54 protein-coding genes and 2 tRNA genes (2 of these 56 cut by a window edge) are annotated in these 56,722 nt (G+C 58.5%); 39 read left to right on the forward strand and 17 right to left on the reverse strand.

Going from position 1 to position 56,722, the window contains the following annotated elements:
* On the forward strand, positions 1-532 hold the 3' portion of the coding sequence (locus ACR0AW_RS17995; RefSeq protein WP_170733841.1) for a nuclear transport factor 2 family protein. Its footprint begins 221 nt before the window's first position; 532 of the gene's 753 nt are visible here — the last part of the coding sequence; the start codon falls outside the window, past its left edge; it ends in the stop codon at positions 530-532.
* Between the two features lie 7 nt (positions 533-539).
* Here ACR0AW_RS17995 and ACR0AW_RS18000 read toward each other — a convergent pair whose 3' ends face one another.
* Positions 540-1,439, reverse strand: a complete 900-nt coding sequence (locus tag ACR0AW_RS18000; RefSeq protein ID WP_170398380.1) for a LysR substrate-binding domain-containing protein — start codon at positions 1,437-1,439, stop codon at positions 540-542.
* Between the two features lie 217 nt (positions 1,440-1,656).
* Between ACR0AW_RS18000 and ACR0AW_RS18005 the strand changes: the two genes are divergently transcribed.
* The 3 genes from ACR0AW_RS18005 to ACR0AW_RS18015 are packed head-to-tail and all read left to right on the forward strand — an operon-like array spanning position 1,657 to position 6,193.
* Positions 1,657-3,849, forward strand: coding sequence for a thiamine pyrophosphate-dependent enzyme (locus ACR0AW_RS18005; protein WP_170733842.1), 2,193 nt, complete (start codon positions 1,657-1,659; stop codon positions 3,847-3,849).
* A complete protein-coding gene (locus ACR0AW_RS18010; RefSeq protein ID WP_170733843.1) occupies positions 3,846-4,880 on the forward strand; it encodes an ACP S-malonyltransferase in 1,035 nt (344 codons plus the stop codon). Before ACR0AW_RS18005 ends, ACR0AW_RS18010 begins: the two co-directional genes overlap by 4 nt.
* 41 nt (positions 4,881-4,921) lie before the next feature.
* Positions 4,922-6,193, forward strand: coding sequence for an NAD(P)/FAD-dependent oxidoreductase (locus ACR0AW_RS18015; protein WP_170733844.1), 1,272 nt, complete (start codon positions 4,922-4,924; stop codon positions 6,191-6,193).
* 2 nt (positions 6,194-6,195) lie between these two features.
* On the opposite strand, the gene ACR0AW_RS18020 is transcribed toward ACR0AW_RS18015, so the two are convergent.
* Positions 6,196-6,897 carry an SDR family oxidoreductase gene (locus tag ACR0AW_RS18020; RefSeq protein WP_223117393.1) on the reverse strand — a complete coding sequence of 234 codons (702 nt, stop codon included), beginning with the start codon at positions 6,895-6,897 and terminating at the stop codon, positions 6,196-6,198.
* Positions 6,898-7,000: 103 nt separating this feature from the next.
* Here ACR0AW_RS18020 and ACR0AW_RS18025 point away from each other — a divergent pair, with 103 nt between their 5' ends.
* Positions 7,001-7,852, forward strand: coding sequence for a LysR substrate-binding domain-containing protein (locus ACR0AW_RS18025; protein WP_170733846.1), 852 nt, complete (start codon positions 7,001-7,003; stop codon positions 7,850-7,852).
* Here ACR0AW_RS18025 and ACR0AW_RS18030 read toward each other — a convergent pair.
* Complete coding sequence (locus ACR0AW_RS18030; RefSeq protein ID WP_170733847.1) at positions 7,843-8,745, reverse strand: LysR family transcriptional regulator; 903 nt, start codon at positions 8,743-8,745, stop codon at positions 7,843-7,845. The two genes, ACR0AW_RS18025 and ACR0AW_RS18030, sit on opposite strands and share 10 nt — an antisense overlap.
* Before the next feature lie 77 nt (positions 8,746-8,822).
* Here ACR0AW_RS18030 and ACR0AW_RS18035 point away from each other — a divergent pair, with 77 nt between their 5' ends.
* The 5 genes from ACR0AW_RS18035 to ACR0AW_RS18055 all read left to right on the forward strand — a co-directional run bounded on the left by ACR0AW_RS18035 (position 8,823) and on the right by ACR0AW_RS18055 (position 16,000).
* Positions 8,823-12,035: a reductive dehalogenase gene (locus ACR0AW_RS18035; protein ID WP_170733848.1), complete on the forward strand. Its 3,213-nt coding sequence runs from the start codon at positions 8,823-8,825 to the stop codon at positions 12,033-12,035.
* A gap of 129 nt (positions 12,036-12,164) precedes the next feature.
* A complete protein-coding gene (locus ACR0AW_RS18040) occupies positions 12,165-13,031 on the forward strand; it encodes an FAD binding domain-containing protein (protein WP_170733849.1) in 867 nt (288 codons plus the stop codon).
* Positions 13,028-13,507, forward strand: a complete 480-nt coding sequence (locus ACR0AW_RS18045; protein ID WP_170408211.1) for a (2Fe-2S)-binding protein — start codon at positions 13,028-13,030, stop codon at positions 13,505-13,507. Before ACR0AW_RS18040 ends, ACR0AW_RS18045 begins: the two co-directional genes overlap by 4 nt.
* The gene (locus ACR0AW_RS18050; RefSeq protein ID WP_170733850.1) at positions 13,507-15,762 is read left to right on the forward strand and encodes a xanthine dehydrogenase family protein molybdopterin-binding subunit; all 2,256 of its coding nucleotides are present in this window, start codon (positions 13,507-13,509) and stop codon (positions 15,760-15,762) included. Before ACR0AW_RS18045 ends, ACR0AW_RS18050 begins: the two co-directional genes overlap by 1 nt.
* Entirely contained in the window at positions 15,755-16,000 is a 246-nt protein-coding gene (locus ACR0AW_RS18055; RefSeq protein ID WP_170408213.1) for a MoaD/ThiS family protein, read from the forward strand. The genes ACR0AW_RS18050 and ACR0AW_RS18055 overlap by 8 nt, the downstream gene beginning before the upstream one ends.
* A gap of 28 nt (positions 16,001-16,028) precedes the next feature.
* Here the strand turns inward: ACR0AW_RS18055 and ACR0AW_RS18060 are convergent, their stop codons facing one another.
* On the reverse strand, positions 16,029-16,901 hold the full coding sequence (locus tag ACR0AW_RS18060) for a LysR family transcriptional regulator (protein WP_170733851.1): 873 nt from the start codon (positions 16,899-16,901) through the stop codon (positions 16,029-16,031).
* Between the two features lie 99 nt (positions 16,902-17,000).
* On the opposite strand from ACR0AW_RS18060, the gene ACR0AW_RS18065 reads away from it, so the two are divergent.
* The 6 genes from ACR0AW_RS18065 (at position 17,001) to ACR0AW_RS18090 (ending at position 24,647) form a co-directional block, all read left to right on the forward strand.
* The gene (locus tag ACR0AW_RS18065) at positions 17,001-18,443 is read left to right on the forward strand and encodes an aldehyde dehydrogenase family protein (RefSeq protein ID WP_170733852.1); all 1,443 of its coding nucleotides are present in this window, start codon (positions 17,001-17,003) and stop codon (positions 18,441-18,443) included.
* Entirely contained in the window at positions 18,443-19,420 is a 978-nt protein-coding gene (locus tag ACR0AW_RS18070; protein ID WP_170733853.1) for a membrane dipeptidase, read from the forward strand. Before ACR0AW_RS18065 ends, ACR0AW_RS18070 begins: the two co-directional genes overlap by 1 nt.
* Positions 19,420-21,102 carry a hypothetical protein gene (locus tag ACR0AW_RS18075; protein WP_480439562.1) on the forward strand — a complete coding sequence of 561 codons (1,683 nt, stop codon included), beginning with the start codon at positions 19,420-19,422 and terminating at the stop codon, positions 21,100-21,102. The genes ACR0AW_RS18070 and ACR0AW_RS18075 overlap by 1 nt, the downstream gene beginning before the upstream one ends.
* Positions 21,099-21,728: a DUF3726 domain-containing protein gene (locus ACR0AW_RS18080; RefSeq protein ID WP_170733855.1), complete on the forward strand. Its 630-nt coding sequence runs from the start codon at positions 21,099-21,101 to the stop codon at positions 21,726-21,728. The genes ACR0AW_RS18075 and ACR0AW_RS18080 overlap by 4 nt, the downstream gene beginning before the upstream one ends.
* Positions 21,729-21,741: 13 nt before the next feature.
* Positions 21,742-22,752 (forward strand): Ldh family oxidoreductase, encoded by a 1,011-nt coding sequence (locus ACR0AW_RS18085; RefSeq protein WP_170733856.1) that lies wholly within the window; start codon positions 21,742-21,744, stop codon positions 22,750-22,752.
* A 77-nt stretch (positions 22,753-22,829) separates the two neighbouring features.
* Positions 22,830-24,647: a BCCT family transporter gene (locus ACR0AW_RS18090; RefSeq protein WP_170566739.1), complete on the forward strand. Its 1,818-nt coding sequence runs from the start codon at positions 22,830-22,832 to the stop codon at positions 24,645-24,647.
* A 147-nt stretch (positions 24,648-24,794) separates the two neighbouring features.
* On the opposite strand, the gene ACR0AW_RS18095 is transcribed toward ACR0AW_RS18090, so the two are convergent.
* Positions 24,795-24,869 (reverse strand) — tRNA-Thr (locus ACR0AW_RS18095).
* Positions 24,870-24,952: 83 nt separating this feature from the next.
* Here ACR0AW_RS18095 and ACR0AW_RS18100 point away from each other — a divergent pair.
* From ACR0AW_RS18100 to ACR0AW_RS18145, 10 genes are all read left to right on the forward strand, one after another.
* Entirely contained in the window at positions 24,953-25,108 is a 156-nt protein-coding gene (locus ACR0AW_RS18100; protein WP_170733857.1) for a hypothetical protein, read from the forward strand.
* Between the two features lie 6 nt (positions 25,109-25,114).
* Positions 25,115-26,383, forward strand: a complete 1,269-nt coding sequence (gene murA, locus ACR0AW_RS18105) for a UDP-N-acetylglucosamine 1-carboxyvinyltransferase (protein WP_170733858.1) — start codon at positions 25,115-25,117, stop codon at positions 26,381-26,383.
* Positions 26,380-26,856, forward strand: coding sequence for a DUF2948 family protein (locus ACR0AW_RS18110; protein ID WP_170733859.1), 477 nt, complete (start codon positions 26,380-26,382; stop codon positions 26,854-26,856). The genes murA and ACR0AW_RS18110 overlap by 4 nt, the downstream gene beginning before the upstream one ends.
* Positions 26,853-27,374, forward strand: coding sequence for a GNAT family N-acetyltransferase (locus ACR0AW_RS18115; protein ID WP_170733860.1), 522 nt, complete (start codon positions 26,853-26,855; stop codon positions 27,372-27,374). The genes ACR0AW_RS18110 and ACR0AW_RS18115 overlap by 4 nt, the downstream gene beginning before the upstream one ends.
* A 60-nt stretch (positions 27,375-27,434) precedes the next feature.
* Positions 27,435-28,736: a histidinol dehydrogenase gene (gene hisD, locus ACR0AW_RS18120; RefSeq protein ID WP_170733861.1), complete on the forward strand. Its 1,302-nt coding sequence runs from the start codon at positions 27,435-27,437 to the stop codon at positions 28,734-28,736.
* Between the two features lie 98 nt (positions 28,737-28,834).
* The gene (locus ACR0AW_RS18125; protein ID WP_170398457.1) at positions 28,835-29,314 is read left to right on the forward strand and encodes a UPF0262 family protein; all 480 of its coding nucleotides are present in this window, start codon (positions 28,835-28,837) and stop codon (positions 29,312-29,314) included.
* A gap of 3 nt (positions 29,315-29,317) precedes the next feature.
* The gene (locus tag ACR0AW_RS18130) at positions 29,318-29,770 is read left to right on the forward strand and encodes an arsenate-mycothiol transferase ArsC (RefSeq protein ID WP_170398460.1); all 453 of its coding nucleotides are present in this window, start codon (positions 29,318-29,320) and stop codon (positions 29,768-29,770) included.
* Positions 29,771-29,772: 2 nt separating this feature from the next.
* Positions 29,773-30,171 carry a ketosteroid isomerase-related protein gene (locus tag ACR0AW_RS18135; RefSeq protein ID WP_170398462.1) on the forward strand — a complete coding sequence of 133 codons (399 nt, stop codon included), beginning with the start codon at positions 29,773-29,775 and terminating at the stop codon, positions 30,169-30,171.
* Positions 30,164-30,757 (forward strand): GNAT family N-acetyltransferase, encoded by a 594-nt coding sequence (locus ACR0AW_RS18140; protein WP_170733862.1) that lies wholly within the window; start codon positions 30,164-30,166, stop codon positions 30,755-30,757. Before ACR0AW_RS18135 ends, ACR0AW_RS18140 begins: the two co-directional genes overlap by 8 nt.
* Positions 30,758-30,901: 144 nt before the next feature.
* Positions 30,902-31,663 (forward strand): hypothetical protein, encoded by a 762-nt coding sequence (locus ACR0AW_RS18145; RefSeq protein ID WP_170733863.1) that lies wholly within the window; start codon positions 30,902-30,904, stop codon positions 31,661-31,663.
* Positions 31,664-31,718: 55 nt separating this feature from the next.
* Here ACR0AW_RS18145 and ACR0AW_RS18150 read toward each other — a convergent pair whose 3' ends face one another.
* A complete protein-coding gene (locus ACR0AW_RS18150) occupies positions 31,719-32,492 on the reverse strand; it encodes a FadR/GntR family transcriptional regulator (RefSeq protein ID WP_170733864.1) in 774 nt (257 codons plus the stop codon).
* A 330-nt stretch (positions 32,493-32,822) separates the two neighbouring features.
* On the opposite strand from ACR0AW_RS18150, the gene ACR0AW_RS18155 reads away from it, so the two are divergent.
* The 3 genes from ACR0AW_RS18155 (at position 32,823) to dld (ending at position 37,767) form a co-directional block, all read left to right on the forward strand.
* Positions 32,823-33,875 carry a TRAP transporter substrate-binding protein gene (locus tag ACR0AW_RS18155; RefSeq protein ID WP_170398473.1) on the forward strand — a complete coding sequence of 351 codons (1,053 nt, stop codon included), beginning with the start codon at positions 32,823-32,825 and terminating at the stop codon, positions 33,873-33,875.
* 128 nt (positions 33,876-34,003) lie between these two features.
* Positions 34,004-36,070 (forward strand): TRAP transporter large permease subunit, encoded by a 2,067-nt coding sequence (locus ACR0AW_RS18160; RefSeq protein WP_170733865.1) that lies wholly within the window; start codon positions 34,004-34,006, stop codon positions 36,068-36,070.
* 14 nt (positions 36,071-36,084) lie between these two features.
* Positions 36,085-37,767, forward strand: a complete 1,683-nt coding sequence (dld, locus tag ACR0AW_RS18165; protein ID WP_170733866.1) for a D-lactate dehydrogenase — start codon at positions 36,085-36,087, stop codon at positions 37,765-37,767.
* A 33-nt stretch (positions 37,768-37,800) separates the two neighbouring features.
* Here dld and ACR0AW_RS18170 read toward each other — a convergent pair whose 3' ends face one another.
* Positions 37,801-38,424, reverse strand: a complete 624-nt coding sequence (locus ACR0AW_RS18170) for a DnaJ domain-containing protein (RefSeq protein ID WP_170398478.1) — start codon at positions 38,422-38,424, stop codon at positions 37,801-37,803.
* 107 nt (positions 38,425-38,531) lie between these two features.
* Between ACR0AW_RS18170 and ACR0AW_RS18175 the strand changes: the two genes are divergently transcribed.
* The 8 genes from ACR0AW_RS18175 to ACR0AW_RS18210 all read left to right on the forward strand — a co-directional run bounded on the left by ACR0AW_RS18175 (position 38,532) and on the right by ACR0AW_RS18210 (position 48,604).
* Positions 38,532-38,786 (forward strand): BolA family protein, encoded by a 255-nt coding sequence (locus ACR0AW_RS18175; protein ID WP_170398480.1) that lies wholly within the window; start codon positions 38,532-38,534, stop codon positions 38,784-38,786.
* A 162-nt stretch (positions 38,787-38,948) separates the two neighbouring features.
* Complete coding sequence (locus tag ACR0AW_RS18180; RefSeq protein ID WP_170733867.1) at positions 38,949-40,052, forward strand: cytochrome c peroxidase; 1,104 nt, start codon at positions 38,949-38,951, stop codon at positions 40,050-40,052.
* 11 nt (positions 40,053-40,063) lie between these two features.
* Positions 40,064-41,248 (forward strand): cytochrome-c peroxidase, encoded by a 1,185-nt coding sequence (locus ACR0AW_RS18185; RefSeq protein ID WP_480439567.1) that lies wholly within the window; start codon positions 40,064-40,066, stop codon positions 41,246-41,248.
* Between the two features lie 5 nt (positions 41,249-41,253).
* On the forward strand, positions 41,254-41,823 hold the full coding sequence (locus ACR0AW_RS18190; RefSeq protein ID WP_170733868.1) for an arsenate reductase (azurin) small subunit: 570 nt from the start codon (positions 41,254-41,256) through the stop codon (positions 41,821-41,823).
* A gap of 13 nt (positions 41,824-41,836) precedes the next feature.
* A complete protein-coding gene (locus ACR0AW_RS18195) occupies positions 41,837-44,518 on the forward strand; it encodes an arsenate reductase (azurin) large subunit (RefSeq protein ID WP_170733869.1) in 2,682 nt (893 codons plus the stop codon).
* A 150-nt stretch (positions 44,519-44,668) separates the two neighbouring features.
* The gene (locus ACR0AW_RS18200) at positions 44,669-46,867 is read left to right on the forward strand and encodes a HEAT repeat domain-containing protein (protein WP_480776507.1); all 2,199 of its coding nucleotides are present in this window, start codon (positions 44,669-44,671) and stop codon (positions 46,865-46,867) included.
* Positions 46,868-46,881: 14 nt separating this feature from the next.
* Positions 46,882-47,367, forward strand: coding sequence for a plastocyanin/azurin family copper-binding protein (locus ACR0AW_RS18205; protein ID WP_170625469.1), 486 nt, complete (start codon positions 46,882-46,884; stop codon positions 47,365-47,367).
* Positions 47,360-48,604 carry a molybdopterin molybdotransferase MoeA gene (locus tag ACR0AW_RS18210; protein ID WP_170733871.1) on the forward strand — a complete coding sequence of 415 codons (1,245 nt, stop codon included), beginning with the start codon at positions 47,360-47,362 and terminating at the stop codon, positions 48,602-48,604. Before ACR0AW_RS18205 ends, ACR0AW_RS18210 begins: the two co-directional genes overlap by 8 nt.
* A gap of 153 nt (positions 48,605-48,757) precedes the next feature.
* Here ACR0AW_RS18210 and ACR0AW_RS18215 read toward each other — a convergent pair whose 3' ends face one another.
* The 8 genes from ACR0AW_RS18215 to ACR0AW_RS18250 form a co-directional block, all read right to left on the reverse strand.
* Complete coding sequence (locus tag ACR0AW_RS18215) at positions 48,758-49,276, reverse strand: GNAT family N-acetyltransferase (RefSeq protein ID WP_170733872.1); 519 nt, start codon at positions 49,274-49,276, stop codon at positions 48,758-48,760.
* Positions 49,273-49,827: a helix-turn-helix transcriptional regulator gene (locus ACR0AW_RS18220; protein ID WP_170733873.1), complete on the reverse strand. Its 555-nt coding sequence runs from the start codon at positions 49,825-49,827 to the stop codon at positions 49,273-49,275. The genes ACR0AW_RS18215 and ACR0AW_RS18220 overlap by 4 nt, the downstream gene beginning before the upstream one ends.
* Positions 49,828-49,943: 116 nt before the next feature.
* Positions 49,944-50,960: a Fe(3+) ABC transporter substrate-binding protein gene (locus ACR0AW_RS18225; protein WP_170566792.1), complete on the reverse strand. Its 1,017-nt coding sequence runs from the start codon at positions 50,958-50,960 to the stop codon at positions 49,944-49,946.
* 141 nt (positions 50,961-51,101) lie between these two features.
* Entirely contained in the window at positions 51,102-51,665 is a 564-nt protein-coding gene (locus ACR0AW_RS18230; RefSeq protein ID WP_170733874.1) for a hypothetical protein, read from the reverse strand.
* A gap of 20 nt (positions 51,666-51,685) precedes the next feature.
* A complete protein-coding gene (locus tag ACR0AW_RS18235) occupies positions 51,686-52,207 on the reverse strand; it encodes a hypothetical protein (protein ID WP_170733875.1) in 522 nt (173 codons plus the stop codon).
* Positions 52,197-52,583, reverse strand: a complete 387-nt coding sequence (locus ACR0AW_RS18240) for a hypothetical protein (RefSeq protein ID WP_170398504.1) — start codon at positions 52,581-52,583, stop codon at positions 52,197-52,199. The genes ACR0AW_RS18235 and ACR0AW_RS18240 overlap by 11 nt, the downstream gene beginning before the upstream one ends.
* 185 nt (positions 52,584-52,768) lie before the next feature.
* Complete coding sequence (ykgO, locus tag ACR0AW_RS18245; RefSeq protein ID WP_005648635.1) at positions 52,769-52,894, reverse strand: type B 50S ribosomal protein L36; 126 nt, start codon at positions 52,892-52,894, stop codon at positions 52,769-52,771.
* 92 nt (positions 52,895-52,986) lie between these two features.
* Positions 52,987-53,061, reverse strand: a tRNA-Val gene (locus tag ACR0AW_RS18250).
* Between the two features lie 149 nt (positions 53,062-53,210).
* Between ACR0AW_RS18250 and ACR0AW_RS18255 the strand changes: the two genes are divergently transcribed.
* Positions 53,211-54,083, forward strand: a complete 873-nt coding sequence (locus ACR0AW_RS18255; protein ID WP_170425714.1) for an N-formylglutamate amidohydrolase — start codon at positions 53,211-53,213, stop codon at positions 54,081-54,083.
* 2 nt (positions 54,084-54,085) lie between these two features.
* Here the strand turns inward: ACR0AW_RS18255 and ACR0AW_RS18260 are convergent, their stop codons facing one another.
* Complete coding sequence (locus ACR0AW_RS18260) at positions 54,086-55,339, reverse strand: DNA polymerase IV (protein WP_170733876.1); 1,254 nt, start codon at positions 55,337-55,339, stop codon at positions 54,086-54,088.
* Between the two features lie 91 nt (positions 55,340-55,430).
* On the opposite strand from ACR0AW_RS18260, the gene ACR0AW_RS18265 reads away from it, so the two are divergent.
* Entirely contained in the window at positions 55,431-55,829 is a 399-nt protein-coding gene (locus ACR0AW_RS18265) for an NUDIX hydrolase (RefSeq protein ID WP_170408240.1), read from the forward strand.
* 257 nt (positions 55,830-56,086) lie between these two features.
* Here the strand turns inward: ACR0AW_RS18265 and pyrF are convergent, their stop codons facing one another.
* A protein-coding gene (gene pyrF / locus ACR0AW_RS18270) for an orotidine-5'-phosphate decarboxylase (RefSeq protein WP_170514647.1) crosses the window boundary here: on the reverse strand, positions 56,087-56,722 show its 3' portion. It continues 69 nt past the right edge of the window; only the last 636 of its 705 coding nucleotides appear in the window; its start codon lies off the right edge, out of view; it ends in the stop codon at positions 56,087-56,089.

Below are 56,722 nucleotides of genomic sequence, written 5' to 3' on the forward strand. Positions count from 1 at the left end.
GCATACGGAATATGATTTCTCACGGCGGAATATCGGCTTCGAAGTGTTCCGGTTCGAAGACGGGCAAGCGGTAGAGCACTGGGACAATATCCAGAAACGGATGGGGCCAAACGGCTCGGATCACAGTATGGTGGATGGTCCGACCGAAGTTCGGGATGTCGAGAAAACCGAGGAGAACCGGGCCTTTGTTCGCGCCTTCGTCGAAACCGCGTTGATTGCCGGGAACCTCGACCAGATAGAGGCCTGTATCAACACTTCCGCTTACGTAGAACACAGTCCGCAGTTCTCTGATGATTTGACTGCCTTGAGGACCGCATTGGCCGATAGGAACGCCCTAAACTATCAGCATCTGCATCGGGTATTGGCGGAAGGGGATTTTGTACTGACCGTATGCGAAGGAGCGTATCAGGGCAAACACAGCGCATTCTATGATCTGTTCCGCGTTGCAGATGGAATGATCGTTGAACACTGGGATACGGTTGAGTCCATTGCACCACGCAGCGAATGGAAAAATGACAACGGTAAGTTCTGAGGTTGCGTTAGGCGTGTGCGTCTGCCCAAATCTGTTCACTGATCCAGGCTTGGAAAGACCGTAACGGCTCGGGCATCGAGCGGTCATTCGGCCAGACCAGATAATAGCTGCCAAGGCTCACGCGCGGCCCGTCCCATGCCTGGACAAGCCGCCCGGTGCGCAAATCATCCTGCACCAGATATGACGGTAACAGAGCCACGCCCAACCCATGAATCGTGGCCTGAATCATGGTCGAAAACTGATCGAACAGCATTCCCCGTAGGCCGGTGACGGGCTGGCCCTGTATCTCAAACCAGCGCTCCCAGGCATCCGGACGCGACTCCAGATGCAGCAGTGGCGCGGCGCGGAGAGCACCCAAGCTATTGAAATTGACAGCGGTAAGGGCAGGGGCGCAGACGGGCAGGACTTCTTCCCGCATGATCGGTAAATACTGAACGCCCGCCCAGTCTTGCTGACCGAAATGGATCGCGGCATCAAATGGTTCAGACATGAAATCAAACGGTTTGAGGCGGGTCCCCAGATTGACGGTGACCTCAGGGTGCCGTCGCGCAAAATCCTGAAGGCGGGGTGCCAGCCAATGCATGCCGAACGCGGGAAGGATCGATAGATCAAGTGACCCACCCGCCGGGTTGGCTTTGAGTTTCAGTGCGGCCTGCGCCAGATCCTGAACAGCAGACCTTGCGGTTTGCACATAGTCTTTGGCTGCTGGCGTCAAGTGCAATCGCATCTGGCTGCGCTCAATCAATTGCACGCCCAGCTGATCCTCCATCGTCTTCAATTGCCGGCTGATCGCGCTTTGTGTCAAGGACAGCTCAGCCGCAGCAGCAGATGCGCTGCCCAGCCGATCTACGGCTTCAAGCGCAAGCAAGGACGAGATTGAAGGCAAGAAACGGCGGGGTGCAATCATATGACAATTCCTCATACCTATTGAACGCAATAGCACTGGTTTTTTCCTACCGCCAGAGCGATGAGTGGTGCGCCACATCACTTTTGTGGTCGAGCGGGTGCCGTACCATCCGCGATCTTGAAATTCACGTCGGAGCGCGGGACAAATCAGCAAGCGGGTCGCGCCCGCGCAGAGGTTCCCCAAGGCTGATGACACCAACAAGACAAAAGCGAGAGACATGGACCGCGCCCAGATCGTACATGAGAATTTCCTGACCCGTGTCGCAAATCGTGATTTTCCCGACGGAGCCCCGCCGCGCTTCGGTCTGGGCGATTCTGAAGCCGTTTCGCTATTCCGGTCGCAAGTTCTCAGCCGCGCGTTGGATCGGACCAGCCGGGCGATGCAGAAGGCAGGGCAGGGGTTCTACACCATCGGCTCATCTGGCCACGAAGGGATGGCCGCCGTCGCGCACGCATTGCGCCCAAGCGATATTGCCTTTCTGCATTACCGGGATGCTGCGTTTCAGATCGCGCGCGCCGAACAGGTGCCGGGCCAGCAGATCGCGTGGGATATGCTGCTCAGCTTTGCGTGCTCGAAAGAGGACCCGACCTCGGGCGGGCGGCACAAGGTGTTGGGATCAAGGGCGCTGATGATCCCGCCGCAGACCTCGACCATCGCCAGCCATTTGCCCAAAGCCGTTGGTGCGGCTTATGCGCTGGGGGCAGCCCGGCGACATGCGCCCGAACATCGCGTGTTGCCGGAAGACGGGATTGCGATGTGTTCATTTGGGGATGCCTCGGCCAATCACTCCACCGCGCAGGGGGCGATCAACACGTCAGGCTGGACCAGTGTGCAATCGACACCGCTGCCGCTGCTGATCGTGTGTGAAGACAACGGGATCGGGATTTCGGTCAAAACGCCCAAGGGCTGGATTCAGGCGTCGATGGAGCATCGTCCGGGGATCAAGTATTTTCAGGCCAATGGGTTGGACATTTATGAAACCCATGCGGTCGCGAAAGAGGCTGCAGATTATGTCCGCAAGCGCAGGAAACCGGCCTTCCTGCATCTCAGAACCGTGCGGCTTTATGGCCATGCCGGGGCGGATGTGCCCACGACCTATCTGCCGAAAACTGAGGTTGAGGCGGATGAGGCCAATGATCCGCTTTTGCACACCGTACGACTGCTGGATCAGGCGGGTGCATTGTCGCCGGATCAGGCGTTAAAAATCTACAGCGATACCTGCACCCGAACGGATCGTGTGGCTACAGAGGCTGCCAGCCGTCCCCATCTTGCCAATGCGACCGAAGTGATGGCAAGCCTGATCCCGCCTAAGCGCTCTTGCATACCGACCAACGGCCCGAGCGCTGAGGCGCGTGCGAAGACCTTTGGCGCAGATATGCGCGCGATGGATGAGCCGCAGCCGCTCAGCCGCCTGATCAACTGGGCGCTGACCGATCTGATGTTGGAACATGCCGAGATCGTTTGCATGGGCGAAGATGTGGGCCGCAAAGGTGGCGTTTATGGCGTCACACAAAAGCTGCAGCAACGCTTTGGTCCGGACCGCGTGATTGATACGCTGCTGGATGAACAATCCATTCTGGGTCTCGCGATCGGTATGGGCCATAACGGTTTCATCCCGATCCCCGAGATCCAGTTTCTGGCCTATCTGCACAATGCCGAGGACCAGATTCGGGGCGAAGCCGCAACTTTGCCGTTCTTCTCGAACGGGCAGTTTACCAACCCAATGGTGCTGCGAATTGCGGGGCTAGGATATCAGAAGGGCTTTGGCGGACATTTCCATAACGACAACTCTCTGGCCGTTTTGCGGGATATCCCTGGTGTCATCATCGCCTGCCCGTCGACCGGGGCCGATGCAGCACTGATGCTGCGCGAATGCGTGCGGTTGGCGCGCGAAGAGCAGCGGGTCGTGGTGTTTCTTGAACCGATCGCACTCTACCCGATGCGCGATCTGCATGCGGCGCAGGATGGCGGGTGGATGACCACCTATCCTGCGCGGGATCAGAAAATTGCGCTGGGCGATGTGGGAGTACACGGGGACGGCACCGATCTCGCCATCGTGACCTATGGCAACGGGCATTACCTGTCGCAACAGGCCCTGCCCGAAATTGAGGCGGCAGGTCTGAAAACCCGGATTATCGATATGCGTTGGCTAGCTCCTCTGCCGGTTGAGGCTTTGCGCGAAGCCACCAAAACATGCGCGCATGTTTTGATCGTCGACGAATGCCGCAAGACCGGCAGCCAGTCCGAGGCGCTGATGACTTTCTTCGCCGAACAAAGTTCTTCTACCCGAACTGCCCGCGTTGTGGCCGAGGATTGCTTTATCGCAACCGGCCCGGCCTATGCCGCGCCTCTTCCTTCGAAAGACGGTATCGTTGCCGCAGCGCTGGCTTTGACAGGAGCAGCCTCATGACCCGCACCGCCGTTGTGATCTGCCCGGGCCGGGGCACTTATAACAAGCCTGAGCTGGGCTATCTGCACCAACATCATTCGGATCGTATGGACTTGTTCCGCAGCTTCGACGCCATTCGCGCCGGAACCGGACAGGATGCGATTACTGCCTTGGATGGGGCTGATCGCTTTAGCGTCGGGAAGTACTCGCGCGGCGATGTGGCCTCACCCCTGATCTATGCTGCCGCGTTGGCCGATGCGCAGGCATTGGCCAACGATATTGAAGTCGTCGCTGTCACTGGTAACTCGATGGGATGGTATATCGCGCTGGCCGCCGCAGGGGCATTGACCCCTGGGAACGGGTTTCGCGTGGTCAATACGATGGGCACGCTGATGCAGAAGCACCTGATCGGCGGTCAACTGGTTTACCCATTCGTCGATGAGACATGGGCGAATGATCCTGCCCCCAAAGCCGCATTGCTGGATGAGGTGGCGAGGATCGATGCGTTGCGCGATCATTCTCTGGCGCTTTCGATCGATCTGGGCGGGATGCTGGTATTGGCAGGCAATGAGGCGGGTCTGACGGCGTTTGAGGCGGCACACCCCACCGTGCAGGATCGGTTCCCATTGCGGCTGGCCAATCACGCCGCCTTTCATACGGCGCTGCAGGCCCCGGTGGCGGCGGAAGGTCGGGCGCAATTGAGTTCTGATCTTTTTGCTCAGCCCAAGTTCCCGATGATTGACGGGCGCGGCAAAATCTGGTGGCCCGGCGCAACTGACACGAGTGAGTTGTGGGACTACACGCTGGGCCATCAGGTGACCGAGACCTATGACTTCACCCATGCGATCCAGACGGCCGCACGCGAGTTCGCGCCCGATCTGTTCATCGTCACCGGCCCCGGTGCAACGCTGAGCGGCGCGGTGGCGCAGTCACTAACACTGGGGCGCTGGCGGGGCATGACCGACAAGGCGTCATTCCAGTCGCATCAGGAGGCGGATCCATTCCTCATCGCCATGGGGCGGGCTGACCAGCGCGCCCTTGCAACCAACTGAGACTAGCCTGATGATCGGCGAAACTTTGGCGAGGCCCGGGCATGCGCGACTATGATCAATCGTTATGGCGGCAGACCTGTCGCGAGCGCATCGACACGCAAAAGCTGTCTGATGACGTAAGCGTTGATCTTGCCGTGATCGGCGGTGGTTACACCGGGTGTTCTGCGGCCTTGACCGCAGCAAAAGCGGGGGCTTCGGTGTGCCTGCTCGAAGCGCATCAGATCGGCCATGGTGGATCGGGGCGGAATGTCGGTCTCGTCAACGCAGGGCTTTGGCTGCCACCCGATCAAATTCGGTCGCATCTGGGGCAAATGGCGGGGGATCGGTTGATCGATCTGCTGGCTAACGCGCCGTCAGACGTGTTCGAGTTGATTGAAGCGCACGGGATTGACTGCGAGCCTGAGCGGCAAGGCACGTTGCATTGTGCTCATTCGGCCTCGGGCTTTGGTGATCTACGTACACGCCACGCACAGCTGAGCGCTTCTGGTGCGCCGGTCGAATTGCTCGATCCTGACGCGTCGCGCCAGCGGACGGGCAGTCCGGCTGTCCACGGCGCATTGTTTGACCCCCGCGCGGGTACAATTCAGCCGCTGAGCTATGCGGTGGGACTGGCCCGCGCCGCACAGAATGCGGGGGCGCAGATATATACGCAAAGCCCGGTTCGATCTTTGCGGCAGGAAGCCGGGGTTTGGGTGCTGCAGCGGGATGGTGGAACCGTACGCGCAAGATCGGTTATTCAGGCGACCAACGCGTATCATCTGGGCATCGCCGATACGGCACCAGACTATGTGCCGGTCTACTACTTCCAATACGCCACCGCGCCGCTGTCCCATAACCTGCGGGCCAGCATATTGCCCAAAGCAGAGGGATGCTGGGATACCGGCCTGATCATGACATCCTTCCGTTTGGATCGGGCAGGACGGTTTATCATTGGCGGTATGGGCGACCTATGCAGCGCCGGAGGATTTGCACACAAATCCTGGATCAAGCGCAAACTGGCTGCACTTTATCCGCAATTGGCGGATCAGCCGTTGATTGAGGGCTGGCATGGGCGGATTGCCATGACTTCGGATCATATTCCCAAAATCATTCTGATCGGTCCAAATGCGTTAGCAGCGCATGGGTTTTCGGGGCGTGGGATCGGGCCGGGCACCGTGTTCGGGCGTTTGATGGCCAAAAGCCTGCTCAAGGACGATCCGTCCCTGCTGCCGGTTCCGTCAGTGGCTGAGTATAGCGAAAACTGGACTGGTCTGCGCCGCGCTTTCTTCGAAACCGGCGCGGCGCTGACACATCTTGTTAAGGCGCGGTTCTGAATTCAGACAGACCGGGTGATGCCGCCATCGACGCGGATGTTCTGCCCGGTTATGTAGCCTCCGCCTTCGGAGGCGAGCATAGCCACGACCGAGGCGATCTCATCATAGCTGCGCCCGTAGCGACCCATCGGGATGCGTGCGCGGAACTCTTCCTTTTCCGGGAGGCTGTCGATGAAACCGGGCAAGACATTGTTCATGCGGATATTCTCGGCGGCGTATTTGTCCGAGAACAGCTTGGTGAAAGCAGCCAACCCAGCGCGGAATACGCCCGAAGTTGGAAAAACCGGGTCCGGTTCAAACGCAGCAAAGGTTGAGATGTTGATGATCGATCCACCGCCCTGCGTTTGCATGATCGGGGTCACCAGTCGGGTCGGTCGGACGGCATTCATGAAATAGACATCCATGCCGGTGTGCCAGTCCTCATCGGTCAGCTCCAGCACCGCTGCGCGGGGTCCGTGCCCGGCTGAGTTCACCAGCACATCGATCCGCCCCCAATGGGACATTGCAGCATCGACCAGTTTCTGCAGGTCATCATTCGACTGGTTCGAGCCCGTGATGCCCACGCCACCCAACTCATGCGCCAGCGCCTCACCCTTGCCTGACGAGGACAGGATGCCGACTTTGAAACCATCCGCCGCCAATCTGCGCGCGGAATCCGCGCCCATACCGCTGCCGCCTGCCGTGATCAAAGCTACTTTTTCCATCTTCACGCTCCTTTGCGATGTTTGGTATAAAGATGGCTGGCAGCGTTCACTTTGACCAATCAGTTCTATTGCGCATAGGCTGTAGAAAATCTACAGTCTAGTTATGCCCGCTCTTCCACCTCTCAATGCGATGCGCGCCTTTGAGGCCTCGGCACGCCACTTGAACTTTCGCTTGGCTGCGGAAGAAATCGGCGTAACCCAAGGGGCCGTTGCGCAGCAGGTGCGGGGGTTGGAGGCGCGGCTGGGCACTGCACTCTTTGAACGACTACCACGTGGGTTGCGCTTGACCGAAGCGGGGCGTCGGTTCCACGCGCCGCTGCGTCGGGCGTTTCGGCTGATTGAAGAGGCTGTCGATGAGCTGGCTGATCAGCGGCAGATCACGATCTCGGTCACGCCCAGCTTTGCCTCAAAATGGCTGGTGCCGCGTCTGAATGATTTTGTGACCCGCCATCCCGATATCTCGGTGCAGGTTGACGCGCGCGAGCGGTTGGCGGATTTCCAGTCTGATGGAATCGATATTGCAGTACGCCAGAGCCGTTCACCGGTTGCTCGAGATCTGCAAGCAACACCTTTGTTCTCGACCGAATTCGTTGTCGTGGGCAGTCCGGACCTCGCATCGCAAATTTCAGGTCCAGACGACCTGATGCAACACGTTTTGCTCAGCGATTCCCATGGGCTGTGGCCGTTTTTTCTTGAACGCGCCGGGGTCGAGGGGAAGCCGCGGATGATGAGTTTCAGCCAGACAAGTCTGGCGATAGACGCCGCTGTCTCGGGGCAAGGCTTTGCGCTGGCCAATGCGCCACTTGTGTCTGCGGAACTGGCTTCGGGTCGGTTGGTGCAGCCGCTCTCTGAGGTGCTGGTTGACGATTTGAGCTTTTTCATCGTCACCCCGCAGAAACCGCGCCAACCGGAGCTGGTGAAACAGATGCGCGACTGGTTGCTATCTCAGGTCTGAAGCGAGGCCGCAATCGCGTCGATCCGGTCGCGTAACCAACGATGTGCCGGGTCGTTGGCCGAGCGTTGGTGCCAGACCATATAGATTGACACTGCTTCGCATTTGAACGGCAGTGGCGCACTGTCCAGCGTGGCAAGCGGCCCGCATTTCATCAACTCCGTATCGGTCGAGATCAGGTCGCTGCCTTTCACGAATGGCGGGATCGCGTTGAAATGCGGCAGGGTTACGACGGGCGGTCTGATCTGGCTTTGATCCACGCCACGCATCACGGCACGGGCGTTGCGCCCGTCGGCAAATCGCACCTCAACATGATCGCTATTGCAATAGGATTGCCAATCCTCAGGCGGATCACGGTGAGCGGCATCATAGAATACCAACAACGGGCTGTTGATCAGCCGCTTCTGAAAGATATCCGGCCCGTCCGGTGGCAGCGGGGTGAGCATCAATTGACACCGGTCGCTGCGCAGCAAGTCCGGGTCGGGAACACCCGACGGGATGAACTCCAGCCGCAACCTGACGCCTTCGGCGCGTGTCGCCCGCAGAAGTTCGGGAAAGATCAACTCACGCGGCATGTCGTTGGTGGCGATCTGAATGTCCATCTGTTCGGACAGCGGATCAAACGGGCGACCTTCGGTCAGGGCGCGCATGTTATCCAGCACCTGTTGCACCGGCTCTTTCAACGACAAAGCGCGTTCGGTCGGGGTCAGCCCCTGTCCGGATCGGACAAATAGTGGATCGCCCAGCACTTGCCGCAACTTGCCCAGCGTATGGCTGATGGCCGATTGCGTCACCCCTAACCGGTCGGCAGCTTTCGACACCGAGCTTTCTTCGAGTATCGTCAGGAACACCCGTAGGACCTTGCCGTCCAGATCTGTGAAATCAATTCTGCTCATATCATTTATGATTATTCATGAATGGATTTGGTGTCCATGCCGGGGTAGGGGAAAGGGCAGCTAACTGGAGGCGCGCGATGGGGATCCGCTTTTTCTCGGACAAGAACAGACCTGTTCACATGGGTCCGTTCCCGCTGGAACGGCTGGCGCGGCAGGGTCGGATGCCTGATCTGGCGCAGGTCGAACCGATGTGTGCGCTTAGCTTTCGCAGGCCCGAGCAGCCCGAAAGCATCGTGAATGCGATGGGCGAGTTTCAGGCGATGATGGACGCAATTCGGGATGGATTTGTGAACCCCGTCGCATCGGAAATTCCTGCCAACCCAGCAGATCGTGCCAATCATCTGAAAGCGTTTGGCTATTTCAACGATGCGTCGATGATGGGCTGTGGGCCGCTACCCGCGGAGGCGATGCTGGCTGAGCCTCGGCGCAACCCGGATATCGACCGGCTGGCTCATGCGCTTAGGACGCGGCAAACCAAAACGCTGGCCTCGGGCATCGATCTGATCATGGCGGATCTAAAAGAAAGCATGGAGGCCGCGCCACGCCCGATGGACTGTCATCGCCATACGCTCGTGTTTCTCTATGAGTTCAACCGCGATCCGGACCCCTCGGAGCCCGGGTCCGATTGGATCATGGATGCGCAGGATCACCGCGCCTGTTTGCTTGCCACCGAGAATGCAGTGGTCATTGCCAACTACATCCGCCTCCTGGGTTTCGATGCGCGGGCGCATACGGCGATGTCCTCTGAGGTTGATCTGGGCAAGCTGGCAGTTGCTGCGGGTCTGGCCTCGGTTGAGGATGGTGCGGTTGTGGTGCCCTGGTTGGGCAAGCGGTTCGGATTGGCCGCTGTGACCACCGAAATGGAGATCGCGCATGACCGACCCTTGCAACCGCTGGCCGAACAACCGTGGTTCCGCACGCAAGGACCTGCATGGTGGCTGGGTGCAGGCTTCGCCAAGAACGCTCTGAACCGGGATGCCTATGCCAAGCGGCGCTATGTGGACGGGGCACATCCTTTTGAAAACCTCAAACGAGTCGAAACACCGACCACCTATATCGACGAGCAAAACGTAGCCCGGGTGCCCAAACGCGCAGACATGTTTGCGCGGGCTCAGTTCGGCGACATGGGAAGATCGCTGCAGGATGCGACAAAGGGCGGGCATTACGTGCGCAAATCCGCCCCCAGCTTTGCCCAACGCCGCGCGCTGGGCGCGTTTGTTTTGCTGCAGGACGGTGACAGCGCCGAGGCTGTACAACCCACAGATACCGAAAGAAATGCCGCGAATATCAAGGCTGCAACCTATTTCCTTGGGGTCGATGCGGTCGGGCTCAGCCGGTGCCCCGAGTGGAGCTGGTATTCCCATGACGCCACCGGAGAAGAAATCGTTCCGCCCCATGATCAGGCGATCAGCATGATCATCGACCAGGGCTATGAGACGATGGAAGGCGCCAGCGGGGATGACTGGATCAGCGTGGCCCAATCCATGCGCGCCTATCTGCGGTTTTCACTGCTGGGGGGCGTGATCGCGCAGCAAATCCGAAATCTCGGCTACAAGACCAAGGCGCATACGGTGATGGATGGCGAGGTGCTGCAACCGCCGCTGCTGCTGTTGTCGGGGTTGGGCGAGGTCAGTCGGATCGGTGAGGTGATCCTGAACCCCTATCTTGGCCCGCGCCTGAAATCCGGTGTCGTGACAACCGACATGCCGATGACGCATGACAAGCCCATCGATTTCGGCCTTCAGACGTTTTGCGAAAGCTGCAACAAATGCGCTCGGGAATGCCCTTCGGGCGCGATCACTGCCGGGCCAAAGCTGATGTTCAACGGCTATGAAATCTGGAAATCCGACAGCCAGAAATGCGCCACTTACCGTATCACCACGCCCGGGGGGGCGATGTGCGGACGATGCATGAAGACCTGCCCGTGGAATCTCGAAGGTATATTCAAGGAACGCCCGTTCCGATGGGCCGCGATGAATATTCCGCAGGCCGCGCCTGCATTGGCCAAACTGGATGATGCGGTCGGCAATGGTGGTCTAAATAACATCAAGAAATGGTGGTGGGATATCGAGCTGGAACCTGACGGGGCCTATCGCCCGTCGCAGCACCCATTGAACCGGCGGGACCTACAAAAAGACCTCGATTTGAAGTACGAGGATCAGACGCTTGCTGTCTACCCCGCTCCTCTCGCTCCGCACCCATGGCCCTATCCCTTCAACATGGACCGGGAAGCCGGGATTGCCGCCTATGAGGCGATGGTCACAGCTGAAGACTACAAAGCGCGCAAATCGGCAGGCGATATGTCTGTGATCCACCGTTATCAGGTCGCAGGGGACGCCCCGGTGATGCGGGTGGAACTAACCAAGGTCGACAAGATGACCTCGGATGTCACCAAGTACGAGTTCTCAACCCTCGACGGTGCGCCCTTGCCGAAATGGACTGCGGGCGCGCATCTGGACGTGCTGGTTTCGCCCGAATTCCTGCGGCAGTACTCGATGTCGGGCGATCCCTCCGACCGCAACACTTATCAGATCGGCGTGCTGCGCGAGGATGAGGGGCGCGGCGGCTCGGCCTTGCTGCATCGCATCTTCAACGAAGGGCGCAAGGTCTTCATCTCAAAGCCGATAAACCATTTTGAGCTGGACGAGACTGCAACCAAAACCTTTCTGATGGGCGGCGGTATTGGCATCACGCCGATGATTGCTTTTGCCCACCGATTACATGCGATGGGCAAACCGTTCGAGCTTCACTATTCCGCCAGCACACGAGCAGGTGCCGGATATCTGGACGATCTGGCGGCTATGCCATGGGCCGATCACGTGCACTATCATTTCTCGGACGAGGGCACACGGGCCGATCTGGAGGCTGTTCTGGGCGGATATCAGGACGGATGGCACGTTTATACCTGCGGCCCCGACCGCTATATGGACGGCGTCATTCACGCAGCCGAACGGCAGGGGTTTCCGGAAGGTGCACGGCATCTCGAATATTTCTCGGTGCCGGAACAGCCTGAATATGAGAACCATCCGTTCACTCTGAAATTGGCGAAATCGGGTCGGGAGTTGACTGTACCCGCTGACAAAGATGCGGCGCAGGTACTTAATGAGGCGGGCTTTCACGTGGATGTGAAATGCGCTGATGGGATCTGCGGGGTCTGCAAATGTGACGTGATTTCAGGTGATATCGAACACCGCGATTTCGTTTTGTCCAAAAAACAACGCGAAGGTGCGATCATACTGTGCCAAAGCCGGGCGGCCCGGGCAGACGGGGTGATCGAGATCGATCTGTGATTGCTCTCGATAAAACGACATTTTGAATCCCAAAAATTGGTCGTTCCAGCCATGGACGCCGCCGACTTGCTGCACTAACGTCCCCGGCGAACCCCAGTCTATCCTGATCAACAGGTGCGAGGTACTTTCATGGATTATCACAGCCCCGCCAGCTTTGCCGAGGCGTCGGCTCTGGCCGCAAATGCAACGGGCATCACTCGGTTTCTGGCAGGCGGCACCGATGTGCTGGTGCAGTTGCGCTCGGAATTGGTGTCGCCCGATACGCTGATCGACATCAAGAAGATCGATGGCGTTAGCGAAATTACCCGCAATGCCGATGGCAGCTGGACGCTGGGCGTCGCCGCGACCGGCGCCGAGATGAGCGAGCACGCCGCGTTGGGCCGCGATTGGCCGGGTGTGGTCGAGGCGATGGACCTGATTGGATCGACTCAGGTACAGGGGCGTGCGACGCTGACCGGGAATCTGTGCAATGGCTCTCCGGCGGCGGACTCGGTGCCAGCGATGGTTGCGGCAGGCGTTACAGTCACCGTGACGGGCCCGGACGGCACACGAGAGGTGGCGGTCGAAGACATCCCGACGGGACCCGGCAAGACCTCACTGGCCAAAGGCGAACTGATCTCGGCGGTCAACATTCCAGCGCGTGGCGACAACGCCGGTGACGCCTATCTGCGCTTTATCCCGCGCACCGAGATGGATATCGCGGTGGTTGGTGTGGGCGTAAACTTACGACTGGATGGCGATACCATCACCGAGGCGCGCGTCTCACTGGGGGCTGTCGCACCAACCGTCTTGCTGGTTGAAGACTGCGCCAAAGCGCTGATTGGCAGCGCGTTGGATGACGCGGCGCTGGACGCGCTGGCTGCAGCGGCCTCGGCTGCCTGCAATCCCATCGATGACAAACGCGGCACTATTGCATTCCGCACCGAAGTTGCTGGCGTTCTGGCCAAGCGCGCCGCAAAAATCGCCTATGCCCGCGCAAAGGGAGAAGACGTATGAGTAAGTTCCACGTATCCACCACCGTAAATGGGGACGCGGTTGAATACCTCTGCGACCCACGCGAAACTCTGCTGGACTGTCTGCGCGACAAGCTGAACCTGACCGGCGCGAAAGAGGGCTGCGGCACCGGCGATTGCGGTGCTTGTTCGGTCAGCGTCGATGGCCGTTTGGTGTGTTCGTGCCTGATGCTGGGCGTCGAGGCTGAGGGCAAGCAGATCGAAACAGTTGAAGGGATCGCGGACGGCGACGTCCTGCATCCGCTGCAGAAGAAGATGATCGAATATGCCGCCCTGCAATGCGGCATCTGTACCCCGGGCATTCTGGTGGCGGCCAAGTCGCTGCTGGAAAAGAACCCCAACCCCACCGAAGAGGAAACCCGGTACTGGCTGGCGGGCAACCTCTGCCGCTGCACCGGCTATGACAAAATCATTCGCGCCGTGATGGATACGGCGGCTGAGATGCGGGAGGCTTCGTAATGGCACTGGACGATCGCAAATCTGACTTCACGTTTGTCGGCACCCGCCCTGACCGCCCTGACGGTCTGGACAAGGTGACGGGCCGCGCCAAGTTCGGTGCGGATATCTCAGCCCCCGGCATGTTGCATGGCGCTATCCTGCGTTCACCCCATGCCCATGCGCGGATCGTCAAGATTGATGCTTCAAAGGCCGAGGCCCACAAAGACGTCAAAGCCGTTGTTACCCGCGCCGATTTCGCCGATGTCCCCTTCAAGCCGGGGCTGGAAGGCGAATTCTGGAACGTGCTGGAAAATGTCATGGCGGGCGAAAAGGCTCTGTATGACGGCCACGCGATTGCAGCAGTTGCAGCGACATCAGCCTTGGCGGCGCGCGATGCGCTGAAGCTGATCGAGGTTGAATATGAAGTTTTGCCCCACGTCACAGATGTGGACAAGGCGATGGCACCGGACGCGCCTGTCATCCGCGAAGGTGCGGCAGATTATTCGGTGCCTGAGGGGATGCACCCCAACGTGGTGCGCTATCACGAAAGCGGCCACGGAGATGTCGAAGCCGGATTTGCCGAGGCGGATCTGGTAATTGAGGACAGCTTCGTTACCGAGGCAACCCATCAGGGTTACATTGAACCTCATGCCTGCATGGGGTCTCTGGGTACTGACGGCAAAGGTGAACTTTGGTGCACCACCCAGGGCCATTGGATCGCACAGAAAACCTGCGCGGCGTTGCTGGGCATCGAAACCTCACAACTGCGTGTGATCGCGTCTGAGATCGGCGGCGGCTTTGGTGGTAAGACCACTGTGTTCATCGAACCGGTTGCGTTGGCGCTCAGCCGCAAGGCCAACCGCCCCGTAAAGATCGTGATGACCCGGTCCGAGGTGTTCCGTGCGACCGGCCCGACCTCATCGGCGTCGATGGACATCAAGATCGGCATGAAAAAGGACGGCACCATCACAGCAGCCGAAGGCATCTTCCGCCTGCAGGGTGGTGCCTTCCCGGGTGCACCCGGCGACATGACCGCCATGTGTGCCTTTGCGCCCTACAACCTGACCAACGTTCGCCAGGTCGGTTATGACGTAATGGCCAACCGCCCGAAACAGGCCGCTTATCGCGCGCCGGGCGCTCCGATGGGTGCGTTTGCGGTCGAATCTGTGTTGGATGAGCTGTGCAATCAACTCGGCCTCGACCCGGTGGATGTGCGCCTAAAAAACGCCGCGCATGAAGGCACCAAAGCCAGCTATGGCCCGACCTATGAGCGCATAGGTCTTGTCGAAACGCTTGAGGCCGCCAAGGCGCATCCGCATTACTCGGCCCCGTTGAAGCCGGGGCAAGGGCGCGGGATTTCCTGTGGGTTCTGGTTCAACCATGGTGGTGAGACCTCAGTATCTCTAGCACTGTCCGAGGACGGCTCGGCCCAAGTCATGGTCGGTACGCCGGATATCGGCGGATCACGTGCGTCGATGGCTCTGATGGCAGCTGAAGTTCTGGGTATCCCTTACGAGAATATCCGCGTGACCGTCGCCGATACGGCAACGCTGGGTTACAATGATGTAAGCCATGGCAGTCGCGTGACCTATGCCTCGGGTCTGGCGACAATCAAGGCGGCGCGCCACGCGGTCGAGCAGCTATGCGCCCGCGCAGCGGCCAGTTGGGGAATCCCGGTTGATGCGGTGAAATGGGAGAACGGCTGTGCCGTGCCCTCAGGCCCCAATGCCGGTGACTTCGATCCGCGCCCGCTGGCCGATATCACCGCCCATATGGGCGCGACCGGCGGCCCGATCTCGGGCCATTTCGAGGCCACGCCGGAAGGCGCGGGTGTATCCTTTGGCACCCATATCGTGGATGCCGAGGTCGACCCGGAAACCGGCAAGACCAGCATCACCCGCTACACGGTCATTCAGGACGCGGGCAAGGCGATCCACCCGACCTATGTCGAAGGCCAGTATCAGGGCGGAGCTGCGCAGGGCATCGGCTGGGCGCTGAACGAGGAATATATCTATGGTGAGGATGGCCGCTTGCAGAACTCGATTTTCCTCGATTACCGCATCCCGGTCGCCAGCGATCTGCCGATGATCGACACGGTGATTGTCGAAGTGCCCAACCCCGGCCACCCGTTCGGTGTGCGTGGTGTGGGAGAGACCGGCATCGTGCCGCCCTTGGCCGCCATCGCCAACGCGGTCTCCAACGCGGCCGGGGTACGCCTTAAGCAACTGCCAATGTCCCCGCCGCGCATTCTTGCCGCGCTCAAGGACAATGGTTGAGGTCCACCTCTGGTCTAGCCTCCGGTCTTTGACCGGGGGTCGCGAGGTGGTCGAGGTTGAGGCCGCCACCACGGGCGAATTGCTGCAGGAACTGGTGCGTATACATCCCCGGCTGCAGGCACCGATCGATGCTGGGGTCTCGGTGGCGTTGGACGGGCGCATCATCGCGACCGGACTGTCCGAGCCGATTCCGGAAGGTGCCGAGGTTTATCTGATGCAGCGCCTCAGGGGCGGTTGAAGGCGAAAGGTCTAATCGACCCCCTCCCTCACGCGAAATCACGGGACAGGATGAACGCGCAACACTGCTCGGTCAGATCTTGGAAGCGCGAACGCTCGCGGACATAGAGATACACTTGCCTTTTGTCGTGAAGGTCCGTGATCGGGCGGTAAGACACCGCCTCCGGCAAGAATTCGGCAACGGTTTGAGGAAGCACCGTGATCCACTCGCCCGATCGCACCAGCGTGATCAATGAATGCGTGTTGTGAATTGTGATCTCGGCGTTTTTGATTGCCGTATGGAAAGCCGGCGTTTGAATCAGATCGCACAACGTGTTTCGGACAAAGGGTGCGGTGGCGATGTCGGGGATATTCAGCGGTTCTGCGCGTGTGATCAGAGGATGATCCGAGGCCGCGACCAATCCAAAGGAGTCCTGAAATAGTGGAATGGTTTGGATGCCGTTCAGGGCGTGATACCCGGATGCGATTCCGATATCTGCCTGATCCTGAGCGATGGCATCCAACACCTGCTGCGTGTCGGTGTCGCGCAGCTCGATCTTCACCCCGGGGGATTCGCTGCTCATGTGGTGCAATAGTGGTGGAAAGATCAACGCGCCAACCGACGGGACGGATACGATCCGGATCAATCCCTGTTCAGCCAGCGCGGCGGCCTCGATATTCTGGACGGTCTGATCGAATTGGCGCACTTGCCGCAAGCCCAGATCGAGTACCTGCTCACCCAGCGGGGAAAGCTGGTTCTTGCGCTCGCCTTCGAACAGCTTTTTGCCCAGATGGTCTTCGAGCTGCTTCAATGTCATCGAGACGGCTGATTGCGTTCGACCAAGGCGGTCGGCGGCCTCGGACAGGTTCCCGGTCTGGGCCACCGTGCAAAAGCAACGCAGCATCTCAATCTTGATTGCCAACTTCAGTTTCCTTGAAGTTTGTTTAAGTTATTTGAGTTTGACTGATGTGCATCGGAAAATCCATCCTGTGACAAACGAATTCTGACTCTGGGGCGCATTGTGACCAAACTGAACCTGATCGCTGGCGAATGGCTGGCAGGCGAAAGCGAAATCGAAAACCGCAACCCTTCTGATTTGACTGACCTGGTTGGTATGTTCGCGCAAGCCAGCAGCGACCAACTTGAAGCGACGCTGGATCAGGCGCGTATCGCGCAAGCTGAATGGGCTGCCTATGGGCTGGAACGTAAGCAGGCCGTTCTGAACGCCATCGGTAACGAGCTGATGACCCGCGCCGAGGAACTGGGCACGTTGCTCAGCCGGGAAGAGGGCAAGCCGCTGGCCGAAGGTAAGGGCGAGGTCTATCGAGCGGGTCAGTTCTTTACCTACTACGCCGCTGAATGTCTTCGTCAGATTGGGGAAAACGCCGACTCCGTTCGCCCCGACATCGAGATTGACGTGCGCCGCGAAGCGGTGGGTGTTGTCGCCATTATCAGCCCGTGGAACTTTCCAACCGCGACCGCTTCGTGGAAGATTGCGCCCGCGCTGTGCTATGGCAACGCTGTTGTGTGGAAACCGGCCAACATCACGCCTGCCTCGGCTGTGGCCCTGACCGAGATCATCGAACGTCAGGACATTCCCAAGGGTCTGTTCAGCCTGGTGATGGGCTCGGGCCGTTCGATTGGCCAACGTCTGGTCAAAAGCCCCAAGGTCAACGCGATTTCCTTCACCGGTTCGGTTCCGGTCGGCAAGGGCATCGCGGCGGCGGCGATCCAGAACCTGACCAAAGTTCAGATGGAGATGGGGTCCAAGAACGCGCTGGCCGTGATGGACGACGCGGATTTGGATCTGGCGGTTTCGCTGGCATTGGGCGGCGCGTTTGGCGGCACCGGCCAGAAATGCACCGCCTCGTCGCGGCTGGTGGTGCATGCAGGCATCCATGATGCTTTTGTCGAGAAACTCGTCGCAGGCGCGCAGGCGATGAAAGTTGGCCACGCGCTGGAAGAGGGTGTTCAGATGGGCCCTGTCGTAAGCCAGCAGCAACTAGGCGAGAACCTCGCCTATGTCGATCTGGGTAAATCTGAAGGGGCCGAACTGGTCTACGGTGGACAGCGCTTAGAGATGCCGTATGAGGGCTTCTACATGTCGCCGGGCGTGTTCCTGAACACCACCAACGACATGCGCATAAACCGCGAGGAAATGTTCGCGCCGCTGACCAGCGTCATCAAGGTTGGCAGCTATGACGAGGCGCTGAGTGTGGTGAACGACACCAATTTCGGCCTGACCTCGGGCATTGTGACTAGATCGCTGGCACGGGCCACCCACTTCCGCCGCAATGCCCGCACCGGCGTGGTGACCGTGAACCTGCCTACGGCAGGCACCGATTATCACGTACCCTTTGGCGGTCGCGGCGACAGCTCGTACGGGCCGCGCGAACAAGGCAAAGCAGCGGCAGAGTTCTATACCACCGTCAAGACCGCCTATATCAGCGCAGGCCCCGTCTGATGCGTATCGACGCGCTGCAATATGCCAACTGGTCGGAGAAGATTTTCCGCCAACTGCGCGAAGGCGGCGTGGATGCGATCCACGTCACCATCGCTTATCATGAGAATTTCCGTGAAACCGTTCTGAACTTTGAGAAGTGGAATCGCTGGTTCGAGCAATACCCGGACCTGATCATGAAAGGCCGTTGGGCCAGCGACATCGACATCGCGCGCAAAACCGGGCGGACGGCGGTGTTCTTCGGGTTCCAGAACCCCAGCCCCATCGAGGACGATATCGGGCTGGTCGAGATTCTGCATGATTTGGGTGCCCGCTTCATGCAGCTGACCTATAACAACCAGTCGCTGCTGGCGACCGGCTGTTACGAGGCCGAAGACACCGGCATCACCCGCATGGGCAAGCAGGTGATCAAAGAGATGAACCGCGTGGGCCTTGTTGTAGACATGAGCCATTCGGCGGATCGGTCGACCATCGAAGCGGCGGAATTGTCCGAGCGCCCCATTGCCATCACCCATGCCAATCCGCACGAATGGTCACCTGCTTTGCGCAACAAGCGCGATGCGGTGATCCGGGCGGTGACGGAAAATGGTGGGATGCTGGGCTTTTCGGTCTATCCTCATCACCTCAAGGACAAGTCCGACTGCACGTTGGAGAGTTTCTGTGAGATGATCGCCCGAACGGCTGAGAAATACGGTGCCCAGCATCTGGGGATTGGCACCGACCTGTGTCAAGATCAGCCCGACAGTGTGGTTGAATGGATGCGCGTGGGGCGCTGGACAAAACAGATCGACTATGGCGAGGGTTCGGCCTCGGCCCCCGGTTTCCCGCCAATGCCGGGCTGGTTTCGGGACAATCGCGACTTCGGCAACATCGAGTCCGGCTTGCACGCCACTGGCATGAACTCCGACGAGGTCGCGGGGATCATGGGCGGCAACTGGTACCGCTTCTTTGCCGATAATTTTGGGCCACAAGGCATATGATGGACCAAAGCCCGCATATCGCACGCCGCGACCCGGCCACTGTGATGCGCCTGTCCCGTTTGGGATCGTTGCATCAATGCCGTCTTAGTTTTATGCGGCAATTGACCCGTCGGATGGCTGCCGAAAACTGGACATTCACCCGCCCGGTCTTCCAGATTGATGAAAAGGGCGTCGGTCACGCGGTCTACACCGCACAAGGTCCCGAACGCGCTTATTCGTTGGTGGCGTTTGCCCATGATTTGCCACCCGAGCAACGCTCGGATCGTGTGATAGCCGAGGCATGGGACGCGACCTTTGCGTTGTTTGACGGAATTCCTGACCCGGAAGACATTGAGCGGCTTTCGCAAAACGTACCTCTGCAAGAGGCCGGGCGTGTAAGCGAAAGCGAGCTGTCCTTGTCACGGGCCAACCGCTCGGTGCGTCTGTGGGCACATGTCGTGGATCGTCTTGCCACCGGTCAGCAGCCCGACCTCGAACAGATTTACAAGGTCGGTTACCTGATGCGGACAACCGCCGTGTATGGCTCGGGCAAGTTCGGCGCGGCAGATCGTGAGAGGATTGCAGACCGAGACGAAGTCAGCGCGCCATTTCAGGCCGAGATGCTTTCGGTCTACCTGACGCGGACCTTCGTGCGCGATCTGGTGCAACATATGGCCCGCACCAAGGGTGGCGACCAGACCGCAGAGTTGAACCCGGAAATCGCGCGTTGGCTGGGCATCGGCAATTCGACCGGGCTAGGTATGGCGCCTTTCATCGTCAATCACCCGATCCTGTTCAACAACTGGATCATGGTCCGGGAAGAGGCGATCTCGCGGGTTCGGTCCATTGAGACCGCAACAGAGGCAGAAGCGGCCAAGTTTCGCAACATCTTCGCCCGTAGCAAATTGTCGATCTCGTGGTGGAAGTCCGAACATCCAATCCAGATCGAAAAGCTCGCGGCGCTGAATGCTGACTTGTGCGCAATATCGGACCATCTCGACAAGACCGATCTGACGGGCAATCAGCCCTGGGACCGCTTGATAAAGTGGTCTCAGGCTGCGCTCAGCGAAGAAGGGCAGGAGTTGCTGGCCTCGCTGATCCTTGAACCCTACGGAGAACTGGTCGATGGGCTGACCAGCTGTATGGCAGACAGCAACGGTGCGGCGCATGTGATTGATGGCACGATGACCGTTGGCGCGGTGCGCGACCTGATCCGCGCCAGCTTTGGCTGGGCAATGGATCTGGACTGGAACGCGCCCGAACACTGCGCGCGCGCTTGGTATGTGTCCGAGGAAAAGCTCGAGCCCCGGCTGGGTGAGCGGTTTGACGAACCGATTGCAGACTACGAACAGCCGCTTGCCCCGGCGCGCGACGCGGCTCTGGCCGAAAGCGCGCTTTCGGAATGGGCGGATGGTGCACCCATCGCCGAGTTCCTACTTGAACACCCTGAACACCGCCACACGATCCGTCGCGCGCAAATGAGCCGCGTCGCGCCTTACGGCGAAATTCGCGACAACACGATCAGCGCGGATGTTCTGCCGATCGACATGCTGCGTGCCAAACTCTCGTTCTTTGGTGCCACGCATTTCGATCCTCGTTCAGACCGCTGGGTACGTATCTGCATGTATGCTGGCGCGCCTTATCCCGAAGAGTTAAGCAGCAAGACTGCCGATCTGTGGGTCTATCCGGAGCTTGGACCGTGAACGTATCGCTGAATGAGGTCGAAGCCACGGCCAAACGCGCCGCGCGCGGAGCCGGATACCCCTGGGGACTGGCGGAAGAGGTCGGCAAAGCCACACGTTGGCTATGCGCGCACGGGATTGATGGCACGAATTCCCTTGCGCAATTGTTGGAGCAAGGTCTGGCGGCCTCGCTCAAGAATCACCGCCCGGTTGAGATGCAGTCGGCTTGGGCGGGGCAAGGCGTGCTTTGCCCGATCATCACGGGCGCGTTGCTTTCTGATCGGTCTGACCTGCTGCACGCAGGTCCCATACGTATTCAGAAGCTCGCAGTACCTGTTTTTCTGCTGCCCTTCGTAGCCTCGGCGGCACGCGCCCAGAATAACGTGATCACGCATACGTGCGATCTGTTCAGGGCCGCAACGGATGGCGATCGTCTGGAGGCGGGGCAGGATTGGCCATCGTTTTCTGATCACACCCAGATCACGCTGGGCGGCCAACTTACCAACCCTCGACCGCACGTGACCCGCGCATCCCCGGACCCGGTTTGCTGGGACACCCTCAACCGATTCGCCCATCGCACCTACGCGCCTGCTACCGAAGAATCCCGACTGTTGGGTGCCGGCGCTGGCCTGTCCGACAATGACTGAATGAGAGAGCGACATGATCGAAACCCGTACCCTTAGCCTTGCTGAAATCGAGGATATTTCTTTCCGTGCATTGGTGTCCGCGGGCACCAGCGAAGAAAACGCGCGCCCATTGGCAATTGCAACCGCCGCAACCGAGGCGGACGGGGTGGCGAGCCATGGTCTGGCCTATATCCCGATCTATTGCGAACATGTTCAGTGCGGCAAGGTAGATGGGCAGGCCACCCCTCAGCTGTCCCAGCCGCGCCCCGGCGTAGTGACGGTCGACGCCGCGACCGGGTTCGCCCACACGGCGATCGACACGGGATTTGAGGTGTTGACCAATACGGCGCGCACGCAAGGCGTTGCGGTGTTGGCGATCCGCAACAGCTATAACTGCGGCGTGCTGGGGTATCACACCTACCGGCTGGCACAGGCTGGTTTTGTGGGGCTTGGGTTCACCAACGCGCCCGCCTCCATCGCGCCGTCCGGAGGTGCCAAGCCCGTGGTCGGGACCAATCCGTTCTCAATCGCAGTCCCCGGAAACGATGGCCAACCCGCATTGCTGATTGATCAAAGTGCCAGCACCATCGCAAAAAGCGAGGTCATGAAACACGCACGCGAAGGCAAACCAATCCCGGTTGGCTGGGCGTTGGACGCAGATGGCAACCCAACGACCGACCCGAATGTTGGGCTTAAGGGTTCCATGGCCCCATCGGGTGGGTACAAAGGGGTTGGCGTTGCCCTGATGACCGAGGTTTTGGCTGCAGCGCTGACCGGTGCCACGCTTGGGATACACGCCTCACCTTTTTCGGGAACCGCCGGTGGGCCTCCGAAAACAGGCCAGTTCTTTATTGCAATTGACGCTTCTGCGACTGCGGATGACGCATTTTCTTCCAGAATTGTCGATCTTGTCGAAGCGATCCGATCTCAGAACGGCGCACATTTGCCCGGAGACGGCCGCCAGGCAAAGCGTTTGGTGGCCAAGAACGATGGTGTGGCTGTCAGTGTAGCGACCCTCGACAAAATAGAAGCTCTGCTGACGTAGGGCTCGATGGCGAAGCTCCGGGACGCTCATGAAGATCTTTCTGGAAATCAGGACACGTGCGAATAGGGAGGAAACACATGTCTATGAAGGAACCTTTTACCGATCTGGAGATCAAGCGATCTTCGGGCGGGTTTTATGAAGGGCACAGTGTTGAGATTGCCTTGCTGAGCAAGTCAATCATGGTCGCGCTGGTTATCTGGGCGCTTGTCTGGCCCGCAAATGCAAACGGAGTTCTTGGAAGCCTAAACTCGCGTCTGCTGGAAGATTTCAACGCCTTCTATATCATTATTGTCGGCATTTTTGTCTTTTTCCTGTTTGTCGTGGCGGCGCTGCCGCAAACCGGTAAGCGGCTTATGGGCCCAGAGGGCGAAAAACCAGAATTCTCGGATTTCTCATGGTTTTCGATGATGTTTGGCGCGGGCTTGGGCGTCGGTCTCATGGTGTTCGCTACCGCTGAGCCTTTAGGGCTGTGGGGATCGAACCCGGTTGTCATCGCGGGCGATGTCGTCGGCAATAGCGAAGACGCATTGCAGTCGGGATATCGCTACACTTTCCTGCATTACGGGTTTCACGCCTGGGCGATCTATGTGGTGACCGGCCTGTCGCTGGCCTATTACGCCTACACGCGCAACATGCCCCTGACTATTCGCACCGCGCTGACACCTCTGTTCGGCAAGCTGATGAACGGCTTCCTGGGCCACGTCGTGGATGTGCTGGGCGTGGTAGCAACCATTCTGGGTGTTTCAGTTACCATCGGGTACGGGGTTTCGCAGTTCATCGACGGCCTATACGCCATTTCGGGTATGGAATGGATGATGGATCTGACCGGTGACGCACCGGCCCCCAGCACTGTTGGTCTGCTGGCTGGCCTCATTGTGATCATGGGCCTCTCGATAATCTCGGCTGTCTCTGGTGTTGGTCGTGGCGTCAAGTACCTGTCTAACCTGAACCTGGTGTTGTCGCTGATCCTGTTGCTGGTCTTTGTTGTCTTTGGGTCGTTCCTGTTCGCGATGACGACTTACGCAACTGCATTTGTCGATTACATCCAGCACTTCATTTCGCTCAGCTTTGGTGCTTTCAATCCGCAATCGGCGGCGGCGTTTGATGCTGCCCTGCCGAGTGAAGCAGCGCCGTTTGCCGATGCGCTTTATGCCGGTGCGACCAATCCTTGGGGATCGTTTGACGGGTTTAAATCTGGCCTGGAAGGCGACGCCGCCGCGCTGCCGGAATCTGTTCTGGCTTCGGTCTACGCCGCAGGTGATCCGGGTCGGCAGTTTGGCTGGCAAGCGGGCTGGACCACGTTCTACTGGGCCTGGTGGATCGCGTTTTCGCCGTTCGTTGGCCTGTTCCTGGCGCGCATTTCCAAGGGACGCTCTGTGCGTGAGTTCATCATCGGTTGTGTCTTTGCCCCTGCGCTGGTCTGCTTTGCGTGGATGACCATTCTGGGTGGCACCGCGATCGATCTCGAACTGAATGGCACCGCCGAAGGCGCCATCATCGGGGCGTCGAACACCGCCAAGCTGTTTGTCACCTTGCAAGAGATGATCACCGGTGGGCTGTTATCCGGCATCACCGTGATGTGCGTCATCCTGATCATGACCTTCCTGGTCACCTCGGCGGACTCGGGCATTCTGGTGATGAACACCATCATGTCTGGCGGAGATCAGAACATCGGCAACAAGCACAAGATCGTCTGGGGCCTTATCCTGACAGCGGTGATTGGCGCTCTGATCCTCGCTGCGGGTGAAAACAATCCGATGGACGCCTTGCGAAATGCGATGATCATCGGTGCGCTACCCTTTACGATGGTCATGGGCCTGATGTGCATAGCGCTCGCCAAGGCGCTTTATCGCGATGGTCTGAGGCAAAAGCAGACCACAGCACCTGCGGAATAAACCTAGGCACGGGCGGTTGTGATGCAACCGCCCGCTGTCATCAGGCGCTTGTGCGCGCGTCAACTTCAACCCAATTCAATGAAAATGCCAGTGGCAGAGACGCCACGTGATCGTGCACCACTCGAAGCATTATGTCGGACGTGAAGATGGTGCTGCTGGAGAGAATTGAACTCTCGACCTCTCCCTTACCAAGGGAGTGCTCTACCTCTGAGCTACAGCAGCGCTGTGGGCGGGTGATTAGACTCAAACGAAACGCGGCGCAAGGGTGTCTGGACGGTTTTTTTCTACTCCTGTAGAGAAAGGCAATGGCAGACAAAAATTCACCTAAAAAACACGGCAAGTCCGGGGAAACGCGCGAAGAACGTCTAAAGGCGGCGCTAAAAGCGAATATGGCGCGGCGCAAGGCTCAGGCCAAGGCGCGGGCCACCTCCGGGGACAAATCCGGCAAGGACGAGGGATAAGAGCAAATGGATTCGATTCTGGTAACGGGCAATGGCCCGCTGAACGGGCAGATTCCCATTGCGGGGGCCAAGAATGCGTGTCTGACGCTGATGCCCGCGACCTTGCTCAGCGAAGAACCGCTGACGTTGACCAATGCGCCGCGTTTGAGTGACATCAAGACCATGACGGCGCTGCTGCGGTCGCTGGGGGCCGAGGTGTCTTCGCTGCAGGATGGTCAGGTCATTGCGATGTCCAGCCATGACCTGAACAGCCACACGGCGGATTATGACATCGTGCGAAAAATGCGCGCTTCGAACCTGGTGTTGGGGCCGATGCTGGCGCGGCTGGGGCAGGCCGTGGTGTCGCTACCTGGTGGATGTGCCATTGGCGCGCGACCGATGGATTTGCATGTCGAAGGGCTTGAGGCGCTGGGCGCCGAGATCGAGCTTAAAGATGGCTATCTGCACGCGAAGGTGTCGGGCGGGCTGAAAGGTGCTGTGCATGAGATGCGCTTTGCCTCGGTTGGTGCGACCGAGAACATCGTCATGGCCGCCACGCTGGCCAAGGGCACCACGGTGCTGAAAAACGCCGCGCGCGAGCCCGAGATTGTCGATCTGGTCGAATGCTTGCGCAAGATGGGCGCTCAGATTTCGGGTGAGGGGACCTCGACCATCGAAATTCAGGGTGTCGATCGTCTGCACGGCGCGACCCATCAGGTGGTGACCGATCGGATTGAGCTGGGCACCTATATGCTGGCCCCGGCGATCTGCGGGGGCGAGGTTGAGCTGCTGGGCGGGCGCATGTCGCTGGTCGAATCCTTCGCCGCCAAGCTGGATGCGGCGGGGATCAGTGTTTCTGAAACCGACAAGGGGCTGAAGGTTTCTCGTAAGAACGGGCGTGTGACCTCGGTCGATGTGGTCACCGAACCGTTCCCCGGCTTCCCGACCGATCTGCAGGCGCAGATGATGGCGCTGATGTGCACTGCCGAAGGTGTGTCCGTGCTTGAAGAGCGTATTTTCGAGAATCGCTTTATGCATGCGCCCGAACTGGTGCGCATGGGCGCGAATATCGAGGTCCATGGTGGCACGGCCACCGTAACCGGGGTCGAACGATTGAAAGGTGCTCCGGTGATGGCGACAGACCTGAGGGCCTCGGTCTCGCTGATCCTTGCCGGAATGGCGGCGGAAGGTGAGACGGTTGTCAGCCGGGTCTATCATCTGGACCGTGGATATGAACATGTGGTGCGCAAGCTGGAAGGCGTGGGCGCAAAGATCGAACGGATTAAGGGTCAATGACAGACGCAAGTTTCAAAGATGGCCGCGAGGCACCGCTGAACCTTGGAGCCGAGGATGCCGATGACCTGCGGGTGATTGCGACCCTGACGCAGGATGCGGTTTTCCCGGCGACCGAGATGACATGGCAACCCGGCCAGCGCCGCTTTGCGCTGTTGCTCAATCGCTTTCGCTGGGAAGACAAGGATGCCGCTGCCCGGCGCGGTCGCGCCTACGAGCGGGTGCAGGCCGTTTTGATGTTCGGCTCGGTTCTGTCGGTAGCCAGTCAGGGCATCGACCGCAGCGACAAGGACATGATCCTGTCACTGCTCTCGGTCGAATTCGAGCCAAGCGAGGATGGTGCGGGGCAAATCCTGTTGACCTTGGCAGGCGACGGCGCGATCCGCCTGTCGGTTGAGGCCATCGATGCAACGCTCAAGGATGTGACGCGTCCCTACAAGGCGCCTTCTGGACAAGCGCCCCATCACCCCGAGTGAAGAATAAACGTGGCATCGCTCAGGCCTTCCCGAATCCGCCACGCGGCATCGCGGTGCGGCGGGCAGCCGTGTTTGATGTATTCGACATCAGCCGTGTTCTGATCCGATCGATCCGTGACCTCTGTCGGGCGGATCATCTGGATAATCCCGAAAACCTTTCCCGCTGGTCTGCCAATAAGGATCCGGCTTCGGTCCGAAACTGGATCGATAGTGGAGCAATCCTTTGGGTCGCTACGCAAGTGGGAGTGGTTACTGCAGTGGGCGGTTTAAGTGGCGAGGGTGAGATATCTCTGCTCTATGTCGATCCCGATCACGCAGGGCGCGGGCTCGGAGCAGCGCTGCTGCACCGGTTGGAAGAGGAACTGCAAGCACGTGGCGCCTCTGAGGCGCATCTGCACGCGACCAAAACGGCACATTCGTTCTATCTGGCGCACGGCTGGCATGATGTCGGCGACCCGACGGAATGGCACGGCATCCCCCAATTCCCGATGCGCAAATCGCTGCACCCAGCGGCCTAAGGGTTGAGGCCACCCGGCCCGGGCGATAAGACCCGTTGAAACGCTTCCGGAGTCTCTCACATGCCCGCTTTCCTCGATACGACCTCCGCCGATTTCGAAACTGCATTTCAGACGCTGTTGTCCGCCAAGCGCGAGGACAGCCCCGATGTGGATGCGGTTGTGGCGCAGATCATCGATGATGTGCGGACCCGTGGTGATGCTTCGGTGATCGAACTTACCGCGAAATTCGACCGGCTGGAGCTGACGCCCGAGACCATGGCCTTTTCATCCAATGAGATCGCCGAGGCCGTCGCGCAGGTCACGCCCCAGGACCGCGCCGCGTTGGAACTGGCAGCAGAACGCATTCGTGCATATCACGAAAAGCAGATGCCCGAGGATCATCAGTGGACCGATGAGGCAGGCGCTACACTCGGCTGGCGCTGGTCGGCGGTGTCGGCAGCGGGGCTTTATGTGCCGGGCGGATTGGCTTCATACCCGTCGTCGGTTTTGATGAACGCAATACCTGCGAAGGTGGCGGGCGTAGACCGGTTGGCCATTGTCGTCCCCACACCTGAGGGTCAGGCAAACCCGCTGGTCCTGCTGGCGGCACAACTGTCGGGCGTGGATGAGATTTATCGCATCGGCGGCGCGCAAGCTGTGGCCTCGCTGGCTTATGGCACCGAAACCATTGCGCCGGTCGATAAGATCACCGGCCCGGGCAACGCCTTCGTGGCCGCCGCGAAACGCCGTGTATTCGGCAAAGTCGGCATCGACATGATCGCGGGCCCCTCGGAAATTCTGGTCATTGCAGACAAGGACAACGACCCCGACTGGATCGCGCTGGACCTGCTCAGCCAGGCCGAGCATGACGAAAGCGCCCAATCCATTTTGATCACGGATGACGCAGAATTTGGTCAAGCCGTGACGCAAGCGGTGGAAAAACGTCTTGAGACCCTGCAACGCCGCGCCATCGCCCGGGCCAGCTGGCGCGACTTTGGTGCCGTAATCACTGCGCGCGATCTGGACGAGGCTGCCGCGTTGTCCAACCGCATCGCGCCCGAACATCTGGAACTCTGCGTGGCCGACCCGGTGGCGTTAAGCCAGCAAACGATCCATGCCGGTGCCATTTTCCTTGGCCAGTACACGCCCGAAGCCATTGGCGATTATGTCGGCGGCCCCAATCACGTGCTGCCCACAGCGCGTTCGGCGCGCTTTTCGTCTGGCCTTAGCGTGATGGATTTTCTCAAACGCACAACGCTCAGCCAGATGACACCCGAAGCTTTGCGCGCCATCGGCCCGGCGGCTGAAACGCTTGCGCAATCCGAAAGCCTCGAAGCGCATGGCCTGTCCGTTTCGGCGCGCCTTAACCGGCTGAATGGCTGAAGTGACGCAATGACTTGGCACGCATGGCGCTTCTGTACGTTGCTCAATGAAAATCGTTGTTATAGGTCTGTGCAGACGCAAGGATTGTGACCGTTAAGATGACCCGTATTTCGCATATCGAACTGGACGACCGAAATCTGCCCCCGCCGACACCGGAGATCGAGCAGGAGCGGAAGGTCGCCATATATGATTTGCTTGAAGATAACTCGTTCACGCTGCCAGCGCGCGACGATCGGATGATCCCCGACGGGCCCTACCATGTGCAGCTATCAATCCGTGACAAGCGACTGGTTTTCGATATCGCCACCGAAGCCAGCGAGAAGGCGGCTGAGTTTCATCTGTCGCTTGGTCCATTCCGGCAGGTCGTAAAAGACTATTTTCAGATCTGCGAGAGCTATTTCGATGCGGTGAAAACACTGCCGCCCAGCCAGATCGAAACGATCGATATGGCTCGGCGCGGCATCCACAACGAAGGCAGCCGCGTGTTACAGGAAAGGCTGGAAGGCAAAGCTGAGGTTGACACTGATACTGCCCGCCGCCTCTTTACGCTCATCTGCGTCCTTCATTTTGGAGGCTAACGGGTGACGCCTCTGCCGCAGTCCATTCTGTTCTGTTGCGACCACAATTCGGTTCGGTCACCCATGGCCGAAGGCATCATGAAGAAGTTTTACGGCACCGGCACCTATGTGCAATCCGCCGGTGTGCATAACGATCTTGAGATCGATGGGTTCTGCATCGCAGCCTGTCAGGAGATTGGCGTTGAGCTGTCCCGTCACCGCTCGCGTTCTTTTGACGAAATGGAGCAATGGGGCGATGACCTCAGTTCATTTGATCTGATCGTGGCCCTGTCACCCGCCAGCCAGCGAAAAGCGCTGGAACTGACGCGTTTTTTTCACCTCGATGTCGATTATTGGCCAATTATGGACCCTACCGGACTAGGTGAAACCCGCGAGGACAAGCTACGTCATTATCGACAAACCCGAGATCAGATCATCGCGCATCTGAAAGACCGCTGGGGCGAACCGACGGAGTGACCATGAACCCGACCGTGAAAACTTATTTTGATGCCTTCAATGCCGGTGATGTAGATGGCATGCTGGCCTGCCTGTCGGATGACGTGGCCCATCATGTCAACGAAGGTCAGATTCGCGTCGGCAAAGAGAAATTTGCCGCCTTCTGCGCGCATATGAACCGCTGTTACCGCGAGAACCTGACGGATATCGTGATCTTTGAAGCCGAAGGCGGTACCCGTGCTGCGGCTGAGTTCATCGTCAACGGAACCTATCTGGAAACTGATGAAGGTCTGCCAGAAGCGTATGGGCAGACTTACCGCTTGCCTGCGGGTTCGTTTTTTGACCTTAACGACGGGAAGATCACCCGCGTGACCACTTTCTACAACCTTGCGGACTGGACCAAACAGGTCTCGAATGGCTGAGATTTCGCAGGTCCGCGCAATGACCGGATCGACATTGGTCGACGCGTTGGATGAAGTCGCGCGCCTGCGGATCGACGTATTTCACGCCTGGCCATATCTCTATGATGGCGATCTGGAGTATGAGCGGAAATACCTGCAGTCTTATGTCGACAGCGCCAGGGCCATCGTTGTCGGAGCGTTCGACGGTGAAACTTTGGTGGGTGCTTCGACGGGTGCACCCTTGACGGATCACGCCGACGATTTCGCGGCCGCGTTCGAAGGCTCGGGCCTGTCGCTGGGCGATGTCTTCTATTGCGCAGAATCGGTTCTGCTGCCGGAGTATCGCGGGCAGGGCGTAGGCCATACGTTCTTTGATCTGCGCGAAGCCCACGCCCATGCGATGGGATTCACCAAAAGCGCCTTCTGCAGTGTAGTACGCCCTGACGACCACCCCATGCGACCAGATCATTACCGCCCGTTGGATGCCTTCTGGCGCGCGCGGGGTTATGCGCCGCTTCCTGGCGTCGTGGCGCAATTCTCGTGGAAGGATCGAGGCGACGATTGCGAAACCCAAAAGCCGCTTCAATTCTGGATTCGGGATTTATAAGCCATCCATGCGCGTCGCGCCGGGTATTTGAAACGGGTTGTGGCATTGTGAGTTGGCGATGACATGTGCGGCCGAATTTGCCTGAAACACCCTGTGATTGTATAGTTTCACTTATTCAATTGCGCGTTTTCATGGGGAAATTTGATGAAGTCCGTTTTCAATCGCCTGATTCCGGCCTTGGTGCCGGTGACTTTGATCACCGGTTGTGCCTATGAGAACAGGGCCTTTAATGCCGAGCAAACCGTGCTGTCGAATACATCGGGAGACGTTATCCAGCACGCTGTTGGGATCGGGGGTGCGTTTGAAACGGCACCAAAAACATTTCAGTCCACAAGCCTGTTGCTTGAACGCGGTCCTATTCGTACGTCGTATTATGCGCTGCAACTTTCAGATGCCTACAAAAGGCTGGGCGACGAAGCAGCGCGCAATCGGGACCTGACAGCGGCGGCACTGATCACTGTAGCAGGCGGTGCCGCGCTTGGAAGTGCGGCCTCGATCTCAGGGAAAGACCTGGCTTTGGTCTTGGCCGGTGGAGCTTTGATCAATGAAGGCGTCAAGTACGTAAACCCTAACAGCGCGGCGCAGGCTTTCTACGTGGCATCCGAGTCAATGGCGTGCGCAAGCGCTGCGATTGCCGCCCATGTACCTGTGGACACTCCACCAGACATTCGTGTGTCTTCTCTGGCCCTTTGGTACATTCGAAAAATTGAGGTTTTGCTGCGCGCGGGATTGAAGCGGGACGTACCGGACTGGAACACGTTGCTCAAAAACCTTGGTTTGACGAGGCAAGGAGCCAATGAGGTGGACGCTCTGCGAGCTGGAGACATAAACCTCAGTGCATTGGAAGTAGACTTGGAAAAGTGCCTGAGGCGAGAACCGGTCGAGAAAGGCAAAGCCAAGACTTAGTACGTCGTGCGGGAGACTTTTCCGTGGTACAAAAGATACGCCTCTGTTTTTGACCTCAATCCGAAAACTGCCGCCGTTTTGCTGCGCGGATCTCGCGAGCTTGTTGTTCTTGACCAACGCGAAATGAATCCTCGACGAAATCCATATGCGTGCGTGCAGCGGTTTCTGCGTGGTCCGGGTCGCCGTCGATGATGGCCTGCGCGATTGCCTTGTGCTGTTCAAGCAACGCTTCACCCGTGCCGTCCATCGAGCGCAGGAAGCGGCGGTTGTAGAACACGCCTTGGCGCGTGAGGTCATAGATGGATGCCATCATGTGGATAAGGGTCGTGTTTTGGCTCGCATCGACAACGGCGGCGTGCAGTCGAAAATCAGCCTCTTCACTGGCATCCTGATCGTCATTCTCCCAGGCTCGCTGCATTTCATCGATGATTTCTGCGATCCGTTCCTTGTCGGACTGTGTGGCGCGCTGTGCGGCGAGGCGGCTGGCAAAGGCCTCTTGCTCGCGCCGGTATTCAAGATAATCGTAGAAAGCACTGCCGTGCCGGGCATAGAGAGACAGAAGGGCGGGCGACATGGCACGACCGGTCAGTGGGGCGATAAAGGTGCCCTCGCCATGTCGCACGGTCACCAAGCCGCGATTTTCGAGGATTTGGAGTGCTTCGCGCAGCTTGGGGCGTGAAACGCCTAGGGCTTCCGCAAGCTCCCGTTCAGACGGGATTTTGCGACCCTCTTTCAGGATTCCATCAACAATCATTGTCTCGATTTGTGCGACGACCGCATCGGCAATTGATTCGTGACCAACGGGATCAAAGAGGCTGTTCGTGCTCATAATTCCTGTCCGGTAGTTAGATTAAAGGTCGTCGAGGTTGTTTATAATATTTACCACTAGCTTTCGGCATTGCAAGAAAAACTACCCAAAAATACGGATGCTCGCCGCGCATATAAGCGTTTGTTTTTATTGAGTGTCGCAAAATTATTCGAAAATTTCGGGTTATGAAAGGTCAATCTTGGTTATGAGCCACACCACCGCGGTGTAACCAAATTGGTAAATAAAATTGTTGACCGAATGATAAGGTAAACAATATTTACCACTTAAGCCGTGCTCGCGGCGAGAGTGACAGCCAGACCACCGGCTGATCTTTACCTTGGAGGAGAACCCATGAAGACCACCCTGACATCGCTTGCCGTTGCGGCCTCGCTGCTGGCAGCCCCGGTTGCCCACGCGGCGGATAAGATGCTGCTAAAAACCCCAATCGCGTTTTCAACCGCACTACCGGGCCTCGGCTCGCCGATCCCGCGCGTGGCCGAACAGCTGGACCTGATGTCCGGCGGCACGCTGAAGATGAAGGTTTACGAACCGGGCAAGCTGGTCCCGCCGTTTGAAATTCTGGATGCGGTGTCTTCAGGCAAGATCAATTCGGGCTATACCACCGCCGGCTACTGGGCGGGTAAGATCCCGGCTGCACCGTTGTTCTCGGCCGTTCCGTTTGGCCCCGAGGCGGGCGAATACATGGCGTGGCTCTACTATGGCAACGGCATGAGCTTGTATCAGGAGATGTATGATCAGGCCGGTTTCAACGTCCATGTCATTCCCTGCGCCATTATCGCTCCCGAAACCTCGGGCTGGTTCGCGAATGAGATCAACAGCCCCGAGGACCTGAACGGCCTGAAGATGCGCTTTTTCGGTTTGGGTGGCGAAGTGATGCAGAAGCTGGGTGTGGCCACCTCGCTCCTGCCCGGAGGTGAAATCTTCCCGGCACTGGAAAAAGGCGCGATCGACGCGACCGAATTCTCGATGCCTGCCATCGACGCACGCCTCGGTTTCCACAAGTTGGTCAAGTACAACTACTTCCCCGGCTGGCACCAGCAAGCGACAGTGTTTGAACTGATGATCAACAAGGACGTCTGGAACGAAGCCAGCGATCAGCACAAAGCGATCATCGAAAATGCCTGTAAGGCTTCGATGGCTGACAGCTTTGCCGAAGGTGAGGCGATCCAACACGCTGCGCTGCTGGACAACGTTGAAAACAATGGTGTTCAGATCAAGCAGTGGAACGACGAGATGCTGTCGACCTTCCGCGCGACCTGGGAAGAGGTTGCCGCAGAACAGGCCGCCAACGACGAATTCTTTGCCAAGGTTCTGGCCGACATGAACGAATTCCGTGACGGTTATGCGGTCTGGAAAGAGAACGCATTCCTCCCCCGCAAGTAAATTTGCCACTTGCGATTATCCGGGGGCGGCTTCCTTCCGCCGCCCTCGGACCCTTCTGATTTTCTTTATTTTCCCCAACGACCCGGACGCATTCACGTCCCCACTGCCAAACTCTTGAGGAGGAGACCATGGCCGAGACACAGCGTCATCAGGACGACCCGATTGAAGTCTATGAAAGTATCCTTGAGCATGGTGAGCCCGACCGTCAAAAGCTGGCAGTAGCGATCGACAACGGCGTCAAAGCGGTAGGTCATGTGGTCATGTGGGCCAACCTGTTGCTGGTTGGGGCCATCGTTTCACAGGTGGCGATGCGCTATCTACTGAACCAGAACTATCCCAAACTAGACGAGATCCAGTGGCATTTCTACGGGTTGGTGACGATGGTCGGCATCTCGTATGCGCTGGTCACCGACAGCCATGTGCGAGTGGACTTGCTGCATATGCAACTCAGCCAGCGTGCGCGGCGGATTATCGAGATCATCGGAATTTTCACCCTGCTCGTGCCGTTCATCTATCTGATGATCGATCAGGGCTATGACTATTTCTACGAAAGCTGGAGGGTCAACGAATCCTCGGACAGCCCCACCGGCCTGCCCGCGCGTTGGGCCTTGAAAGGTGTGATCCCGGCCAGTTTTGTATTGCTAGCATTGGCTGCAGCGGCGCGGCTGATTCACGACGTGCACGCGCTATTCATGAATTTGGATGAAGAGCGTCAGGGCAAGGGCCTGCGCCTGATCATCTGGGCCCTTCTGGGCTTTGCTGTGGTCGCAACAGCGCTGACCTTCCTGGTTGAAACAACCGAGGAAAAACTGGTCATCGCCATGTTCCTGACCTTCATCGCGTTGCTGTTCACCGGATTCCCGGTGGCGTGGACGCTGGCCGGGGTTGGCGTTGCCTATTGCGGTCTGGCCTATCTGTTCGACAATGGCATGATGAACTGGACCGGGCTTGAGGAAACGCTGACCGGTCTGGACTATCTGACGCTGGGCGCGGTGGTGAACCGGGTCTATGCCACCATGTCAAATGCGGTTCTGGTGGCGCTGCCAATGTTCATCTTCATGGGCCTGATGTTGGACGAATCCGGTGTGGCCGAGCGTTTGATGTCTTCGATGCAGCGCCTGTTCGGCACGGTGCGCGGCGGGCTGGCGATCACGGTAACGATGATCGGCATCATTCTGGCTGCTTCGACAGGTATCATCGGGGCGTCTGTGGTTCTGTTGGGCGTGCTTTCGCTACCGTCGATGATGGAGCAGAAATACAGCCCCTCATTGGCCGCCGGTGTGGTCAGCGCTTCAGGCACGCTGGGCATCCTCATCCCGCCGTCGATCATGCTTGTCATCATGGCGGACCAGATGGCGCTATCGGTCGGCGACCTATTTATGGCTGCAGTGTTCCCCGGCGTGATCATTGGCGGGCTCTACCTGTCCTATATTTTTGTCATCGCCCTGATCAAACGCGACGTGGCCCCAGTACCCGAAGGCGCAACCCGTCCTGACTGGAACGCAGTCAAGGACGTGCTGATTGCAGTCTTGCCGACGCTGGCCCTGATCCTCGCCGTGCTGGGCTCGATCTTCGCGGGTTTGACCACACCGACCGAAGCCTCGGGCGTGGGCGCGTTGGGAGCCACTCTGCTGGCGCTGGGATATCGCAAGCTGACGCTGGCCAAGCTGGTGAATGTGCTGAAAGCAACGTTCAACACCACCGCCTATATCTTCGCGATCTTCCTTGGTGCGACGGTGTTCTCCTATGTCTTGCGCGAACTGGGCGGCGACGCGCTGATCGAGGATATGATCCACGGTACCGGGCTCGGCCCAAATGGCACTGTCTTCATGATCCTGTTCATCGTCTTCCTGCTGGGCTTCGTGCTGGACTGGATCGAGATCACGCTCATCGTTCTGCCCTTGATGCGCCCCATCGTGAACGGGCTGGGCCTGGATATCGACGGCTTCGGTGTCATCGATGAACCTGCGCTGGTGTGGTTCGTAATCCTTGTGGCGGTGACGTTGCAGACCTCTTTCCTGACACCTCCGGTTGGATTTGCGCTTTTCTATCTGAAAGGGGTCTGCCCGCCCGAGATCAAGCTGACTGACATCTACAAAGGGATTATCCCATTCGTGATCCTGCAGCTGACCGGCCTGTTCTTTGTCTTCTTGTGGCCGCAACTGGCCACGTGGTTGCCCTCGGTCGCGTATTAACGGAGGGTAGCGGGATGAACGATGCCGATCTGATCAAGCGTCTTCAGGCCATTTGTGGGCGGCGGCGCGTTTTGACTTCGTCGCGCAGCACCCGCCGCTTTCGCCGGGGGTTCAGATCGGGTGAAGGGGACGCGCTCGCGGTGGTTCAGCCCGCTACGCTGCTGGAACAATGGCAGGTGCTGCAGGCCTGTGTTGCCGCTGACAAAATTGTCATCATGCAAGCCGCCAATACCGGCCTGACCGAAGGGTCTACGCCCAAGGGTAGCTACGATCGTGATGTAGTGTTGATCAACACGCGGCGGATGGACGATCTGCATCTGATCAATGATGGCAAGCAGGTCATCAGCTTTCCGGGCAGCACACTGTTTGCGCTGGAAAAGCTGCTGGACCCGATTGGCCGCCAGCCGCATTCGGTGATCGGATCTTCGTGCATCGGTGCCTCAGTCGTTGGCGGGGTGTGCAACAACTCGGGCGGTTCGCTGGTCGAGCGCGGCCCCTCCTATACCGAGCTGTCACTGTACGCGCGGATCACTCAGGACGGCGAGCTTGAGTTGGTCAATCATCTGGGCATGCAGTTGGGTGATACACCCGAAGAAATCCTGACCCGACTGCAGAACGGTGATTTCTCAGCAACTGATATAGAGACCGACAATCGCAAAGCCTCTGACACCGATTACGCCCGTCGGGTGCGTAATGTAGATGCTGAAACGCCAGCACGCTTTAACGCTGATAAGTCGCGTCTATACGAAGCAGCGGGCTGCGCGGGTAAACTGGCGGTTTTTGCGGTTCGGCTGGATACATATGCCAAGAACGAAGCAGAACGTACTTTCTACGTCGGGGCGCACGACACCGAGGCATTCACGGAATTGCGCCGTAGCATCCTGTCCGACTTCAAAACCCTGCCGGTCAGCGCTGAATACATGCATGAGGAGGTATTCGATATCTCTGACCGCTATGGCAAAGACACCATGGTGATGATTGACAAGTTGGGAACCGACCGTTTGCCCACTTTCTTTGCGCTGAAGGGCGCGGTGGACGCGCGTTTGGAAGGCATACCGGTTCTCGGCAATTTTACCGATCGTTTCATGCAGTTCGCGATGCGACTTTGGCCCGATATCCTGCCGCGCCGGATGCGGGCCTATCGGGATCGGTATCCGCATCACCTGATACTCAAAATGCGCGATGGCGGTATCGATGAAGCGCGCGATCTACTCAATGACATGACTGCCGAAGACAAGCTGGATTTCTTTGAATGCGACCTGCGTGAGGCAAAAATCGCTGGGCTACATCGTTTTGCTGCCGCAGGTGCAGCCATTCGTTATATGAAGGTTCATGCAGCCGAAGTGGAAGATATCATCGCCCTAGATATCGCGCTGCGCCGCAATGACGTCAACTGGTTCGAAGACTTGCCAGCTGAGATCGCGGATCAACTGGTCGGCAAACTCTACTATGGCCACTTCATGTGTCATGTTCTGCATCAGGATTACATCGTCAAGAAAGACGCAGACCCGAACGCGTTGAAGGCCGCAATGCTAAAGTTGCTGGACAAACGCGGCGCTGAATACCCGGCCGAACATAATGTTGGCCATCTCTATGCAGCCAAACCCGATCTGGCAGCTTTCTACAAGTCGATCGATCCCACGAACAGTATGAACCCGGGAATCGGAAAGATGTCCCGCAACAAGCACTATTCGTGAGACGGAACGCCGCTGACCCGTATCCGTTGGATACTACTTGAAGCTGCGGCTGTCCTTGATCTGATCCCAGGCCCAGACGACCTCTTGCAACTGCTCTTCCTGAGATCGGTCACCACCGTTCATATCCGGGTGCAGCACCTTGATCAGCTTCTTGTAGGCTTTGCGAATCTCTGCCTTCGACCAGCTATCTTGCGCTTCGAGGATCTCAATCGCGCGGCGCTCGGTCGGTGGCAGGCGTCGACCGCCGGAATTGGCGCGGCCGGGATTTTTGGTGGCGTTTTCGCCTAGAACCTGATGCGGGTCCTCGATCCCCAGACGTGCCCAGGCACGGGCCTCGGGATCGCCCATCGGTTTGGTCTCACGCTCCCACACTTTGTCCTTCGAACGCTGCGCGTTTAGTTCGGCCTCGGTGGTGCCGTCGAAGAAATTCCATTTCTGGTTATATTCGCGCACATGTTGCTGGCAGAACCAGAAAAAATCATCCAGCACGTCCGGAGCTTTGGGCGCGCGAAACTTACCGGGTTCTTCACAGCCCTCATGATCACAGATTCGCACCGAAGTTTCGGACGCACCTGACATACCCCGACGGCCGCGCGGCTTCTTTTTCTTAGCGCTCGACACGGACATATCGAATCCGAAGGGATCTGACTTTACCATCTGCACAACCTCACGAAGGCATCTTTTCGACTCGGAGGCAGCAGTTTAATCTAAGCAGCCGAAAGTAGAAGAGGGGGACGGCAATTTATTTGCCGTTGAGCATAAAAATGAGCGTGACCGACGAAATCCGTGAACGATTGCAGGCAGCATTTAACCCGCGTGAGCTGGAGGTGGTTGACGACAGCGAGAGCCATCGTGGTCACGCTGGATATCAGGAGGGCGGTGAGAGTCATTTCAACGTCCTTATTCGTTCTGCGGCTTTCGAGGGGCAATCCCGCGTTGCCCGCCATCGCGCAGTACATACGGCATTGGGGGATATAGTCCCCCGTATCCATGCGCTTGCTCTGGATATCGACGTCTGACAGTCGCGGCCTTGGTTCAGATAAGCGACGATTACGTCGCCAATTCTCTGCGGATTTAACCTCGATCAAGGCATCGCGATACATGACCCTCTAATATTCGCCTCGTCGATCTCCGGTTAACCGGAGCGATCAGATTTGCGGATAATGAGGGCTTTTTAAATGATGACCAAAGCCAGAACGTGGTTCTCGGCACTGTCGACAGTTTCATTGCTGTCGGTGGGTGTTGCGTTCCCGGTTCACCATGCTCAGGCGGAACAGCCGGGCCCGGTAGAAGCCATTGAGTTCGACCAAGCCAAGGCGGCACTTGGCAAACGTTTGTTTTTTGACCCGCGCCTGTCTGGCGACACCGAACTGTCTTGCGCCAGCTGCCACCAGCCGGAAAACGGCTTTACCGACGGGCAGGCCCTATCGGATGCCTATGCCGGCAGCCTGCATTTCCGCAACGTGCCGACGCTGATTAACAGCGCCAAGCGCGCCGCGTGGTTCCATGACGGGCGCATTGGCACCAACCTCAACGACGCGGCCCGCGAAAGCATCACCGAGACATATTCGATGAACATGGATATGCGTTTGATGCAGGAACGCATCAAGCAAGATCCGGTTTATGTCGAGATGTTCGAAGCCGCCGGATTTGGCGAGCCGTCGAACGGCGGGGTCCGTAACGCCATCCCGGAATATCTGAAAACGTTGATTTCGCGCGGTGCGCCATTCGATACCGGCGAGATGTCGGAAGACGCCAAGGCGGGCTATGAGCTGTTCAATGCCAGCGGCTGCAATTCCTGCCACTCGGGCGAGCGGTTCACGGATGATCTGCCGCACAATATCGGCGTGGGCGACAACCCCGATATCTGGGCGACCCCGGAACGTCACATCACCTTTGTGACCATGATGAAGTTCCTCGGCGTCGAGAATTACATGAACCTGCGCGCCGACCCCGGTGCGTATATCCGCACTCACACCGCCGATACCTTCGGCACGTTTATGACCCCCACGCTGCGTGAGCTGATCTATACCGCGCCATTTATGCATAACGGCTCGATTGCGACGCTCGAGGATGTGGTGGCCTTCTACAACGCCGGTGGTGGCGAAGATGAAAACAAGGATCCGCGCATCAAGCCGCTTGGCCTCAGCGAGACCGAACAAGCACAGCTGGTGGCCTTCCTTAAGGCGCTGTCTGGTGAGCCGCTGACCGGCCCGGACTTCGTCGCCGAGGACATCGATACGGATTATGCGCCGATCGAAAACTGGCAAGACGCGACAAACTGAGGAGTGGACCCATGAAAGACCTAAAGTCTTACCTTTCAGGCACAATCGCCACCGCTGCCCTGTTTGCCGTCCTAGGTGCACAGGCGATTGCGGAAACCAGCATGGAGATTGAGGCCGGCATCGGTGGCGCAGACCCCGATGTAGACTCGCCGCTGGTGGCGCTGGGCGAGCCGCCGATCCCGCTGGACAACCCGCAAACCGACGCCAAGATCGAACTGGGCAAGATGCTGTTCTTTGATGCCCGTCTTGGCGGGAATCCGTCGACGCCCTGTTCGGCCTGTCACATGCCAGATGTCGGCTGGGACGTCGAGGCACCGATCTCGTTCGGCTATCCGGGCACGACCCACTGGCGCAACAGCCAGACCATCGTGAACTCGGCCTATTACGGCAAGCTGTTCTGGGCAGGTTCCTCGAAAAGCCTTGAGAACCAGGCCAAATCCGCCGCAGGCGGTGCGGTCGCCGGCAACGGTGAGGCCGACATGATGGAGGCGCGCCTGGCCTTCGTCCCCGAATATGTCGAACGCTTCAACGATGTCTTCGGCGATCAGTGGCCGCGTATCAGCAATGCATGGCGGGCCATCGCCGCGTTTGAACGGACCATAGTTCAGACCGACACGCCCTTCGACAATTATCTGCGTGGGGATGACGCGGCGCTGACCGACGAGCAGAAACGCGGGCTGGAATTGTTCACCGGCAAGGCGCAGTGTTCCGAATGCCATAACGGTGCGTTGCTGTCGGATGAAAAATACTACAACACCGGTGTGCCCGCCTATGACGGTTGGCAGGACGATGGTCTGGCGCAAGTCACCTTCCGGTATGAGCTTTATGCCAAAGGCTCGACCGAAGAGATGTACCGCCACACCAAGGACGACCCCGGCTTCTATTTCCGTACCAAGGAAAAGGCCGACAAGGGGAAGTTCCGCACGCCAAGCCTGCGCTATACCCTCTATACCGAACCCTACATGCACAACGGCATGTTGGAGACGCTTGAGGATGTGGTCGAGTTCTACAACCAGGGCGGCGGCGAGAATGAGTTCTCGGCCAATAAATCTCCGCTGATCCAACCCCTTGGCCTGAATGATCAGGAAAAAGCGGATCTGGTGGCCTTCCTGAAATCCCTGTCCGGTGACGAGATTCTGGTCGAAGAACCTGATCTGCCGGATTACCAGCCGCTTCCCGCGGCAGCAGAGGAGTAAGCGTCATGAAAGATCATAACGCAACCGGATGCAGCTGTTCGGGCGACGCCAAAAAGGCCTGCACAGTGAACCGCCGCCAGTTCCTGTTCGCCTCGGGTGCCACCACCTTTGCCGTGATGGTGACCATGCCCACCCGCCATGGCCAGGCGGAACAGGTGCCCGCTTTGGTATCGACCTATCCGCGCAAGCTGATCGGCAAACTTTCCGAGTTGGAACAGGATGTGCCGGTCGAGTTCTACTACCCGGACGAGGGCGACTATTCGGACTCGATCCTTGTGAAAACCGGCGTGGAAAGCGGCGGCGGCATTGGTCCGCAAAAGGATGTTGTGGCCTTCAACCTCACCTGCACCCATCAGGGCGGGTCGATGTATGACAGCTACAAGCCTGAACATAAGGTGCTGGGCCCGTGCCCGTTGCACCTGTCCACCTATGACGTGACACGGCACGGCATCCTCGTCTCGGGGCAGGCCTACCAATCGTTGCCACAGGTCCTTTTGGAACTGGATGGTGACGATATCTACGCCGTTGGCATGTTCGGCCTGATCTACGGCCGTTACGACAACCTCATTGCATAAGGGAAGCGGAATCATGGCAACCCCGTATTACGTACCCGAAACCAACGTCCCGCTGCCGCCCAAAGGGGCCGAGGTCATCTCGACCGCCTGCGACTACTGCATCGTGGCTTGTGGTTACAAAGTCTACCGCTGGCCCGTGACGGCCAAACCCGGTGGCCCAACTGCGGACGAGAACGCCTTTGGCGAGGATTTCCCCGTTGCACCGTTGGGTGCCTGGGTCGCGCCGAACCAGCACAATATCGTACTGCACAAAGGTCAGCCGCACCACGTGGTGATCATCCCTGACAAGGACACGCAATACGTCAACACCGACGGCGACAGTTCCTTGCGGGGCGGATGTATCGCGCAGAAATGCTATAACCCTCAGACGCCAACACGCGACCGCCTTAAGACGCCGCTGATGCGGATCTATGGCACCTTGATGCCGGTTCCGTGGGATCTGGCGCTGGATGTTGCGGCTGAGGTGGGCAACCACGTGATCGCCAAGCACGGTACCAATGCCTATGGCGTAAAAACCTTCAGCTATCAGTATATCGAGAACACGTATGCGATCTCGAAATACGCGCTGCGCCATATCAACACCGCAAATTTCACCTTCCACGACACGCCGTCCGACGTGACCTCGACCCCCGGTTTCCGGGATGCGGGTTTCGACAATTTCGGCCCGTCGTATGAGGACTGGCGGGATGCGGAAACGCTGCTCGTCTGCGGTACCGACCCCTATGAGACCAAGACCATCCTCTATACTCAGTGGATGATGAAGGGGATGCAGAACGGTCAGAAAGAGATCTATTTGATCCCGCGCCGGTCTGCCGGTGTGGCCCATGCTGAAAAGATGGGTGGCCTGCATATCGACGTTCTGCCCGGTACCGACCTGCTGGTCGTCAACGCCATCGCCCGCGTCATCGTGGAAAATGGCTGGGAAGACAGCGACTGGATCAAGAAATGGGTCAACAACAAGTGGGAAAGCTCGTCGGGCTTCGGTCAGGGCACCCGGAACACGCCATGGCAGTGGCGCACTACGTGGGGCAAGTTCCAGACCAAAGGCTTCGAGGATTGGAAAGAATGGCTGCTGTCGCAGGACGAATTCGCGCCTGAGACCGCCGCCGCTATGGCCGAGATCGACGTGCAGAAGATCTATACGGCTGCTGAATGGCTGGCCAAACCCAAGGCGGATGGCACCCGGCCCAAGACCTCGGTCATGATCGAGAAAGGGTTCTACTGGTCGAACAACACCGGCAACACACAGGCGATATCCGCGCTGGGCATCATCTGTGGCTGTGGCGGTCGTCCGGGTCAGGTGATTGGCCGGGCCGGTGGTCACCAGCGGGGCGGCGTGAAGGGCGGGAAATACCCGCGCAACAAGTCGCCCGAGAAACTGCCGGGTCGCCGTCGCCGCGCCATGGATACGGACCGGTATCTGATTGCAGGTCATACCCGTATGGCCCATGTGATCGGCACCACATGGATTCAGGCGATGTGTGGTTCGCAACAGTTAGCTGACAAGTTCGAGGAACTGACCGTCCGCAACCCGCATCAGATTGCGTCTTTCGACAAGCAAGAAATGATCGACACGCTGAAGGCCCGCGCCGACAGCGGCGGTATGGTGGTCATCAACCAGGACATCTATCTGCAGGATCCGATCGGCAACCGCTATGCCGACATCGTGTTCCCTGCAGCGACCTGGGGCGAAGAGGACTTTCTGCGCGCCAACGGCGAACGCCGCCTGCGCCTGTACCAGAAGTTCTATGATGCGCCCGGTGCGGCCAAGCCCGACTGGTGGATCATTGCGCAACTGGCACAGCGGATGGGCTTTGACGGGTTCGACTGGCAGAACTCGAACGAGGTCGCCGAAGAGGCCGTGCGCTTTACGCGTGGGTCGCGCAAGGACTTCCACGCGGTCCACCGTCTGGCAAAGAAAGAGGGTAAGGGTCTGCACCAGAAGGTCCGAGAATTCGGCACCGATGGTGTGCAATGCCCGGTCATGCTGGATGCCGACGGTGTCACGCTGATTGAAACCAAGCGTCTGCATGACACAACCCGCACGCTGCCTGATACCGGTGCGGCTGGTGCGGATGTATTCAACAAGAAGCTGACGCACTTCAACAGCCAGACCGGCAAGTGCAACATCCAGAAATCGCCGTGGGGCCTGTTCTCGGATTATTGGGAATGGCTGAAACCCAACAAGGACGAAGGCGAGTTGTGGGCCACATCCGGTCGGATCAATGAACGCTGGCAGTCCGGTTTCGACGACCGCCGCCGCCCGTATATCGTGCAACGCTGGCCGGAGAACTGGGTCGAGATTCACCCCGACGATGCGGCCGAGCGTGGCATCGAAAGCGGCGACTATGTGATGGTCTATTCGGAACGCGTTCCGGGCAACAAGACCACGCTGCTTGGTGTGGAAGGCGATGACTTCCAGTTCTCGAAACTGATGGAGAACGGGCACATCGAACTGACCAAAGCGGCGATCACAGCCGTGGCAATGGTCACGCCCGCCATAAAGAAAAGCGTCGTTTACATGGACTTCCTGCACATGCAGCAGCCCGCCAACGCGCTTGAGGGCCGGATCGTCGACTGGATCAGCGGCAACTACAACTACAAGATGGGCGTTGCCAAGGTCCGCAAGCTGGGGCCGAGCCCCTACAAGACCTCGTTCCGCACGATGTCCTTCGCGCCGCGCGATATCGCCTGACGCTTTTCCGGGGGGCGGACGCCATGCCGCCCCTCGGGTCCGGTCCCACTGCAGAAGGGACCACCTGGAAGGCAGGCTTCGGTTGGGAAACCTGTCTTCCACATTCACCCAACCCGTCCCAACGCAAAACCTGGCAGACCTGATATGAACATGCATTCCGATACCGCCCTGCGTGACGAGGCCACCAGCCTGTTCTCCGACTATGCAAAATCCGATTATGACGTGATCCGCCTGCGCGCCATTCAGGCTCTGGCCGCCATTGGGGCGGCCAACCGCCCGGCCTTGGTCGAGGCGCTGCTGGATGATGACGAAGACGTCCGTCAAGACGCAGCCCAAGCGCTGGGCGCGCTGGGCGTAACGGAGGCCGCGCCGCAACTGCTGGAAAACTTGATCCACGATCCCTGCGGTGAGGTGAAACTGGCCTGCGTCACCGCCTTAGCACAGCTGAACGCCAAGGAGGCCATGCCGTACCTGCGCACCCTCGTCACTGGACGCGGCGAGGATATCACGTGGGACGAGGACGAGCTGCATCAGGATGAATGGGACGACTGGCTGGATACTCAGATCGCGGCGATCAAAGCGTTGGGTCGCATGGGCGATGCGGCTGCGATTGAACCCATTGTCATGGCCCTGATGGACGAAGACGGGCAGGAACTGGGGGATGTGGCCTGCGAAGCGCTGGGCCAGATCGGTACGCCGTCCGTGCCGACCTTGGGTGTGTTCGCCCAATCCTCGAACCGCCGTCTGCGTCACCGCGCTCTGCGCACACTGGCCACCATCGGAGGACCCGAGGCCGAAGCCATCTTGTGCAAAGCCACCAACGACAAGGACGGGGCCGTGCGTCTGATCGCATATGAGGCGCTGATGCCGAACGACCCGGTGCTTGTCGAACACGCCCTGACAGATGCGGTCGAGGATATCCGCATCGCAGCGCTGAACCAGTCCGGCCTTTCCGAACCCGAACTGCTGGACCGCATGATGCGCGACCCCGGCGCCAAGGTGCAACTGGCGCTGATCGACCGGCTGGACCGCAGCCAGCCTATCGTTGATCAAGACGACCTGCGCTGGCAGGTGCTGGATTTCCTCGCAACCGGACAACAGCCCGAGGTCTCGGCGCAGGCGCTGGGCCTGCTGGCGGCGTTGGCCCCGCAACTGGTGGCAGATCGGCTGAACGCGCTGTTTTCGGTCGATACCGATGACCTCAAGGCCGAGCGTCTGCAATGGGCGATCGTAGACGCGCTGGCGACCTCGCCCTTGCTCGAGGCGGCAGAGTGGTTGCAGCGCGCCTGCCGCTCGCCTTTTCGGTCGGTGCGGCTGAAGGCCGTGGCCTCGCTGGCGATGATTGTTACTGACACCGACCGCCCGCATGTGAACCAGCAGCAGGGCCGCGAATTGCTGCTGTCCTTCGCGCTCGCCCCGATGAGCGTGGTCGAAGACGCGCACGAGGAAGAGGCCCTGCAAACCGACATCGCCGCGCTGGAAGAGGCAGGGCTGGATGTATCCGACGGTGGTGAAAACGGCCCTACCTCCAGCCTCGGCGCGATCCTTGGCCATGACGCTATCGCGGCAGAGATGAAGAAAGAGGCCGAGGATGATGACCTGCACCCCCTGACGCCACGCGAGCAGGCATTGTTGGTCAAGGCCACCCGCCATCCCAAACGCCGCCGCGTGGCGTTGGATGACAATGCCGAAGCCTTGGAGCGTGAGACCCGCATTTCGGCCATCCGCCTGCTGGGCGACGTCACAGGTATGCAGATCATGCTGGCGCAGATCGCGCAGGACCCCGAGACCGAGATCGCTGCGCAGGCGCTGGCGGCACTGGGCTTGTCGGTCGCGCGCAACGGGTCCGAACTGAACCAGTCGCATTTGATCGAGCTGATCACACAGGGGCTTTCGCATACCGATGCCAATCTGTCCCTGCAGGCGCTGAACCTGCTGCAACGGGCTGACCTGCCACCGCAGGATGCGCTGCGGGGCAAATTGCGGGCAATGCTGAAAACCGGAGATACTGCCTTTCGTATCGACGCCATGCAGATTCTGACCCGCTGGGACGGGACGGCCGATGTGGCGCGCAGCTTGCTGGACGATGTCTCGGCCCCGGTACGGCAGGCGGCGATGCGGCTTTTGTCTGAAACGGCCCCGGATCAGGCAGGTGCGGCCATCGTACCCTTCCTTCTGGCCAATCCTGAGCAACGGATCGTGACCTATGTCAATGACAGCACCCCTGCCTTGGTGTCCATTGGGCGCGAATTGTTGGCCGGATTGCGCGACGAGAACCGCCGCGCCCAGTGGCCGGTGTTGATCAGCGCTTTGGCCGACCTGTTGGGAGACCCCCACCGGGCGGTCTGAAACCGGAGGGATAGATGGCGATTTCGCTGAAACTAGGCGCGGCGATTCTAACGGGGGCAATGGCCTTTGGTACTGTCGCACTGGCCGAGGAGATCCCCGAGGTTGCCGTAGTTCATCAGGTCATCGACCTGAACGCCGACACTCCGGCGCATGCATTTCGGTTCGAACCCAAATTCCTGCAGGTTCCCGCTGGGAAGACTGTGCGTTTCAAAGGCTCGACCGGGCGGCACACGGTCACTGCCATTCCTCGAATGATACCCGTGGGCGCGCGCGTCTTCGAGATCCGGGGCAAACCCGAACTGGATCTGACTTTCGAGAAAGAGGGAGTCTACGGCATCCGCTGCCGCGTTCATGGGCGTCATGGAATGGTCATGCTGCTGGTAGTTGGTGATCCAAGCTCGAATCTCGAAGAAGCCAAGGCCTACCTACCTAAACTTGGAGAGGCCGAGCGGGTCGGTTTCGAAGAGCTCTTTGCGTATATGGAGGCCCAAAATGGCTGATGGATGTGCCTGCGACCACCATGCGCATATGTACCTGACCGTAGATGACGCCCTAAGGCGCGGTTTGTCCGTGACCAACCCCATCACGGATACCGAAACACTACCGCTGGTGCAGGCTATTGGCCGGATACTGGCCGAGAATTGCGACAGCAAGGTAGACATGCCCGCCTTCGATAACTCGGCTATGGACGGCTATGCCGTTCGCAGCGCCGATCTGGGCGAGGGGCCTGTGTTCGAACTGCTAGTTGGCGGTCGCATAGCCGCCGGCGATAGCGGCGCACACGATGCGCCGGATGGCAGTGCCTTGCGTATATTCACAGGAGCGCCGGTGCCGTCCGAGTTCGATGCGGTATTAATGCAGGAAGACTGTGAGTTTCAGTCCGATCGCATCCGGTTCAACCGCCGTCCAAAATCCGGTCAGCATATCCGTCGCGCGGGCGAGGATTTGAAAGCTGGTGCCCCGATCCTGCGGCGCGGGTGTGAAATTAATGCGCGTGAGGCCGCCGCGTTGGCCTCGGCTGGTTATGGCGAGGTGAAGGTTTATCGCAAGCTCAAGGTCACGATCTTCTCGACCGGTAGCGAGCTTCGCCAGCCGGGTGAAGCGCTTGGCCCCGGACAGATCTACAACTCGAACCGCTACATGCTGTTGGCTTTGCTGGATAAACCCTGGATCGAACTAGCCGACCGAGGCCCGGTCGAAGATGATCCGGTGCTGCTGAAGCAGGTCTTGAGGGATGCCTGTAATAGCTCGGACCTGATCATCACCACGGGCGGTGTTTCGGTCGGGGACGAAGACCACATGCCGCGCCTGTTCAGTGAAATCGGTGGCGAAACCGAGGTGATGAAAGTGGCGATGAAACCCGGCAAGCCGATCATGTTCGGTTGTCGGGGTGATGCGCTTTATGTGGGCCTGCCGGGAAATCCGGTTTCGGCCTTTGTGACGTGGCAGATCATTGGTGCGCGGATGATGGAACGCCGTGCCGGTCTGCATCGGAACAAACGCACCCCCGAGCAGGCGGTTTTGGCAGAACCTCTTCAACGCCGCGCGGGGCGGCGTGAGTACCGCCCGGTAAGCATCGACGGATGTACACCGAATGGCGCACCGCGATTGCGCCTGATGGCCGAGTCTTACAGCGGGCGCGTTGCCCTTCTTGCACAGGCCGATGGTCTGGTAATTATTCCGGCAGAAACTGAGAAGCTGCCAGCCGGAGAAGCTCTGGAGTTCCTTCGATTCTAGATGGATCCCGATGCGCTTGAGGTATCAAATTCTTTGGTCAACGAGCGCCCTTTGCTGTCGATGGCGCGCGGCTGTAGGCCTTTGGTGCAGACCTATGTCGGGACCTTTGGGGATCGCCGAATGCTCTGTCGCGAATGCGCGCGCGACGGGCAGCTAGGTGACGTCCTTGAACATGTAAGTGGTCGGCTCCAGCCGATCCTCAAACGGGTTTCGGCAATAGTTCGGGATCTCTCCGGCAATCTGAAAACCCATCGACTGATACAGCAAGCGTGAAGGATCGCTGCTACGGGTGTCCAGCACCAGCATCGTGCGTTTCGATTCCCGAGCACGCTCATGCAATGCCTCCATCAGCGACCGACCCAAACCGCGACGGCGAGCCTGCGGATGAACCAGCAGCTTTGCCACATCCGCGCGATGTGGCTGGTTTGGCATTGCGGCGGGGATCAGTTGCACCGTGCCCAGAATGCGTCCGTCACCATATGCGACAAACAGATCGAGTGTCTCCGCGCGGAGTTCGGGCTGCACCCGGTCCCGCCAATAGGCGCGGGCATCGTCCCGCGAAAAAGGCAGGATGAACCCGATACTGGCACCGGTATGGACACAGCGGTGCAGGATATCGGTCAGATCCTCAAGCGCTTCGTCGAAATATTCCTGTGGCAATCGCGTAATCATATCAGCACCAACAGATAGCGCGCACCGCGTTTGGGCCCGGTTTCGAACTCCGTTGGCCCCGACAGGTGATAGCGAAGGCAGTCGCCGCCGCTGAGCGCATGGGCAATCCCGTCCACTGTCAACGATAGCCCTCCATCAAGTAGGATCAGGTGGTGCTCCTGTCCCGGCTTGGGCGGAGTATCGTAGGTGATGACAGTACCTGGGGGCAAATGACCTTCCATTACTTCCCCACTGAGGCCAGTCGCCGGTGGTGAAACCGAACGGCGGGTAAACCCGCTTTCGGGGTCATGCCATTCAGGCTGTTTCTCGAAAGGTACTTTGGGATCGAAACTGTCTTCGACCATCATCAGCAGGCGTGACATGGGCAGGCCGTATGCTGCGCATAAACGGCCAAGCGTTTCAGCGGTAGGGCTGACATCACCGTTTTCCATTCGCGACAGAGTCGCCCGGCTGATCCCACTTTGGTCTGCCAGCTGCTCAAGCGACCAGCCATGACCCTGGCGCAGCTCGTTCAGACGCTTAGCGAGGCGGTTTGATAGTGTATCGAGCATGGCTCACATATGGGAATCAGTTACGAATATGGGATTATTGCCTTGCTTTACTTCAAACACAATAGAAAAAGGGCGCAGAAATCTGCGCCCTTTTGCTGCTCGGGTATCGGACTGGATTACTTCCAACCAACTTCGTTAAAGATCTTCTGTGCCTCGGGGATGTTTTTGGCGACTTCTGATAGGTTCACCTTATCCGCTTTGAATTCCCCCAAAGCGGCCACGTTCTCAGCCAGCGCAACGCCTTCGACAGCGGGGAATTCATCGTTTCCGTTCGAGAAGTAGACCTGTGCCTGATCGCTTGCGAGATACTCTAGGAACTTAATCGCGTTCTCTTTGTTCGGCGCGTTAGCTGCGACGCCCGCACCCGAAAGGTTCATATGCGCGCCTTCGGCGTCCTGTGCCGGGAACTGCACGCCGATCATCTCGATATCCGCGCTCAGGTCTTTGACGTCTTTGCGTATGGCGCGGGCGAAATAGTATGAGTTCGAAACTGCAATCTCGCACTCACCCGATACGATGCCGCGCAGTTGGTCGGTGTCACCGCCCTGAGGTTTGCGTGCCATATTGGCAACGATACCTTCGGCCCATTTCCTGGCTTCTTCCACACCGTGATTGGTGATGATCGATGCCAAAAGCGTCTGATTATAGGTATTGCTGGACGAGCGAATGCAAACCAGCCCCTGATACTCAGGCTTTGCCAGATCCAGATAAGTTGCAGGCGGGTTAGCGACATCAGCTTTGTCAAAGAAGATGATCCGCGCGCGCTGCGAAAAGCCGTACCACTGATTGTCTTCGTCCTGTAGGTTCGAAGGGATACGCTCCTCCAATACCGTACTTTCGACTGGTTGCAGGATGCCTGCGTTTTTGGCGCGCGCCAGACGCGAAGTGTCGACCGTCAGCAAGATATCAGCGGGCGAGTTTGCGCCTTCGGCTTCCATCCGCGCGATCAGTTCGTCGGCCTTGCCTTCGATGCGGTTGATGGTGATGCCGGTGGCCTCTTCGAAGTCGGAATACAGGCGTTCGTCGGTGTCGTAGTGGCGCGAGGAATACAGGTTCAGCTCGCCCTCGGCTGCGGCAGAGGTGGCGATCAGGGCCGTCAGGGTGGCGGCAAAGCAGGTAGAGGATTTCAGCATCATTTGTCCCAACATTGAAAATCGTGACGGGGATTAACCCGACTGATTTGGTCAATTAAACGATTCTCGGTGGGATGCAAGGAAATCCGACAAAATTAGTTGGTCAAAGCGTCGCTGAACTTACCTTGCCGGACGGCCCCTTCAGGATTGACGCCGCCTATTTTGTTTTCTTTCGGGTTGCCGTGGGACGGGTGACGGTGCCGGCTCGGGGTCCGGATCGTCGCTGAGCACCGGTTCTTTGGTCAGCATCGCCTGTGTTACCGCTTCCATGTATTTCTGCAGCATGACCGGCGGATCAGCTGGGGCCAGCTTGATTGACAGCCTACTTGCGCCTTCCTGATTATAGGCATAGCGCGAGGAATAACTTGCGTTGACCTGCGCCGCCACGGGGCCCCAGCCACCTTTGACCGATGCGCTGCCTGATTTCTCGGTCTGTTTGGTCATCGAGATCGCCATCTTTACCTCGATCTCGGCCTCTTGCACCGCATAGAACGCGGGCAGGAAACCCATCGACACGAGGCTGAATTCCTTTGGGGGACCATCGGGGTTGGATAGATCGGGAAGCTGGATCTTCTGATCCGCCATGTATTTGGCGATATCAGTCGAATGTCTATCCAATTCAGTTTGCGACTCTGCCACGGAAATCGCCAGTTTCTGAACCATTTCCGCGAAAGGGACGTTTAGCAGTTCCTGCCCGATACTCATTTCCAATCTCCTTTGTGAATTCAGTCTCTATCAATAATCTTCGTTGCGGACCGTCTTTTGACCGAGAACGAGACCTTCGCTGCGTTCTGGCTGACCGCCTGTTTCTTCGCGTTTGTAGCGAACTGGGCTTTATTGCCATCCCGACCAAGCCCAACAAAGGCTTCGACCTGGACATTGTCGATGGTGAAATCGTCGCTGCCGTCGGATCCTGCAAGGATCTGTTCGCCCAGGGCCTGCGAAAAAACCTGCGCATCCACGATCTGCGTATCTTTGTCTTCAACCTCCATTCCGCTCTGGCCTCCGGCCATTGGGTTCACCACCGGAGAACCCGAGCCCATCAGCATGCCACTGCCTCCTTCTTCCAGATCGTCGATCTGGTCTTGCAGGTCTTGGATAGTCTCCAGCAACACGACCTCGCGCGCCTCCAGCGCGGTCAGGCGGTTTTCCAATGACTGAAGCAGTGTGGTGAACGCCTCGGGCAGTTCGGTGATGCGCACATCTATAGGATGTTTTTTGGGGGTCTTGTCCTTTTTAGTCGCCATCGACCCCTCCACCGGAACCACCTTCATCCACCGGTCCCGGCGCGAACCGCATCCGCATGGTCGACGCGCTGCTCGCATCGAGCGTATCTGTTTGCGTCAGTTTTGGCCCACACAGAAACGCGCCAATGATCCCGCGTTTGCCTTCTTCTGTGGTGCTGGTCATCTCCATGACGACCTTCAATTCTACATCGACATCCTGCATGTGGTAAAAGACTGGCGGAATGCCCATCTCGCGCAGTTCCTGAGGATAGTTCTTCAGCGCGTTCAACTGATCCAGGCTAAGCTGTTCGGCGGCTTGGGCCACGCTTCGGCCTATATCGGCCACCATCTCGGTCAGGGTTGTTCCTAATAGCGTATCCAGATCATCGTTGGCCAACCCGACCTCCCGTCATAAAAAACAGTGAAAGCGTATCACGAGACCGTCTCATAACAATACTAAATCTCAGAACCGGACTTTCGGAGCGATTTCCGGCACTTCCGCCGACACGAAAGGGCGCTAGAAGCAGGGCATAAAAAAACCGCGCTCGAAAGCGCGGTTTTTGAATTAAGTTCGTGTAGCCCTTAGCCCTGGCGAGCTTTGAACTTGCGCTGCGTCTTGTTGATCACGTAGACGCGGCCTTTGCGACGCACAACCCGGCAATCACGGTGCCGGTTCTTGAGCGAGCGGAGCGAGTTCTTGACCTTCATGGGTCTGTCTCCAATCTGCGGCGCCTTCATCAAAGACGTGGCCAGCGCCTGGGTTAATCGGGTGCCCCGGAAAGACCAGAGCAATGAATTCATGGTGGGCGGTACAAGGATCGAACTTGTGACCCCTTCGATGTCAACGAAGTGCTCTACCGCTGAGCTAACCGCCCATGAAACCGTTGCGTGACCTGCCCCATAACGAAATGGGGCGCGGAACCCCGCGCCGGTAGCGGGGTCTATAAAAGGAGTCGTTGGGGGGATCAAGGGGTTTGGCAGAACTATTTTACGGTCTATGTTGAGTGCGAACAACGGAGAGCCCATGCCCGACGCCGCCACCAATGCAGCCTATATTCTGGATATGCCCGCAACGCGTACGTCCTGCGTGGTATTTGCCTCGCCCCATAGCGGTCGGACCTATCCCGAGTCTTTGTTGAAGCGGTCTGTTTTGAACCGCAATATGATTCGGTCCTCCGAGGATGCGTATGTCGATCAGCTTTTTTCCTCAGTCGCTGAATTCGGTGCACCGCTGCTCGCCGCGGCCATGCCGCGCGCCTATCTGGACCTGAATCGCAATTCGGATGAATTGGACCCCGCTTTGATACAGGGTGCGCGTCGTCACGGACATAATCCGCGGGTTACCTCGGGCCTCGGGGTGATTCCCCGCGTGGTCGCCAACGGCAGGGCGATCTACAGCGGCAAGCTGACTATGGATGAGGCGCGCCTGCGGATCGATACCTATTGGCGTCCATACCATACTCGTCTGAAATCTCTGCTGGCGGAATCGCATCAGTTGTTTGGGCAGGCCATTCTGATTGATTGCCACTCGATGCCGCACGAGGCGGTGGCGCTGGCCGGCGGCTCGCGCCGGGCCCGACCGGAAATCGTTTTGGGCGATCGGTTCGGTGCGGCCGCTTCCGGTGTGATCGTTGATCAGATCGAGGCCGCTTTTGCCGACGCGGGTCTGAATGTGGCGCGCAACACGCCTTTTGCAGGGGCCTACGTCACCCAGACCTATGGTCGACCTGCCCGCCATCAGCATGCGGTTCAAATCGAGATCGATCGTTCACTTTATATGAACGAGGAAACGATCCAGCCGAACGGCAACTTTGAGGCGTTGCGTGATGTGTTGCGGCAGGTCACCGCGCAGATCACCAGTATCGGGTCCGATCCAATGTCACTTGCCGCCGAATAGACCTAGCGCAGCGCACGACCTTTTACGATTGCATCACTGCCGAAACGGCGCCGGATTTCGTCCGTCGCACGTTCGGCCTGTGATCGGCGTTCTGCACCGGGATCCAGAAGGTCGCCCGAGATATCGGCCTGATCCTCAGAGCATAGGTCAGACAGGCCGCATCCCAAAAGGCGATAGGGACCCTGATCGCCAACCTGATCAAATAGCCCACGAGCGGTGCGATAAATCCGATCCGCTATCTGAGTCGCATCGCGTAGTGATATCCGCCGGGTGATGATCTTGTGGTTGGCCTGTTTAAGCTTCAGCGTCACCACTCGCCCAGCCAATCCCTTGGCTTTGGCCCGGTCGGCTACCTTTTCAGACATACGCCACAGATGCCCGTCCAGAATTTCAAGACTGGCGGTATCCTCGAAAAAAGTGGTCTCATTACTGATCGACTTCATCGGCTCATGGGCCGATACGCGCCGTTTGTCCTGCCCTCGCGCCAGATGCCACAGACGGTAGCCCATTGATCCGAACCGCGCGGTCAGCGCCTCCTGATCCCAGCGCAGAAGATCAGCAAATGTGCGAATCCCCGCGCGATCCAGAGATTCCTGCGCCGCCGGACCAATTCCCCAGATTAATCGCACCGGCCGGTCATGCAGGAAATCAGCCGTCTCGGCCTTGCCGATCACTGAAAAACCCCGAGGCTTGTCGAGATCCGAGGCCACCTTGGCCAGAAACTTGTTATGGCTCAAGCCAATCGATCCCGTCAGGCCCAGCTCATCTTTCATCCTCTTGACCAGACGCGCAAGCATGACCGCTGGCGGTGCACCATGCAGCCGCTCGGTGCCGGATAGGTCCATGAACGCCTCATCCAGCGACAGTGGTTCAACATCAGGTGTCAACTCGTCCATCATGGTGCGTATCTCGCGCGAGACGCTGGCATAGAGTGACATACGCGGTTTGATCACCACCGCTTCTGGGCATAGTTGAAGCGCCTTGAACATTGGCATGGCTGAACGTACCCCGCGAACGCGGGCCACGTAACATGCAGTTGATACCACCCCGCGCTTGCCGCCGCCAATGATCACAGGCTTGTCGGCAAGTTCGGGATTGTCGCGCTTTTCGACCGAAGCATAAAAAGCATCGCAATCCATATGCGCGATCGTCAGGTCAAACAGCTCTGGGTGCGATTTGACCCTCGGGCTGCTGCAAGTTGGGCAGCGCGGCCCTTGCTTAATTTCCTTCAGGCAGTCGCGACAGATGGCGGGCATGATGTAGTTTCTTTCCGGCCAGCGGCGGATTGATCAAGACATTCGATAGGTTAATAAGTATCGCGAATGGATAAGGATAAAAAGAGGACCGATGGACTTCGCCGGGGCAAAAATAGCGTTGTTTCTGGGGCGCAAGCTGCTGGTCATTCTAAGAGATGATCGATCTGATATCCCGTTTCCAGGTCATCTCGATTTTCCAGGCGGCGGGAAAAAGTCAGGCGAAACACCGATCGAATGCGCGTTGCGTGAAACAGATGAAGAGGTTGGGCTGCGCCTGTGCGCAACCGATCTTGTCTGGTCACGGCAATATGGTCAAAGCTGGTTCTACGTCGCCCTGCGCCCGCCGGAAGATGTTGGTCTGATCCGTTTTGGGGACGAAGGGCAGGGGTGGAGGCTGATTTGTCCGCAGGATTATCTGTCGAATCCGTTGGCCATTCCAAATTTTGCAGATCGCCTTCGGGATTATTTGTCGGAAACGGCGCAGCTTTGAACGGGACTTCGAAAGAAAACCCCCCGCGCCTGCGGGGGGAGGTAACGAGCCTCAGGAAGAGATGGCCCGTTGGGGAGTGTCTTGTGTGTAGAATCGCCGAAAATGGCGTTTTTCGATAGCCACAAGCCGAACGCCATAAAACTCATGTTTTTCATGTGTGTTTTCGGGCACAGGGACGATTTGGCGCGGCGGCGCGAAAAATTGACCTAACGTCAATTGCTTGAGCACCGTTCCTTCCGCAATTTTTGGCTTTTCGCCTAATGGTGAGTCAATGAATTTAACTCGCTCAAAACTGCTTGTGCGGCGGCTTTGGGGTCATCCGCCTGATAAATCGGGCGGCCCACGACGATATGATCGGCCCCATCGCCGATTGCACTGGCCGGGGTTGCGACCCGCTTTTGGTCGCCCAAAGCTGCACCAGCAGGGCGTACCCCAGGGGTTACAATCAAACGACCTTCGGATTGGGGCAGGGCGCGGATTAGCGCGGCTTCCTGAGGACTGGCGATGACGCCATCAGCTCCGGCCTCGAAAGCCTTGGCCGCGCGTTCTACAACGAGGTCCTGTACGTCACCCGCTTTCAGAAGGCTTGCATCCAGATCGTCCCTGTTCAGTGATGTCAGGACTGTTACCGCCAGAATTTTCATGTCCTTGCCTGCAGCGCCCTCCTTTGCGGCGCGTACGACATGCGGATCACCATGCACCGTCAAGAAGTCCAGATCGAACTGAGCCAACCCACGCACTGCATTTTCTACAGTGTTGCCGATATCGAACAGCTTCATGTCCAAGAAAATGCGCTTTCCGTGATCCTGTTTCAACTCGTTGGCCAATGCCAGACCGCCGCCAGTCAACATACCCAGCCCGATCTTATAGAACGAAACCGAGTCGCCCAGCCG

This window comes from Ruegeria sp. C5 (genome assembly GCF_056537605.1).

Excerpts from the sequence above, each read along its gene's own strand:
- ACR0AW_RS18000 (WP_170398380.1), bottom strand. The coding sequence starts at position 1,439 with ATGATTGCACCCCGCCGTTTCTTGCCTTCAATCTCGTCCTTGCTTGCG.
- ACR0AW_RS18005 (WP_170733842.1), top strand. The coding sequence starts at position 1,657 with ATGGACCGCGCCCAGATCGTACATGAGAATTTCCTGACCCGTGTCGCA.
- ACR0AW_RS18010 (WP_170733843.1), top strand. The coding sequence starts at position 3,846 with ATGACCCGCACCGCCGTTGTGATCTGCCCGGGCCGGGGCACTTATAAC.
- ACR0AW_RS18015 (WP_170733844.1), top strand. The coding sequence starts at position 4,922 with ATGCGCGACTATGATCAATCGTTATGGCGGCAGACCTGTCGCGAGCGC.
- ACR0AW_RS18020 (WP_223117393.1), bottom strand. The coding sequence starts at position 6,897 with ATGGAAAAAGTAGCTTTGATCACGGCAGGCGGCAGCGGTATGGGCGCG.
- ACR0AW_RS18025 (WP_170733846.1), top strand. The coding sequence starts at position 7,001 with ATGCCCGCTCTTCCACCTCTCAATGCGATGCGCGCCTTTGAGGCCTCG.
- ACR0AW_RS18030 (WP_170733847.1), bottom strand. The coding sequence starts at position 8,745 with ATGAGCAGAATTGATTTCACAGATCTGGACGGCAAGGTCCTACGGGTG.
- ACR0AW_RS18035 (WP_170733848.1), top strand. The coding sequence starts at position 8,823 with ATGGGGATCCGCTTTTTCTCGGACAAGAACAGACCTGTTCACATGGGT.
- ACR0AW_RS18040 (WP_170733849.1), top strand. The coding sequence starts at position 12,165 with ATGGATTATCACAGCCCCGCCAGCTTTGCCGAGGCGTCGGCTCTGGCC.
- ACR0AW_RS18045 (WP_170408211.1), top strand. The coding sequence starts at position 13,028 with ATGAGTAAGTTCCACGTATCCACCACCGTAAATGGGGACGCGGTTGAA.
- ACR0AW_RS18050 (WP_170733850.1), top strand. The coding sequence starts at position 13,507 with ATGGCACTGGACGATCGCAAATCTGACTTCACGTTTGTCGGCACCCGC.
- ACR0AW_RS18055 (WP_170408213.1), top strand. The coding sequence starts at position 15,755 with ATGGTTGAGGTCCACCTCTGGTCTAGCCTCCGGTCTTTGACCGGGGGT.
- ACR0AW_RS18070 (WP_170733853.1), top strand. The coding sequence starts at position 18,443 with ATGCGTATCGACGCGCTGCAATATGCCAACTGGTCGGAGAAGATTTTC.
- ACR0AW_RS18075 (WP_480439562.1), top strand. The coding sequence starts at position 19,420 with ATGGACCAAAGCCCGCATATCGCACGCCGCGACCCGGCCACTGTGATG.
- ACR0AW_RS18085 (WP_170733856.1), top strand. The coding sequence starts at position 21,742 with ATGATCGAAACCCGTACCCTTAGCCTTGCTGAAATCGAGGATATTTCT.
- ACR0AW_RS18090 (WP_170566739.1), top strand. The coding sequence starts at position 22,830 with ATGTCTATGAAGGAACCTTTTACCGATCTGGAGATCAAGCGATCTTCG.
- ACR0AW_RS18100 (WP_170733857.1), top strand. The coding sequence starts at position 24,953 with ATGGCAGACAAAAATTCACCTAAAAAACACGGCAAGTCCGGGGAAACG.
- murA (WP_170733858.1), top strand. The coding sequence starts at position 25,115 with ATGGATTCGATTCTGGTAACGGGCAATGGCCCGCTGAACGGGCAGATT.
- ACR0AW_RS18110 (WP_170733859.1), top strand. The coding sequence starts at position 26,380 with ATGACAGACGCAAGTTTCAAAGATGGCCGCGAGGCACCGCTGAACCTT.
- hisD (WP_170733861.1), top strand. The coding sequence starts at position 27,435 with ATGCCCGCTTTCCTCGATACGACCTCCGCCGATTTCGAAACTGCATTT.
- ACR0AW_RS18125 (WP_170398457.1), top strand. The coding sequence starts at position 28,835 with ATGACCCGTATTTCGCATATCGAACTGGACGACCGAAATCTGCCCCCG.
- ACR0AW_RS18135 (WP_170398462.1), top strand. The coding sequence starts at position 29,773 with ATGAACCCGACCGTGAAAACTTATTTTGATGCCTTCAATGCCGGTGAT.
- ACR0AW_RS18140 (WP_170733862.1), top strand. The coding sequence starts at position 30,164 with ATGGCTGAGATTTCGCAGGTCCGCGCAATGACCGGATCGACATTGGTC.
- ACR0AW_RS18145 (WP_170733863.1), top strand. The coding sequence starts at position 30,902 with ATGAAGTCCGTTTTCAATCGCCTGATTCCGGCCTTGGTGCCGGTGACT.
- ACR0AW_RS18150 (WP_170733864.1), bottom strand. The coding sequence starts at position 32,492 with ATGAGCACGAACAGCCTCTTTGATCCCGTTGGTCACGAATCAATTGCC.
- ACR0AW_RS18155 (WP_170398473.1), top strand. The coding sequence starts at position 32,823 with ATGAAGACCACCCTGACATCGCTTGCCGTTGCGGCCTCGCTGCTGGCA.
- ACR0AW_RS18160 (WP_170733865.1), top strand. The coding sequence starts at position 34,004 with ATGGCCGAGACACAGCGTCATCAGGACGACCCGATTGAAGTCTATGAA.
- dld (WP_170733866.1), top strand. The coding sequence starts at position 36,085 with ATGAACGATGCCGATCTGATCAAGCGTCTTCAGGCCATTTGTGGGCGG.
- ACR0AW_RS18170 (WP_170398478.1), bottom strand. The coding sequence starts at position 38,424 with ATGGTAAAGTCAGATCCCTTCGGATTCGATATGTCCGTGTCGAGCGCT.
- ACR0AW_RS18175 (WP_170398480.1), top strand. The coding sequence starts at position 38,532 with ATGAGCGTGACCGACGAAATCCGTGAACGATTGCAGGCAGCATTTAAC.
- ACR0AW_RS18180 (WP_170733867.1), top strand. The coding sequence starts at position 38,949 with ATGACCAAAGCCAGAACGTGGTTCTCGGCACTGTCGACAGTTTCATTG.
- ACR0AW_RS18185 (WP_480439567.1), top strand. The coding sequence starts at position 40,064 with ATGAAAGACCTAAAGTCTTACCTTTCAGGCACAATCGCCACCGCTGCC.
- ACR0AW_RS18190 (WP_170733868.1), top strand. The coding sequence starts at position 41,254 with ATGAAAGATCATAACGCAACCGGATGCAGCTGTTCGGGCGACGCCAAA.
- ACR0AW_RS18195 (WP_170733869.1), top strand. The coding sequence starts at position 41,837 with ATGGCAACCCCGTATTACGTACCCGAAACCAACGTCCCGCTGCCGCCC.
- ACR0AW_RS18200 (WP_480776507.1), top strand. The coding sequence starts at position 44,669 with ATGCATTCCGATACCGCCCTGCGTGACGAGGCCACCAGCCTGTTCTCC.
- ACR0AW_RS18205 (WP_170625469.1), top strand. The coding sequence starts at position 46,882 with ATGGCGATTTCGCTGAAACTAGGCGCGGCGATTCTAACGGGGGCAATG.
- ACR0AW_RS18210 (WP_170733871.1), top strand. The coding sequence starts at position 47,360 with ATGGCTGATGGATGTGCCTGCGACCACCATGCGCATATGTACCTGACC.
- ACR0AW_RS18215 (WP_170733872.1), bottom strand. The coding sequence starts at position 49,276 with ATGATTACGCGATTGCCACAGGAATATTTCGACGAAGCGCTTGAGGAT.
- ACR0AW_RS18220 (WP_170733873.1), bottom strand. The coding sequence starts at position 49,827 with ATGCTCGATACACTATCAAACCGCCTCGCTAAGCGTCTGAACGAGCTG.
- ACR0AW_RS18225 (WP_170566792.1), bottom strand. The coding sequence starts at position 50,960 with ATGCTGAAATCCTCTACCTGCTTTGCCGCCACCCTGACGGCCCTGATC.
- ACR0AW_RS18230 (WP_170733874.1), bottom strand. The coding sequence starts at position 51,665 with ATGAGTATCGGGCAGGAACTGCTAAACGTCCCTTTCGCGGAAATGGTT.
- ACR0AW_RS18235 (WP_170733875.1), bottom strand. The coding sequence starts at position 52,207 with ATGGCGACTAAAAAGGACAAGACCCCCAAAAAACATCCTATAGATGTG.
- ykgO (WP_005648635.1), bottom strand. The coding sequence starts at position 52,894 with ATGAAGGTCAAGAACTCGCTCCGCTCGCTCAAGAACCGGCACCGTGAT.
- ACR0AW_RS18255 (WP_170425714.1), top strand. The coding sequence starts at position 53,211 with ATGCCCGACGCCGCCACCAATGCAGCCTATATTCTGGATATGCCCGCA.
- ACR0AW_RS18260 (WP_170733876.1), bottom strand. The coding sequence starts at position 55,339 with ATGCCCGCCATCTGTCGCGACTGCCTGAAGGAAATTAAGCAAGGGCCG.
- ACR0AW_RS18265 (WP_170408240.1), top strand. The coding sequence starts at position 55,431 with ATGGACTTCGCCGGGGCAAAAATAGCGTTGTTTCTGGGGCGCAAGCTG.